Origin of the sequence: Psychrobacter halodurans, assembly GCF_017498075.1 — a bacterium.
In the GTDB taxonomy this organism is placed as follows: Bacteria; Pseudomonadota; Gammaproteobacteria; order Pseudomonadales; family Moraxellaceae; genus Psychrobacter; species Psychrobacter celer.
This window is the reverse complement of sequence record NZ_JAGBKN010000011.1, coordinates 1-57,671: the sequence shown is the minus strand read 5'-3', so window position 1 is coordinate 57,671 and position 57,671 is coordinate 1. Positions and strand designations below refer to the sequence as shown.

General features: G+C 48.0%; 49 protein-coding genes. 18 read left to right on the top strand and 31 right to left on the bottom strand.

The features are described from left to right. Positions 1 to 255: 255 nt before the first annotated feature. The 5 genes from J3491_RS06720 (at position 256) to J3491_RS06700 (ending at position 7,701) form a co-directional block, all read left to right on the top strand. Positions 256 to 636 (top strand): RidA family protein, encoded by a 381-nt coding sequence (locus J3491_RS06720; RefSeq protein WP_207969612.1) that lies wholly within the window; start codon positions 256 to 258, stop codon positions 634 to 636. Positions 637 to 997: 361 nt separating this feature from the next. After that, positions 998 to 3,280 (top strand): primosomal protein N', encoded by a 2,283-nt coding sequence (locus J3491_RS06715; RefSeq protein WP_207969611.1) that lies wholly within the window; start codon positions 998 to 1,000, stop codon positions 3,278 to 3,280. 307 nt (positions 3,281 to 3,587) lie between these two features. Further along, on the top strand, positions 3,588 to 4,772 hold the full coding sequence (locus J3491_RS06710; RefSeq protein WP_243456193.1) for a cation diffusion facilitator family transporter: 1,185 nt from the start codon (positions 3,588 to 3,590) through the stop codon (positions 4,770 to 4,772). A 264-nt stretch (positions 4,773 to 5,036) separates the two neighbouring features. Continuing rightward, positions 5,037 to 5,741 carry a hypothetical protein gene (locus J3491_RS06705; RefSeq protein WP_207969610.1) on the top strand — a complete coding sequence of 235 codons (705 nt, stop codon included), beginning with the start codon at positions 5,037 to 5,039 and terminating at the stop codon, positions 5,739 to 5,741. A 73-nt stretch (positions 5,742 to 5,814) separates the two neighbouring features. Further along, positions 5,815 to 7,701 (top strand): monovalent cation:proton antiporter-2 (CPA2) family protein, encoded by a 1,887-nt coding sequence (locus J3491_RS06700; RefSeq protein ID WP_207969609.1) that lies wholly within the window; start codon positions 5,815 to 5,817, stop codon positions 7,699 to 7,701. Positions 7,702 to 7,811: 110 nt separating this feature from the next. On the opposite strand, the gene J3491_RS06695 is transcribed toward J3491_RS06700, so the two are convergent. Then, positions 7,812 to 8,741, bottom strand: coding sequence for a DUF2628 domain-containing protein (locus J3491_RS06695; protein WP_207969608.1), 930 nt, complete (start codon positions 8,739 to 8,741; stop codon positions 7,812 to 7,814). Between the two features lie 274 nt (positions 8,742 to 9,015). On the opposite strand from J3491_RS06695, the gene trmB reads away from it, so the two are divergent. The 3 genes from trmB to J3491_RS06680 all read left to right on the top strand — a co-directional run bounded on the left by trmB (position 9,016) and on the right by J3491_RS06680 (position 13,096). After that, positions 9,016 to 9,849, top strand: coding sequence for a tRNA (guanosine(46)-N7)-methyltransferase TrmB (gene trmB / locus J3491_RS06690; protein ID WP_207969607.1), 834 nt, complete (start codon positions 9,016 to 9,018; stop codon positions 9,847 to 9,849). A 1,096-nt stretch (positions 9,850 to 10,945) separates the two neighbouring features. After that, entirely contained in the window at positions 10,946 to 12,004 is a 1,059-nt protein-coding gene (gene recA, locus J3491_RS06685; protein WP_100749980.1) for a recombinase RecA, read from the top strand. A 30-nt stretch (positions 12,005 to 12,034) separates the two neighbouring features. After that, positions 12,035 to 13,096 carry a regulatory protein RecX gene (locus J3491_RS06680; protein ID WP_207969606.1) on the top strand — a complete coding sequence of 354 codons (1,062 nt, stop codon included), beginning with the start codon at positions 12,035 to 12,037 and terminating at the stop codon, positions 13,094 to 13,096. A gap of 29 nt (positions 13,097 to 13,125) precedes the next feature. Here J3491_RS06680 and J3491_RS06675 read toward each other — a convergent pair whose 3' ends face one another. From J3491_RS06675 to J3491_RS06645, 7 genes are all read right to left on the bottom strand, one after another. Beyond that, on the bottom strand, positions 13,126 to 14,583 hold the full coding sequence (locus tag J3491_RS06675) for an anion permease (protein WP_075100462.1): 1,458 nt from the start codon (positions 14,581 to 14,583) through the stop codon (positions 13,126 to 13,128). Between the two features lie 227 nt (positions 14,584 to 14,810). Beyond that, entirely contained in the window at positions 14,811 to 15,521 is a 711-nt protein-coding gene (locus J3491_RS06670; protein WP_207969605.1) for a YidB family protein, read from the bottom strand. A 409-nt stretch (positions 15,522 to 15,930) separates the two neighbouring features. Further along, a complete protein-coding gene (locus J3491_RS06665; protein ID WP_207969604.1) occupies positions 15,931 to 16,389 on the bottom strand; it encodes a hypothetical protein in 459 nt (152 codons plus the stop codon). Between the two features lie 37 nt (positions 16,390 to 16,426). Continuing rightward, on the bottom strand, positions 16,427 to 16,717 hold the full coding sequence (locus tag J3491_RS06660) for an FAD assembly factor SdhE (RefSeq protein ID WP_207969603.1): 291 nt from the start codon (positions 16,715 to 16,717) through the stop codon (positions 16,427 to 16,429). A 28-nt stretch (positions 16,718 to 16,745) separates the two neighbouring features. Continuing rightward, positions 16,746 to 17,693 carry a dihydropteroate synthase gene (gene folP / locus J3491_RS06655; protein ID WP_207969602.1) on the bottom strand — a complete coding sequence of 316 codons (948 nt, stop codon included), beginning with the start codon at positions 17,691 to 17,693 and terminating at the stop codon, positions 16,746 to 16,748. 196 nt (positions 17,694 to 17,889) lie between these two features. Continuing rightward, positions 17,890 to 19,785: an ATP-dependent zinc metalloprotease FtsH gene (gene ftsH, locus J3491_RS06650; RefSeq protein ID WP_075100457.1), complete on the bottom strand. Its 1,896-nt coding sequence runs from the start codon at positions 19,783 to 19,785 to the stop codon at positions 17,890 to 17,892. 305 nt (positions 19,786 to 20,090) lie between these two features. Then, on the bottom strand, positions 20,091 to 20,723 hold the full coding sequence (locus J3491_RS06645; RefSeq protein WP_075100456.1) for an RlmE family RNA methyltransferase: 633 nt from the start codon (positions 20,721 to 20,723) through the stop codon (positions 20,091 to 20,093). A gap of 321 nt (positions 20,724 to 21,044) precedes the next feature. Here J3491_RS06645 and J3491_RS06640 point away from each other — a divergent pair, with 321 nt between their 5' ends. Both J3491_RS06640 and J3491_RS06635 read left to right on the top strand, forming a co-directional pair. After that, entirely contained in the window at positions 21,045 to 21,356 is a 312-nt protein-coding gene (locus J3491_RS06640; protein WP_207969601.1) for a YhbY family RNA-binding protein, read from the top strand. Positions 21,357 to 21,666: 310 nt separating this feature from the next. Continuing rightward, positions 21,667 to 22,356, top strand: coding sequence for a DOMON domain-containing protein (locus J3491_RS06635; RefSeq protein ID WP_207969600.1), 690 nt, complete (start codon positions 21,667 to 21,669; stop codon positions 22,354 to 22,356). 123 nt (positions 22,357 to 22,479) lie between these two features. Here J3491_RS06635 and J3491_RS06630 read toward each other — a convergent pair whose 3' ends face one another. After that, on the bottom strand, positions 22,480 to 23,208 hold the full coding sequence (locus J3491_RS06630) for a CHAP domain-containing protein (protein ID WP_075100453.1): 729 nt from the start codon (positions 23,206 to 23,208) through the stop codon (positions 22,480 to 22,482). Between the two features lie 240 nt (positions 23,209 to 23,448). Here J3491_RS06630 and J3491_RS06625 point away from each other — a divergent pair, with 240 nt between their 5' ends. After that, entirely contained in the window at positions 23,449 to 23,964 is a 516-nt protein-coding gene (locus J3491_RS06625) for a DciA family protein (protein ID WP_100749987.1), read from the top strand. Between the two features lie 298 nt (positions 23,965 to 24,262). Here the strand turns inward: J3491_RS06625 and lpxC are convergent, their stop codons facing one another. The 12 genes from lpxC to J3491_RS06565 form a co-directional block, all read right to left on the bottom strand. After that, positions 24,263 to 25,180 carry a UDP-3-O-acyl-N-acetylglucosamine deacetylase gene (gene lpxC, locus J3491_RS06620; protein WP_172953121.1) on the bottom strand — a complete coding sequence of 306 codons (918 nt, stop codon included), beginning with the start codon at positions 25,178 to 25,180 and terminating at the stop codon, positions 24,263 to 24,265. Positions 25,181 to 25,478: 298 nt separating this feature from the next. Continuing rightward, positions 25,479 to 26,678, bottom strand: coding sequence for a cell division protein FtsZ (ftsZ, locus tag J3491_RS06615; RefSeq protein ID WP_075100743.1), 1,200 nt, complete (start codon positions 26,676 to 26,678; stop codon positions 25,479 to 25,481). 275 nt (positions 26,679 to 26,953) lie between these two features. Then, positions 26,954 to 28,246 carry a cell division protein FtsA gene (gene ftsA, locus J3491_RS06610; protein WP_198335354.1) on the bottom strand — a complete coding sequence of 431 codons (1,293 nt, stop codon included), beginning with the start codon at positions 28,244 to 28,246 and terminating at the stop codon, positions 26,954 to 26,956. A 240-nt stretch (positions 28,247 to 28,486) separates the two neighbouring features. Next, a complete protein-coding gene (locus tag J3491_RS06605) occupies positions 28,487 to 29,278 on the bottom strand; it encodes a cell division protein FtsQ/DivIB (RefSeq protein WP_075100450.1) in 792 nt (263 codons plus the stop codon). A gap of 405 nt (positions 29,279 to 29,683) precedes the next feature. Next, positions 29,684 to 30,652, bottom strand: coding sequence for a D-alanine--D-alanine ligase (locus J3491_RS06600; protein WP_207969629.1), 969 nt, complete (start codon positions 30,650 to 30,652; stop codon positions 29,684 to 29,686). A 168-nt stretch (positions 30,653 to 30,820) separates the two neighbouring features. Further along, on the bottom strand, positions 30,821 to 32,260 hold the full coding sequence (murC, locus tag J3491_RS06595) for a UDP-N-acetylmuramate--L-alanine ligase (RefSeq protein ID WP_207969599.1): 1,440 nt from the start codon (positions 32,258 to 32,260) through the stop codon (positions 30,821 to 30,823). 97 nt (positions 32,261 to 32,357) lie between these two features. Beyond that, complete coding sequence (gene murG, locus J3491_RS06590; RefSeq protein ID WP_207969598.1) at positions 32,358 to 33,443, bottom strand: undecaprenyldiphospho-muramoylpentapeptide beta-N-acetylglucosaminyltransferase; 1,086 nt, start codon at positions 33,441 to 33,443, stop codon at positions 32,358 to 32,360. A 293-nt stretch (positions 33,444 to 33,736) separates the two neighbouring features. Continuing rightward, a complete protein-coding gene (gene gshB, locus J3491_RS06585; RefSeq protein WP_207969597.1) occupies positions 33,737 to 34,708 on the bottom strand; it encodes a glutathione synthase in 972 nt (323 codons plus the stop codon). Between the two features lie 112 nt (positions 34,709 to 34,820). Then, complete coding sequence (pyrE, locus tag J3491_RS06580; RefSeq protein ID WP_207969596.1) at positions 34,821 to 35,528, bottom strand: orotate phosphoribosyltransferase; 708 nt, start codon at positions 35,526 to 35,528, stop codon at positions 34,821 to 34,823. Between the two features lie 58 nt (positions 35,529 to 35,586). Beyond that, positions 35,587 to 36,591: a hypothetical protein gene (locus J3491_RS06575; RefSeq protein WP_207969595.1), complete on the bottom strand. Its 1,005-nt coding sequence runs from the start codon at positions 36,589 to 36,591 to the stop codon at positions 35,587 to 35,589. Between the two features lie 105 nt (positions 36,592 to 36,696). Further along, a complete protein-coding gene (locus J3491_RS06570) occupies positions 36,697 to 37,533 on the bottom strand; it encodes an SDR family oxidoreductase (RefSeq protein WP_207969594.1) in 837 nt (278 codons plus the stop codon). A gap of 9 nt (positions 37,534 to 37,542) precedes the next feature. Further along, positions 37,543 to 39,645: an Lnb N-terminal periplasmic domain-containing protein gene (locus J3491_RS06565; protein WP_243456191.1), complete on the bottom strand. Its 2,103-nt coding sequence runs from the start codon at positions 39,643 to 39,645 to the stop codon at positions 37,543 to 37,545. 142 nt (positions 39,646 to 39,787) lie between these two features. On the opposite strand from J3491_RS06565, the gene ampD reads away from it, so the two are divergent. From ampD to J3491_RS06550, 3 genes are all read left to right on the top strand, one after another. Next, a complete protein-coding gene (gene ampD / locus J3491_RS06560) occupies positions 39,788 to 40,387 on the top strand; it encodes a 1,6-anhydro-N-acetylmuramyl-L-alanine amidase AmpD (protein WP_100749996.1) in 600 nt (199 codons plus the stop codon). Between the two features lie 164 nt (positions 40,388 to 40,551). Further along, positions 40,552 to 42,102 (top strand): murein biosynthesis integral membrane protein MurJ, encoded by a 1,551-nt coding sequence (gene murJ, locus J3491_RS06555; RefSeq protein ID WP_100749997.1) that lies wholly within the window; start codon positions 40,552 to 40,554, stop codon positions 42,100 to 42,102. Positions 42,103 to 42,211: 109 nt separating this feature from the next. Then, positions 42,212 to 42,847 carry a hypothetical protein gene (locus tag J3491_RS06550; RefSeq protein ID WP_100749998.1) on the top strand — a complete coding sequence of 212 codons (636 nt, stop codon included), beginning with the start codon at positions 42,212 to 42,214 and terminating at the stop codon, positions 42,845 to 42,847. Between the two features lie 125 nt (positions 42,848 to 42,972). Here the strand turns inward: J3491_RS06550 and J3491_RS06545 are convergent, their stop codons facing one another. Next, the gene (locus J3491_RS06545) at positions 42,973 to 43,620 is read right to left on the bottom strand and encodes a GNAT family N-acetyltransferase (RefSeq protein ID WP_100750097.1); all 648 of its coding nucleotides are present in this window, start codon (positions 43,618 to 43,620) and stop codon (positions 42,973 to 42,975) included. A 302-nt stretch (positions 43,621 to 43,922) separates the two neighbouring features. On the opposite strand from J3491_RS06545, the gene ribF reads away from it, so the two are divergent. Beyond that, positions 43,923 to 44,963, top strand: coding sequence for a riboflavin biosynthesis protein RibF (gene ribF, locus J3491_RS06540; RefSeq protein ID WP_207969592.1), 1,041 nt, complete (start codon positions 43,923 to 43,925; stop codon positions 44,961 to 44,963). A gap of 109 nt (positions 44,964 to 45,072) precedes the next feature. Here ribF and J3491_RS06535 read toward each other — a convergent pair whose 3' ends face one another. From J3491_RS06535 to J3491_RS06520, 4 genes are all read right to left on the bottom strand, one after another. Beyond that, complete coding sequence (locus tag J3491_RS06535) at positions 45,073 to 45,312, bottom strand: DUF2789 domain-containing protein (RefSeq protein WP_075100440.1); 240 nt, start codon at positions 45,310 to 45,312, stop codon at positions 45,073 to 45,075. A 222-nt stretch (positions 45,313 to 45,534) separates the two neighbouring features. Beyond that, positions 45,535 to 46,524 (bottom strand): malate dehydrogenase, encoded by a 990-nt coding sequence (locus J3491_RS06530; RefSeq protein ID WP_172953122.1) that lies wholly within the window; start codon positions 46,522 to 46,524, stop codon positions 45,535 to 45,537. 408 nt (positions 46,525 to 46,932) lie between these two features. Next, on the bottom strand, positions 46,933 to 47,562 hold the full coding sequence (locus J3491_RS06525; protein ID WP_172953123.1) for a T2 family ribonuclease: 630 nt from the start codon (positions 47,560 to 47,562) through the stop codon (positions 46,933 to 46,935). Between the two features lie 534 nt (positions 47,563 to 48,096). Continuing rightward, positions 48,097 to 50,109 (bottom strand): lytic transglycosylase domain-containing protein, encoded by a 2,013-nt coding sequence (locus tag J3491_RS06520; protein WP_424108351.1) that lies wholly within the window; start codon positions 50,107 to 50,109, stop codon positions 48,097 to 48,099. Positions 50,110 to 50,560: 451 nt separating this feature from the next. Between J3491_RS06520 and miaB the strand changes: the two genes are divergently transcribed. Then, on the top strand, positions 50,561 to 52,054 hold the full coding sequence (gene miaB / locus J3491_RS06515; RefSeq protein WP_207969590.1) for a tRNA (N6-isopentenyl adenosine(37)-C2)-methylthiotransferase MiaB: 1,494 nt from the start codon (positions 50,561 to 50,563) through the stop codon (positions 52,052 to 52,054). A 126-nt stretch (positions 52,055 to 52,180) separates the two neighbouring features. Here miaB and J3491_RS06510 read toward each other — a convergent pair whose 3' ends face one another. The 4 genes from J3491_RS06510 to J3491_RS06495 form a co-directional block, all read right to left on the bottom strand. Next, positions 52,181 to 52,918: a LysE family translocator gene (locus J3491_RS06510; protein WP_207969589.1), complete on the bottom strand. Its 738-nt coding sequence runs from the start codon at positions 52,916 to 52,918 to the stop codon at positions 52,181 to 52,183. A 227-nt stretch (positions 52,919 to 53,145) separates the two neighbouring features. After that, positions 53,146 to 54,381 carry an acetylornithine deacetylase gene (argE, locus tag J3491_RS06505; RefSeq protein ID WP_207969588.1) on the bottom strand — a complete coding sequence of 412 codons (1,236 nt, stop codon included), beginning with the start codon at positions 54,379 to 54,381 and terminating at the stop codon, positions 53,146 to 53,148. 53 nt (positions 54,382 to 54,434) lie between these two features. Beyond that, positions 54,435 to 54,917, bottom strand: a complete 483-nt coding sequence (locus J3491_RS06500) for a nucleoside deaminase (protein WP_100750003.1) — start codon at positions 54,915 to 54,917, stop codon at positions 54,435 to 54,437. A gap of 175 nt (positions 54,918 to 55,092) precedes the next feature. Further along, a complete protein-coding gene (locus tag J3491_RS06495; protein WP_100750004.1) occupies positions 55,093 to 55,746 on the bottom strand; it encodes a UPF0149 family protein in 654 nt (217 codons plus the stop codon). Positions 55,747 to 55,974: 228 nt separating this feature from the next. Here J3491_RS06495 and J3491_RS06490 point away from each other — a divergent pair, with 228 nt between their 5' ends. Continuing rightward, positions 55,975 to 56,415 carry a coiled-coil domain-containing protein gene (locus tag J3491_RS06490; RefSeq protein ID WP_207969587.1) on the top strand — a complete coding sequence of 147 codons (441 nt, stop codon included), beginning with the start codon at positions 55,975 to 55,977 and terminating at the stop codon, positions 56,413 to 56,415. 65 nt (positions 56,416 to 56,480) lie between these two features. Next, positions 56,481 to 56,894 carry a cell division protein ZapA gene (zapA, locus tag J3491_RS06485; RefSeq protein ID WP_207969586.1) on the top strand — a complete coding sequence of 138 codons (414 nt, stop codon included), beginning with the start codon at positions 56,481 to 56,483 and terminating at the stop codon, positions 56,892 to 56,894. Between the two features lie 128 nt (positions 56,895 to 57,022). Here the strand turns inward: zapA and J3491_RS06480 are convergent, their stop codons facing one another. Continuing rightward, positions 57,023 to 57,337 (bottom strand): hypothetical protein, encoded by a 315-nt coding sequence (locus J3491_RS06480; RefSeq protein WP_341534381.1) that lies wholly within the window; start codon positions 57,335 to 57,337, stop codon positions 57,023 to 57,025. Between the last annotated feature and the right edge of the window lie 334 nt (positions 57,338 to 57,671).

Sequence of the window (57,671 nt, the reverse complement as noted above, 5' to 3'; positions counted from 1 at the left end):
GATGTGTCGCTCTATCGTCGAATCCAAATAAATCAGACACAAGGCTATCAAGTCGTGTCTATATTGGATTGACGATCGCACAAGCAACTTTTGACGACGTGGCAAATTATAAAAGGCGGCGCGATGCTCAGAGGTTTTTAGAAAGCAGTAAACAATGCTAAACTGGACAGCTTGCAGCAAGACAGTACAGGCTGCCACTGTATGCTCAAAACCCAACTGACAAACCCATCTAACAACAGATAACAAGGATATCCTATGACTCGTCAAACCATTCAAACAGAAAAAGCACCTGCCGCCGTTGGCACTTACTCACAAGCCGTCAAAGTTGGCAACACTGTCTATGTCTCAGGTCAGCTGGGTTTTGACCCAGACACCATGGAGCTAAAAGAAGGCTTTGAAGCACAAGCCAAGCAGGTATTTGCCAATCTAAAAGCCGTCTGTGAAGCCGCTGGCGGTAGCTTAAGTGACGTGGTGAAGTTCAACGTTTCTTTGACCGATCTAAGCGACTTTGCCGTGCTCAACGATGTGTTTGCCGCCAACCTAAGCGAGCCATACCCAGCGCGCGCGGCGGTACAAGTCGCCGCGTTGCCAAAGGGCGGCGTGGTTGAGATCGAAGCCATCATGTATATTGAGTAAGCTTGCCACTCATATCTGTGTTGTAACGATAAGCTTAGCACCCTGCTAAGCTTATTGGTTTTTAGCAGTGAATAGCTGAATAGAGTCTATTAAATATTCAAATATTTTTGGTTAATGCGGCGTTATTTCGACTTTAATGTCCTAATACTGCCTATAGTCAGTTCACTATAAAAATGTTATAGCAAGGCTGATAGAAATTTTTGCAGCCTCTGTCTGCGTAGGCACAGCACGCCAAAAAATTTTTATCGGCCTTGCTGATCAATAAACGTATGACTCTTTTATTTAGAATCGACTATATGCCGACCATGTAAATCATCGTCTGTGGCAATGACATCTCTCTAATAAGACGGCGACGCCTTTTATGTTGGTACAAGTTGCTCTACCTGTGCCCCTTTACCGGGTATTTGACTATCGCCTGCCAGCAGCTACGCAGGCTACCCCAACCGCTGAGCCTAGCGCGCGTCCAGCAATCGGTAGCCGTGTCGAAGTTCCTTTCGGTCGGCAGACACTTATCGGTATCGTGGTTGCTCATATCGCTGCCGCCGATAGCAGCGTACCACTAAATAAGCTCAAATCTATCTATCGATGCTTGGATAACGAACCTATCTTAAACGCGGCGATGCTAAAGCTTGCTTACTGGCTGGCACGCTACTATCACTATCCACTGGGCGATGTGTTTGGCGTGATCCTGCCGACACTGGTGCGTCAAGGCAAGCCGCTAGACCTTTTGATCACGCACTGGCGCATACTGCCGAACATCACTGATGACGACTTTCATCCCAATGCCAAAAAACAAAAACAGCAGTTTGATATGCTCAAATTGCACGGCGAGCGCGGTGCCAGCGAAGACGTTTTATTATTAGAAGGCATGCAGCGGCCTTTTTTAAAAACACTGGAAGAAAAAGGACTCATCGAGCGCTATATCGAGCCAAAACAAGCACCGACGCCTGTCAAACTGGCCAAACTGCCACTTGATCTCAATGACGAGCAGCAACAGGCGGTTAGCACCATCATCGCCGCTCACAAAGCTGGTCGTTATACTGGTTTTTTATTAAACGGCATTACTGGTAGCGGTAAGACCGAAGTGTATTTACAAGTCATGCAAGCGGTACTTGAGGCGGGCAAACAGGTTTTGATTTTGGTGCCAGAGATTGGCTTGACACCGCAGACGCGCGCCCGTTTTGCCAGCCGTTTTGCCGCAGATATCGTGCTGCTACACTCTGGCATGAACAACACCCACCGCCTGCAGGGCTGGCAAGACTGCCGTACAGGACACGCTCAAATCATCATTGGTACACGCTCAGCAGTGCTCTATCCTTTTGCCGATTTAGGGTTGATTGTCGTTGACGAGGCACATGATGGCTCGTATAAGCAGCAAGACACCCTGCGCTACCACGCCGCAGATGTCGCGCTTTATCGCGGCGTGCAATACAACATCCCCGTCATACTCGGTACCGCCACCCCTTCGCTTGAGCATCTAAAACTGGTCGATGATGGCAAACTGGTAGAATGTCAGCTATCGACACGGCCAGGCAATGCCAAGCCTGCGCCCATGCAGCTTATCGATGCGCGTCTGCAAAGTACGCACCAGCAGACAACGGATGACGGCGCCCGCTACGATACTGGACTGACAGACGCCATGATTGGAGCAATACGGCAAACCCTAGAAGCTGGCGATCAGGTGCTGGTGTTTTTAAATCGGCGCGGCTACGCACCTGTTTTATTGTGCGAAGCTTGCGGCTGGCAAGCAGATTGTCCGCGCTGTGATGCGCATTTAACAGTACACTATAGCCGCCAAAACAGCAGTAATGCCTATCTCAAATGCCACCACTGCGACTGGCAAGCTTATATTCCAGCGGTGTGCCCTGACTGCGGCAGTCAAAACTTGGATGCCAAAGGTATAGGCACGACCAGGCTTAGCGAAAATTTGCACGCGATTTTTGCCAATCCGCAAACCAGCAAAGTCCTATACCCTATCATTCAAATCGATCGTGATACCACAAGGCGCAAAGACAGCTGGGAAAATATTTATCAGCGTATCAATCAAGGTGATCCTGCCATATTAGTTGGCACGCAGATGGTCGCCAAAGGCCATCACTTTCCAAACGTTACCTTGGTGTGCTTACCCAACGCCGATCGCGGCTTTTTGTCCGCGGATTTTCGCTCACCTGAGCATACCGCGCAGCTGATGATTCAGGTCGCCGGTCGGGCAGGACGCGGAGACAAAGCAGGACGTGTGTTAATCCAGACGCTACAGCCTGACAATGCGCTACTGCTAAAACTGGTAAAAGACGGCTACCTGTCATTTGCGCGAGAGCTACTACAAGAGCGCAAAATGATGGGACTGCCGCCTTATACCCATGCCGCGTTGATTCGCTGCGAAGGCAAAACCCTAGCCGTCACCATGCAAGCGCTCAAAGATGCCATCGCTATCTTGCCCAGTAACCACAATTTGGCCGTGCTCGGCCCCATCGATGCGCCCATGAGCAAAAAAAACAGCCGCTACCATGCCCAGCTACTCCTCATCGCCAAAGAGCGCGGGCAACTTCACCAAGTACTAAGCCACTGGTGGCAACCCGTACTGGCGCTACCTAGCGCTAAATATCTAAAACTGACTTTAGATATCGACCCTGTCGGCTGGTAGGATGATACCTCACACCTATCACCGTTTCCTCTTATTGTTCTTAGGTTCCTAAACGTATAGTCAATTCAAAATAACATGGTTATAAGTTGAAGAGTGCTACTGGAATGAATTTTGCGCAGTATCTGTGATAACAGTACGCAAGAAAAATCTATACCAATAGCACCATGTCGTTTTTACAGTAAATCGACTATAGCTTACTGGCTGCATTTTTACCTCGTCGTTACAGCTTCTAATACTCGACTATGTTAGATTTATTGTTAATCCTTGAAGTTATTTACCATAAATCTTAATAAATTTGAGTAACATTATGAGTCAAGAAGATCCCAGTCATAAGCAAAATAAGCATGTGCCTGCAAGTGAGCATAGTGATGTGCATAAAAATGACGATAGTAACTATACTGCTGACAATCAAGACGCTCATGATCACGACACTCACCTAGAGCAAAGCACAGCGCCAAGAGATACCAAAGGCTATCAGCGTACGTTACTGATTAGCTTTGTGATCATCACAGGTTATATGTTTATCGAGGCGATTGGTGGCTTGTTAACTGGCAGCTTGGCGCTACTCTCCGATGCCGGTCACATGCTCAGCGACGCCATCGCCCTTGGTGCGACGTTGATGGCATTTAAAATCGGCGAAAAAGCCGCCACCCATCAAAAGACCTTTGGCTATAAACGCTTTGAGATTATCGTGGCCACCGTCAATGGTGCGACGCTGGTAATTATCGCCTTGATGATTTTTTATGAAGCGATCAAACGTTTTAACTCACCGCCAGAGATTGCCACCCAAGGTATGTTAATCGTCGCCACCATCGGTATGCTGGTTAATATCTTGGTCGCTTGGCTGATGCATCGTGGTAGTAGCGGCAGCGATGGGCACACCCACAGCCATGGAGCAAATGAAGACAAAGCAAATAAAGACCATATAAAAGCCAAAAGTGCTGACCCAAAAGAGCCTGTCAACCTCAATATGCAAAGCGCTTACTTGCATGTATTAAGTGATTTGATGGGCTCAGTGGCCGCTATTGTCGCTGCATTACTGATGATGGGGTTTGGCTGGGTTTGGGCCGATGCCGCAGCGTCGGTGATCGTCGCCATACTTATCTTAGTGAGTGGTTACCGCGTTGTACGTGATTCGGTACATATCTTGATGGAGGGCACGCCAGAAGGCATATCGCTGGTGGATGTCGAAGACAAACTGCTTGCCCATCCACAAGTAAAACAAGTCCACGACCTGCATGTCTGGAGCATCACCAGCGGGCTAAATGCGCTATCTTGCCATGTGATGGTCGATGGAGATATGAGAATCTCGGATGCCAGCGTATTGATTGCCAATCTTGAGCAAGGTTTGCTTGCGCTTGGTATTCATCACGCCACCATTCAGGTTGAGAGCTTGTCACACCCGCAGACCGGCACCCATAGCGATGCATTGGTCTGCGACATATCAGAGCAGCAAAGCTCTGCGAATAGCCATATCGGGCACAGTCACTAGGGCGTGCCCTCCATTTAATCGACAGTCACCTAAATGGGTTAAAAATAGCTCACTCTGCTTATCACCTACCCATCACTTTCAACCTACCACCGCCAACCCATCTCAACAATTTCTAGCAAAACTTTACTTATCCTATTTAAAAAAATCCTTTTACTGGTGTTTATATGGTTATAATAATTATAAACTGCCATTTTACTGATTGATTTGCCATGGCAGATACACTGAGTTGTATTTTTTTAACCGATTCATTGACGATGTGATCTTATGTCTAGACGTTCCGCGCCCTTTGTCGCCCCAGACTATATTGACAACCCAACGTCAAAAGAGGGCAAAAAACACGCCAAAGTTTTGCTATCGACGCTGCAAGACGATATTGCTCAGTTTCGTGACGAGCAGTTTCCACCTGATATCTTGCGTCAGATCCGCGACATGCCTATTTATGAAGGTAACTTAGCAGAGGTGCAGGCCTACCAGCAGCGTTGGCAGCCCCTACTTGAGCGCGCGATGGCTTTTTATCCTGCAGCCAACCTACCGCCTGATTATCTGCCACTGCCAGCCAGCCTCGAGATACCGCAGTTTATTTATCATGTGCAGCGCCTGCATCTGACCAAAACCCGAGCCAAAGAATCCAAAAGCTTTGGCTCGGTCGGCGCCCTGACTGATAAATGCAGCGATTATAGTGCCGAGGAGACTGCGCGCATGTCAGCAGTATTTGATAACGATGACGAGGCAAGATTAGTGGCGCATCGTGAGTTTATTGATCTACGTGCTTATGTGTTTTGCCGCGATAGTAAGGGTGAGATGATGGAGCCTGAGCGCGTACGCTTTTATCGTACCGGTCTTATCGTCCATGCGTTGCCTGATTTTAAAGTCGTCGATAGCAGACAGACCCCGCGTAAACGCCGTAACGATGCTTACAACAACCCCATCGCCGACAATGGCGTTTGGAAAATTTACCGTAAAAAATAACGCAGGTTTCTGATGTTTTTTTGACCACGTTTTTGATTATGTCTTTGACCTTGCTACTATTTAAGGATACCAGATGTTCGCTGCCGCCGCCGGCTCACCAAATTTGATGTTACAAGCTACAATCTTTTTAGGAGCAGCACTGCTGTTTGTACCCCTTGGTAAACGATTTGGTATCGCGACAGTTTTAGGGTATCTCATTACTGGTTTGATTTTGGGGCCGAGCGGCTTGGATGTGGCAGGTGACGCTGAGAGCTTGCTGCATTTCTCTGAATTTGGCGTGGTCATGCTGCTGTTTATCATTGGCCTTGAGCTACAACCATCGCGGCTTTGGGCACTACGGCGCTCCATCTTTGTCCTCGGTGGTTTGCAAGTTGGCCTCACTGGTATGCTGCTAATGTGGCTTTTGCACCAGTTTTTTTCTTTGGCGTTAGATACTGCCTTTATCGTCGGTTTTGGCCTTGCGCTCTCCTCCACCGCTTTTGTCTTACAGATACTGACCGAAAAGCAGCAGCTCTCTAGCACCCATGGCCGTGAAGCCTTTACTATTTTATTGTTTCAAGACATCGCCGTCATTCCTTTATTGGCGGTCATTCCGTTTTTGTCAGGGGTGCGCGAGCAAAGCTACGACCTGCTGTATTTTGGTAAAGTGTTTGCCGTATTTGCGGGTCTGATTTTTGCCAGCCGTTATGTGGTACGCCCATTTTTTAAGTTTGTGGCCTCCAGTGGCGCCTCTGAGCTGCTCACGGCGGTGGCGCTTTTCATTGTGATGGGCGTGTCGATTTTGATGGGTCAGATTGGTCTATCAATGGCACTGGGCGCGTTTTTGACGGGCGTATTGCTGGCCGACTCTGAATATCGTCACGAGCTCGAAGCCAGTATCGAGCCGTTTAAAGGCTTGCTTTTGGGCTTGTTTTTTATGTCGGTTGGCATGCTCACAGACGTCAAGCTTATCTTAGCGGAGCCTATTTTTATTATTGGCTGCGCCATTGCGCTGATGGTGATTAAGTTTGCCGTGATTACCGCCATCGCCAAAGTCTCAGGCAATCGCTGGCCGACCAGTATTAGGCTGGGCGTGACACTGGCACAAGGCGGTGAATTCGCCTTTGTCCTCTTTAGCGTGGCAAGCGCCCAAAACGTCTTGCGCCCTGAACTTGCCAATACCTTAAACCTCATCGTCACCATCTCTATGGCGCTCACACCATTGGCGTTTTTATTGCTAGAAAAAATCGGCGAGCCATTATTTGCCAAAAGCAAGCCCAGCCGTGAGTACGATGCGATTCCTGATCATGAGCATCAAGTCATCATTGCAGGGTTTGGCCGTGTCGGGCAGATTATCGGGCGCGTACTGCGCATGCACAATATCGAATTTACCGCCATTGAACGCTCAGCCAACCGCGTCGACTTCGTGCGTAAATTTGGTAACCAAGTCTATTACGGCGACCCAAAAAACCCTGAAATCCTCCGCGCTGCTGGCATCAAAAAAGCACGGGTGTTTATATTGGCGATTGACGATTTGGAGCGCTCTATCACCACCGCCCAATATTTGCGCAAAAACTATCCCGATATGATCGTCCTAGCACGAGCGCGGGATCGTCAGCATTATTATCGCTTGCGTGAAGTAGGCGTACGTCATATTTGGCGCGAGACTTACCTGTCGTCGTTAGATATGTCGCGCGAGTCGCTACAGCTGCTGGGCATCTCTCCAGAAAAAGCCCGAGAAACGGTGCAGACATTCCGTGATTACGATGATGACTTGATTGAGCGCCAGCAAGCCATTTATGGCGACGAAGCCAGCCTGATCGAGTCGGCGCAGTCAGCCATGGCAGAGCTTGAGAGTCTATTTGATGAAGATATCGATAAAGCGCGCAAGATGGATTTGACTGACTTTTATGAGGCACTAAAGAGTCAAGCAACGCCTGTCGATGACCAAGATGCCAGCGCCGCTGATTCCAAATCCTAAAGCACTGTCATTATAAACTATTGTCACTCTAAAACATTGTCCTTGACGACTTTGACGACATTGACTGGGATACACGCTCGATAGCACACCCTTGCTTCGATATCGATGCATCAATCAGCTAGGCAGCTTTTTGGGGCTTGTTTTTTATTGAGTGAGCTGGTGCAAGCCCAATCATCACTATCTGGCAGATGATAAAAAACCAAGGTCTGATCATTGAGGTAGCGTACTGGAAAGCTGACGTTTTGAATGGTCGCAATGATGGCGCAATCGGTATTGGTCACTCCTGGCGCTTGGGCGGCGATATGCATGCGCACCTGTTGATCCTCGGTACTAAGCGGCAGATGCACAGGACACTGCCCAGTCTGCTGATAGATCAGCGCTACCCGGTTTTGGGCGTTTTTGGCGATATCATAAGTATCAAACAGCACCGCGTTTTCTTTTGGTTTGGCAACGATAGGCAAAAACTGCACCTTAATCACCAATAGCGCAAATGCAAAAAACCCAAAGCCAAGCCCCAAACCAAACAAACTCACGCCACCTTCTTTTTTTAGGTGCGCCTTTTGCGCCTCCTCATCACGCGGATGGTCATTGATAGCATCCGCAATCTCACGACGCGCCATACGATAATAATAAGCATCCGTCCAGCGCGCCACCATAAACGACCAAAACAGCCAAATAGCCGCGGCAATACCGATACGGGTGGCCATCTGATACGCATCAGGGACATAAGACATCGCCACAAACTCAAACGCCACCAAGACCAGCGCCACATTAAGCTGAATAAACGACCAACCCGCCACACTATAGACAATGGCGTCCATATAGCGCTTGCGGTATAGCAGCCAAGGAAAGGTGACGAAAAATGCCGCCCAGTGCCATTTGGGCGATAAATACCCTTGCTCATCAAATTCCTCAAAGCGCTTTAGATAATAATGCTGGCTACGATGGCCAATAAACCATTTGTCCAGCTGCCTGCGCTTGGCTGCTGTGAGCTGTTCTTGATAAAACGGCGGTGGCGAATCCGTTTCGATAAATAACATGAGAGTACGCTCTAAGTTTTAAAAATATCAATCGTTATTATATGATAACGCCAACTGCCCTGTATAGAAAACCCGTGTATACCGATTTGACGTCTTTCGATACTTTAATAGCCTTTATCATCTCGATAGTCTTTACTATCGCTTTTGATGTCACATCTATTCTCATCTCCTATAACCGTATAAAACCGCTAAAAACGTATTGCACATTCACAGTCGCAGCAATATCACTTATAATGACGCCATCTCACTCACCTAATGAAGCACTGCCCATCTTATGAGTCAACATCCTGATAGTAATGACAATCTCACCAGTACGCCAACCACTGATGAGCAAACCTTAACCAACGTCGACACAGCGAGCGCTGACGTTGATGACAACCAAAGCACGCCTGCCGCGGACAAACACATTCGTATCGTCAATACCTTTATGAAACGACGTACACACATGAACAAAAACGCTGAGCTGGCGTTGACTGCGCCCGAGTTCGCCGATTATTTGGTCAATAACAGCTTTGGCGATGGCGACTTAACAGGCATCCATGACTTGCGCGCGCTATTTGCCGATAGCCCAAATGGCAGTGACGCACCGCTGACCTTAGAGATTGGGTTTGGCTTGGGCGACTCGTTCATCGAGATGGCCGCCGCAGAGCCGGCGCGCAACTTTGTCGGCATCGAAGTCCATGAGCCAGGCATTGGCAAATGCGCCTATATGGCCGGCACCCAAGGCTTGCGTAACGTCAAAATTATCAATGGTGACGCCATCCAATTACTCAAACAGCTACCAGAAAACCATATCGACCGTATTCAGCTGTACTTTCCTGACCCGTGGCAAAAAAAGCGCCACTATAAGCGCCGCTTTGTCAGTCCTGAACGCATGGCGATTGTGACACGCAGCCTAACCCAAGGCGGCTGGTTTCATACCGCCACTGACTGGGAGCATTATGCTTTTTGGATGCTGGAGGTACTAGACAACTTTGCTGGCCTCACCAACCAAGCAGGTGCAGGCAACTTTATTGACAGACCAGACTTTCGTCCAATGACCAAATTTGAGCGCCGCGGCATCGCGCGTGGTCATGGCGTCTGGGATTTGATTTATAGCAAAGACTAAAACCAAGCGATTAGAAATCTTCCCTTAGATAAATAGCGATAAAGGCGGCTAACAGATTAGCCGCCTTTTTTATGCGCGGCGCTTTGCCAGCGAAGATGATCAAGAGCGCGGCGGAATGTGACCGATACAGCGGATAAAAACGCGCCTTAACACGGCCGACTAAGTATAAAAAGCTTGCCATACGGTCAACTCAGCGATTCTTGCGACCATTTTGACGGTTTTATTTTTATAACAATAAATATTTTATGGTGTGAAACATCGGCGACACAGACTAATTTTTTGAGAAAAACACACACGTGACATCACAAAATCTGCTTTGAACTTTAAGAAGTCATAATAAGCGATTTGCGCAAGCATTGATGTTACAAGGGCTTGGTGAGTTCTCCCCATAAGCTGTGGATAACCCTGTGTATAAGTCAGCACTTGACAAGCATTTTCCTAGATATATTAAAGGGTCAGGTAAAATCGTTCATTTTTTATACAATTTAAAAACCTTTAAAAATCAATAATTTATCCTTATAGAGAGAAGCTAAAAATTTATTTCTTATATTTTTTAGAAAAACCGAAATCAGAGCCGATGTTTCACAATCAGCAAATTTTTACCGAGGACTTATTGTGGACAACTGCAAACCCTATTGACAAACAATACCATTTTCCTATCCAAAATACTTGCTAATTTTGCCAATACTTATATAACTCCAAAAATAATATGCATGCGACAACCGATGTCGTTTAGTATACCTGCGCCCTTAGTATGCTACCCAGATTTTGTTATACTATCCTTATCCAATCAACCATACATCCCTAACGCTTAGATAAATGAACAAACGCCTTAATAATGAGAAGGCGCTGTTTGCACAAGGGGTTATATCAAACTTTTATTTACTTTTATCCGTCATTAATTTTACTGTATAGTAGAATGATTGCGCTCTCGACATCACCGATACGACATCTTATTCGTCTTGCTAGACACTGGCCGTTGCCTACCATTTGGGGAGCCGTCAGTATATATGGCCCGTAACCTTCCTATTACCCGTATTTTATCTATCATCGAATTTATCGTTTTACACTAATGATTGAAGACAAGGAATCCAGTATGGACGACAATAAAGCCAAAGCTCTCAAAGCCGCACTTGGTCAAATCGAAAAACAATTTGGTAAAAATACCATCATGCAACTAGGCGATGACTCTGCAGTCCTCGATGCCGATGTGGTCTCGACAGGCTCGCTAGGACTAGATATCGCGCTTGGTATTGGCGGCTTGCCAAAAGGCCGTATCATTGAGATTTATGGACCAGAGAGCTCAGGTAAAACCACCATGACGCTACAAGCAATCGCTGAGTGTCAAAAACAAGGCGGTACTTGTGCCTTTATCGATGCCGAGCATGCGCTTGATCCGGTTTATGCGCGTAAGCTTGGGGTCAATACAGATGACCTACTGCTCTCTCAGCCTGATAACGGTGAGCAGGCGTTGGAGATTACCGATATGCTGGTACGCTCAGGAGCGGTCGATATGATCGTGGTCGACTCCGTCGCCGCACTCACGCCGCGCGCTGAGATTGAAGGCGAGATGGGCGACTCGCACATGGGTCTACAAGCCCGCTTGATGAGCCAAGCGCTGCGTAAGATCACAGGTAATGCCAAACGCTCTAACTGTATGGTGGTGTTTATCAACCAGATCCGTATGAAAATCGGCGTGATGTTTGGTAGCCCAGAAACCACAACCGGTGGTAACGCGCTGAAATTCTATGCCTCAGTACGTATGGATATTCGCCGTATCGGGGCGGTCAAAAATGGTGATGAAATCATCGGCAACCAAACCCGTGTCAAAGTCATCAAAAACAAAATGGCACCACCCTTCCGCCAAGCTGAGTTTGAAATCACTTATGGCGAAGGCACCAATCACCTAGCAGAAGTCATCGACTTAGGTGTCGAAATTGGCGCTGTGGGTAAAGCAGGCTCTTGGTATAGCTATGGCGATGAAAAAATCGGTCAGGGTAAAGCCAACTCTGTGCTTTTCTTAAAAGAAAACCCTAGTATTGCTCAAGAAATCGAAGATAAGATCCGTGAAGAAAAGCTTGGTAGCAAAAAAGACGCCAAAGATACTGACGCCTCTCAAAAAGATGAAAACCTAGCGCCTGAGCCAGTACAATAACGGCACGCTTATTTATCGTTATGATTGATTATGAACATTAAAACCTTAGCTGAAATACTCGCTGAATCGGACGCCGACTCAGCGAGCGCCCCTACTAGCAAGTTCAAAAAAACCTCTAAAACCTCTAAAACCTCCCAAACGCCCAAAGCGCTCAGATCGCCTCATGCAGCACGGGTCGATAAAAATACGTCTCAGAAGTCGGCGTCTACAGCCAAACGTAAAAGACGTGAAAAACGCTTTCATCCAGCCGCGAGCTATAGCCCTGAGCCTAACGACGCACCTGCGTATCAGCCACCAAAAGCGCAAAGTATCAAAGAGATGCTGGCCGAGGTAAAGCATCATATTCATGGTCATTCGGACGATAGCGCCTCTACCAACACCGCTGATAGCGATGCGCGCCTAGAGGGTGCAGATTATTTAGAGAGCACAGAAGGCTCAGCGCCACTGCCTGACCCTATAGCTGCCCATAGTCACAGTACAGACGCGCAAGCGGACAACTTACCTGCTGCTCTAAAAGCGTATCTTCGCACCCCTGAACAAAGGCAAGCTGAGATTGACGCTATCAAGGCAGAGAGTCGCCTGCGCTGGCTGGCTTTTTATTATCTGTCGCGCCGTGAGTACGGTAAAGCAGAGCTAAAGCAAAAACTGCTCGATAAGGAGCAAGACCCAGACAAGATCGACGCCTTACTCGATGAGTTTGAGAAAAAAGGCTATCAAAGTGATTATCGCACCACCCTCATGCTCATCCGTGAAAACATCCGTAAAGGACGGGGTCGCGGCCGCATCAAGCAAGCATTTTATCAAAAAAAAATAGCCATGCCAGACAACATCGATGAGCTGATCGATATGGCAAATGCAGAGTCTGAGGAATTTAGCGAATTTGTCGAGGATGGTGATGACAATCTGGTCGAAGGCGTTGACTGGCTAAAGCTAGCGGTGACCGCTCGCACCAAAAAATACGGCAATACCTTGCCCCGTGAGCCAAAAGACAAGGCTCGTCAATTACGGTTTTTGCAGTATAGAGGCTTTAAGAGTGACATCTGCTTTGCCGCCCTTGACTACACGCTTGAGACATTAGATGAGCGATTTTAACCGTGACTCATCTAACACTCAGATACCTATTAATAATAGCCAAGCACTTTCCACCATATCATACCTGCCCCTATCCAAATCACCAGATTGACCACACTCATAATAGCGCCGATGCCCCACCACTCTTTTAAGGTCACATACCCTGAGTTAAAGATGACGGGGGCGGTGCCGGTCGCATAATGGGTGAGGGTCATCATAATGTTGCCCGCTGCTGCCAAAATCAGCGCATATAGCATGGGCGGCGCTCCTAAGCTCAGCCCGACGGCATAAAAGGCGGCAAATAAAGCGGTAATATGCGCAGTCGTACTTGCAAAGAAGTAATGAATGTATAAATACACCAGCGTCAAAATCGCCACGGCACCTACCCAGCCCAGACCCGTCGTACCAATCATCGCTTCAATATTATCAGAAAACCAGCGAATCAAGCCAAGCTCATTAAGATAAGCGGCCATCATAATTAGGGCACCAAACCAGATGATGGTATCCCAAGCAGATTTTTCTTTGAGAATATCCTCCCACGTTAGCACTCCAGTCAATATCAAGGTCGTCAGACCGATAAAAGCTGTCGTCGTGGCATCGACACTGTATTGCTCACCCAATAGCAGCGCCGGGATATTGGCCCAGAGTAGTAGCATCAGGCCAAACACACCGAGCATGATTTTTTCTTGGCGGCTGATGCTACCCATGTCTGCTAGATTGTCTTTTGCAAAGCCTTTAGCGTCGGGTGTGACTTTGACATCAGGTGGATAGATCAGATAAATCACCAAGGGCATCACCACCAAGCACAGGATGCCCGGCACAAACATCGCTACCGCCCATGTTGTCCACGACAGCTGAATGTTGCCGCCTGTGGCTTTATTTACCAGGTCTACCACTAAAGGGTTGGGCGCAGTCGCGGTGATAAACATCCCTGAGGTAATCGGATTGGCGTGGTAGTTGACCATTGCCAGATAGCGACCAATTTTATTTTGCGTGCCTTCCTCTGGCGTTGAATGAAAGCTTTGGGCGATAGATTTCATAATAGGATGAATAATACCGCCACCACGCGCGGTATTCGACGGCGTGATAGGCGCTATCATCAGCTCAGCCGCCGTCAATGAATACGCGACTCCGATGGTTTTTTTGCCAAAGATAGAAATAAAATAATAAGCAATGCGGCGACCAAGACCGGTTTTTATAAGGCCGCGCGATATCATTACTGCGATACCAATCAACCATATCAGCGGGCTTGAATAGCTAGAGAGCGCATCATTGATGGCTTGTTTTGGGCTGTCACTGGTCACACCCGTCAAAGCCACGAGCGTCACGGCGATGACCGCTATCGCCCCGATGGGTAACACTTTACCAATAATGGCAACGATGGTGGCGATAAATAAAGCCAGCATGTGCCATGCTTCAGGAGTGACGCCCGTCGGTACAGGAATGACAAACCAGATGATAAGACCTACGACGATGGCAATAGCGGCTTGGATCGGCTTAAACGGCATGCGTCAGTATCCTATGCAGTGGCTGATACCCTCATCTTATAAGATTACCAGCACCATTGTGCATTTGTTCACCATTTTTAACATATCTATGTAGCATGTATTGTTGAATTCCTCACAACAAAAAAGAGCACGCTATACAAACGTGCTCTTTTGGCCGCTATCAGCTGTCTGTTTCAGTAGCGGCAGACTACACAGCTAAAGGTAGCTATAACACAGACATGGGGCCATTATCGTAAAGCGCCTAGACGGTTGGACAACTGGCTGATGATTTGATCAATCTCTTCGTTAGCCTCCGCTTCGGTATCTAAGTTACCTTTGGGGGTAAGCTGATTTACGACTTCAGGTAGCAGCTCTGCAATGCCTTGGCGCACCTCGGCTTCGTTGGCACCAGTATGCGCTGCCACTTGTTGAATCTCACTTTCATCAAACAATCGATTGACATCGTTTGGATCGAGGTTTTCGTTGTCTTGCTGATTGCTCATCCAAGAGCGTGCTTGGTTTTCATAGCCCATGCCCGTGATTTTGGATAATGCACCGCTCAGACCACCATTACGCTTGATCCAGCTAAGCACCATGGGCATAAGCGCGGCGATAAGCATGCCTTTACCGCCAAAGCCGCTTTGACTGCGCTGACCACCCAGTACGCTTCCTAAGATATCACCCAAACCACCAGCGCCTGCGCTGACACCACCACGCTGCGCGCCGCCAGTAAGACCGCCGATGATATCATCTAGGCCAAAGCCGTTATCAGGTTTACGGTCATACTGCTGCGGATTATAGCCACCTGCCTGACTGCCTCCCAGCACGCTTCCTAAGATATCACCCAGGCCGCCTGTCCGTCTTGTATCAGCCCGCTGATTGACTGGGTTATGCTGGGCGTCGGCAGGATTCATGGCTTGACGAGCCACCTGACTGACTAAATTCCCTAATAAACTCATATTTTTCTCCTTTTTTATCATTATCGTGGTCTAGCACAGTGTTTTTTTAGCCGTTATTTGTCGGTAGCCATTTTTTAACGCCGCTGCCTCACAACATACATTATCACCATAACTTTTATAACCATACTTTCTACAACAGTGTTGTTATAGTCAGCTCAAAGCAAAACTGTCATAAGTTTAAACGCGCTACTGGTATAAATTTTACTTGCGTGCTGCGTCCCCAGAAGCTGCGAAAAATTCATCCCAGTAGCGCTATAACACTTTTAAAGTGTATCGACTATAGTTAGTTGTCAATTAATAGTGATATTAATATAGCAAGCTTTTTCGCTGATCGAGATAGGTATTTTGTTATGACATGTAGGCGCTTGTAAGCCTGTACATCGCTACCAAGGGAAAAGAAGATAAGTATTTAGACCGTATTGCCCGTGCTCATATTGGCCAAAACATTTAGCTCTCGCCACTGCTCGGGGCTGACTTGATCGCGAAAAACTGTCACGGCCAACGAACGCTGATAAGGCTCGATGATATCAAATTCAAAACTGAGCGCCCACTCAAAACGGTGAATGGCTTGTAGATTTGCCAACCATAAGCCCTCCCCCTGCGCCGTACGCATCAACAGCTGCCAGTGTTGATCAAGGCGCTGACTCACTGGCGGCTGGCTTAGATGTAGCAGGATCGGCCGCGATACGGTCAAATAACCAACCACGGCGGCTGTCACCACTAAGACCAGCACGTACTGCCAAAGCGCCAAAGACGCTAATAAACCAAGCCCTATCATGATGCTTGCTAAGCTCAGATATAACAGCAAGCGCAATCGGCTCCTAGGCTCGATAGCAGTATCAATACGCAGGGCAGTTATCGAATCCATGATATCGCGGTAATCTCATAAGGTGTGTGATAGCGAATTAGGGCATCAACTCTTTGGTATGACGCCATGTTTTAATTTTATTGACCAGCGACCAGATATCGTCGCTCTCTGGGCGGTTTTGGTTGGTAAAATAATCCAATAAATCTGGGTCTTCGTGGGTGAGCATTTCGGCAAAGGTCGCCTGTTCAGCAGCATCTGCGGTCAAATACCGCTCTTTGACGTAAGGATCGATATAAAAATCCAGCTCTTTTAGGCCGCGACGAGCTTGATAGATGACGCGGCGCTGCTCATTGGTTGGCTCAGGTTGCTTGTTTGCAGATATGCTCATAGGAAACGCCTCATAGCTAGTAGGTACATTATTTAGTAGATTGATAGTGATGGTTGTTGGTCGTAATGACAGAGGTTTGATGATACTCGGTTAATTGCTGCCAGAGCGCGGCCGCTTGCTGCATCATCGCTACATTATGAGTACGGATGATACTCGCGCCTTGCTGCAATGCCAACAATCCAGCCGCCGTACCGATCGCATCGCGCTCGCTCGCTTGCGTAGTGGCAACTGCTGGTACACCGCTCTTAGTGAGTACCTGTGCCAAAAAACGCTTACGCGAGATACCAAACATCAATGGCAAACCAAGCGTTTGTAACTTATCAAGCTGGGTCAATAGTGCACGATGATGCTCGTAATCTTTTGCAAAACCAAAGCCTGGATCGATGATGAGGTTTTCACGCTTCACGCCAGCACAGGTCACCTCTTCAATACGAGCAAGCAGCTCGCGACTGACATCACCGATTACCTCGTCATATTGCGCCAACTCATTCATGGTCGTGGGCTCGCCGCGCATGTGCATCAGCATCACCGGTATATCAAGTGCTGCTGCTAATTGGGCTGCACCCTCACGTCTGAGCGCGCGTACATCATTCCAAATATCAGCGCCTGCATCAAACGCTGCTTGCATCACAGTCGGGCTACTGGTATCGATCGACAGCCAAATATCCTGACCCATCTCACCTAACTGCTGACGAATGGCTGTCACCACTGGCACCACACGCTGCACCTCTTCATCCGTCGCTACAGGCGTGGCATTTGGACGGGTAGATTCGCCGCCGATATCGATAATCGTCGCCCCTTCATTTATCAGCTGTTTACAATGCTGCAGCGCTTTATCTACCGCGGTAAACTGACCACCATCTGAAAACGAGTCTGGCGTCACATTTAATATTCCCATTACCTGCGGCTGCGATAAATCCAACACTTTGTTGCGGCTGCGAATGCGATAAGTCGGTAAAGGCTGAAACAATGACATAGGCCATCCATTATCAATAAAAGGGACTAAAAAATGAGTAATCGGTATTGGCTACCGTTTGCTTATGATACCAGTAAATCCCATACGGTTCTAAATTCTGAGTAAAATATGAGCCATAAAAAAGCCCTTTATAAAAAGGGCTTTTTAGCTTAAACAGTGATCTGCCAGCGGTCTTTTGCAGTTTTACTTGCTTACTCTACATCGCTGGTAATGGCGGCGGTGTCGGACCCGTTGTTTTAACGTCATTTTTTGACAAGTTCACTTCGTTGGGCTGATACACTCTTGGTGGACGTGGCTCTTCACCTGCCAAAATGTCTTGCAACTGATCCCGATCGATGGTTTCCCACTTCATCAAGGCATCGACCATCGCATGCATCTTGTCTTGGTTGGCTTCGATTAGCTCGCGAGCGATATCATATTGCTCTTCTAACATGCGGCGCACTTCTTCATCGACCTTTTGCTGTGTGGCCTCTGAAATCGTACGGCTGCTAGAGCCAAAATAACCTTGTGAGCTGTCTTCATCTTCATACACCATGATACCTAGCGCATCAGACATACCATACTTAGTGACCATCGCTCGTGCCATTTTGGTAGCACGCTCAAAGTCATTGGACGCGCCCGTTGACATCTGATTGATAAAGACTTCTTCAGCGATACGGCCACCGAATAAAATAGCAATATCATTGAGCATTTTTGACTTATACATGCTGGTCTGGTCATGCTCAGGTAGCTGCCAAGTCACACCAAGGGCAAATCCGCGCGGCATGATCGTTACTTTATGCACAGGGTCGGTACCTGGTAGTAGCTCAGCAACCAAGGCATGTCCTGCTTCATGATAAGCAGTAGCACGGCGCTCTTCTTCGCGTATCACCATCGATTTGCGCTCAGGACCCATATACAGCTTGTCCTTTGCGTCCTCAAAGTCATTCATATCGACGCTGGTTTTGTTGCGACGGGCGGCAAATAGTGCCGCTTCGTTGACCAAGTTGGCCAGCTGGGCACCACTAAAGCCAGGCGTACCACGCGCAAGAGAGCTGGCATCGACACCGATAGTATTCGGCAATTTACGCAAATGTACTTTCAAAATCTGCTCACGACCTTTGATATCGGGTAAGCCTACTTGTACCTGACGGTCAAAACGACCTGGACGCAGTAGCGCTTTATCAAGTACATCAGCGCGGTTGGTCGCGGCAATCACGATCACGCCTTCGTTACCTTCAAAGCCGTCCATCTCAACCAATAGTTGGTTCAATGTCTGCTCACGCTCATCATTACCGCCGCCCATACCAGAGCCACGGTGGCGACCAACGGCATCGATCTCATCGATAAAGATGATACAAGGGGCACTCTTTTTCGCTTGCTCAAACATATCGCGCACACGTGAGGCACCCACACCGACAAACATCTCGACAAAGTCAGACCCTGAAATAGAGAAGAACGGTACTTTGGCTTCACCAGCGATGGCACGCGCCAATAGCGTCTTACCCGTACCAGGCGGTCCAACCATCAAAATACCGCGTGGGATGGTCGCACCTAGCTTGGTAAACTTGTCTGGGTCGCGCAAGAAGTCAACGACCTCGACCACTTCTTCTTTGGCCTCTTCACAGCCTGCGACATCCTCAAAATTGACGTTGATTTGATCTTCGGTGAGCATTTTGGCTTTTGATTTACCAAAGCTCATCGGACCACCGCCCTTGCCGCCAGCGCCGCCTTGCATATTACGCATAAAGAATAAAAACAGACCAATAATCAATAAAATTGGGAAACTGGCTATCAGCAATTGCATCAAGACGCTTTGGCGTTTCGGAGCAGTTCCTTGAACTTCAACCTGATTTTCACGCAACAGCGGCATCAGCTCGTCGTCTGACACAGCGGGTCTAATGGTCTCAAAAGATGAGCCATTTTTCTTTTCACCGGTGATTTGTTCGCCGTCGATTTCAACACTGGCTACCTGGTTTTCTGACACCGCGGTCACAAACTCAGAATAGTTAAGGTTATCCGGCTCAGAGGATTGATCAAAGCCGCTAAACACCAGCACCAAAATGCCGATTACCACCAGCCACAATAAGGTATTTTTTACCATGTCGCTCACTAGTTATTCCCATCCCTTACTTATTGGTGTGTTTACTAAACACGTGACGTCCATAAACGTTTGGCTCATTTGACGATATATAAATCTCAACGAGCGTATCGGGCGTTTATTATCAGACGACTTTGCCTAAAACTCATGCTTAAAACAAAGTTAATATACCATGATATGTGGTGTTTCCCTGCATAATTCAAGCAGGTTTCACTTTTATTCAGTTAACGATTGTAGCGGATTTTCACGCATGGTATCCATCTTTTATGATGGCGTACTCTCCCGCTTACAATAGCAGCAACTCATTGAAACTAAAACTATTTGATCGCCACCCAAAACATCTCTTTTGATCGTGGTCGTGAGGCAGCGGGCTTGATGCTACGGATTTTACTAAAATCACGCTGCATCTGCTGACGTAATTCTTGTGTACCCTCACCCTGAAACACTTTCATAATAAGCGCGCCACCTTTGGGTAAGGTTGCCAGCGCAAAGTCGACCGCCAGCTCGCATAGGTACATCATACGCGGCTGATCAATCGCGCGATTGCCAGAAGTATTGGGCGCCATATCTGATAGCACCACATCGACCTGCCGATCGCCCACTTCTGCCATAATCGCGTCAAACACCTCAGCCTCACGAAAGTCACCTTGGATAAAGGTGACATCTGGCAACGCATCCATCGGCAAGATATCAGAGGCGATCAAAATGCCTTTATCACCCACCAACTGCCCAGCCACTTGTGACCAGCTACCAGGCGCACTGCCCAAATCCACAACCGTCATGCCTTTTTTTATTAGGCTGGTCTTTTCGTTGATTTCTAGGAGCTTATAAGCTGCGCGGGCGCGGTAGCCGTCTTTTTGGGCCTTTTGTACATAATGGTCGTCAATATGCTCTTGCATCCAAGCACTGCTGCTTTTTGACAATTTTTTGTTTTCGATACGCGTGGCCAAAATACCTGCTCCTATTACTCTGCAAAACTTTATGCGCTTTGATAACGATACACTTTGAAACGCTTGATGCACGCAAGACATAGTACCAATGAGGCGATTTGTCTATAAATGCGCTTAAATCATCAAATTCTCTTGGTTAAATAACTGTTTTAAAAGGCAGTAGCGTTTATAATGTGGTCAAACCTTCAGTTTAACATTTTCGGCACGTAAAATCGTGCAAAATCCCGCCGATCTCATGCAAGTTGGTCATAGATTATCTATAATGATCACTCACTGCCGTTGGCGGTAATATTTTTATTTTTATCAATACCTAGGAATTCTATGCAACTCGATAACGCTACCATCAAACGTCTAAAAGGCATCGGCCATGAGCTAAAGCCTATCGTTATGATTGGCAACAAAGGCATCACGCCCACCATCACCGAAGAGATTGATCGCGCTTTATCAGATCATGAGCTCATCAAGGTAAAACTACCGGCCGGCACCAAAGAAGAACGTGATACCATCGGCGCAGCGCTTGCGGCGGCGGCAAACGCCACTTTGGTACATTCTATCGGTCGTATGGCGTTGCTACTACGCCAAAACCCAAATGCCAATCCAAAACTCTCTAATCTCACTCGTCACGCCCAGTAGTATGTCGGTACAAAAAGGCGGTGTGGATTTAGTGCGGATAAATAAATGGTCGTACTGTGTATGACCATGCCGCAATACGCCTGCTATCTGCTATACCCTAAAACCGCGCGGCATGTTGCTCGCGGTTTTTTGCATGATGGGTATATAATCAATCTACTCTAAATTAAATACTGGTAGCACTCTGGCACCGCAGTTTTTATGTAGGATATAACTATATAGACCTAGCGCAATAGACCTCGCGCAGTATTCATACTACCTATCGAAAAGACTGCCTATCAAAACTAGTGCGTATCAAAACAGTGATTACATCATGAGCCAAGTCTTTCATTTACGTTTAGCCACCGACAGCCTCGCCATCCAGGCGCAGCAATTAGGTGTCAGTATCGCTGCGCTATCAGATATCCGCGTGAGCGTACACGCAGACATCAGCAAGACGTCGCCTTTTTATCTACAGCTTCATTATCAGCTCAGCATGCCCACACCCTCTATGGCGCACCGACTAGAGTGGCCAGTATGGCAGTCAGACAAGGTCGGTTTTGCAGACTATCTGTGGGAGGAGACCTGCCTTGAGTGCTTTATCAGTGCTAAAATCCCGCAAGCTCCTATGGCAAAGGCAAACGTACCTTATATCGAAATCAATGCTAGTCCAGATGGTCGTTACGCACTGTATCAGTTTGATGGCTATCGGCACCCAGATACTTTGCCGCCGCCAGCCTTGATGACAGATATACAAACCCGTGCCACGCTCGATTGGCCAACATCGAGCGTAAACTCAAGCTCAGGTGTAAACTTGGCCCGCTCAGTTGATTTTGAGCGTTACTTGCATATACCAGTGACGCCATTGCCGCATCAGCAATACGCCGTATATGGCACCGTGATTGAGCACCTCCACCCCTGCGTTATCTTATGGGTGGATAAAACGGCGCTATATTTTGCGCCCTCTCACGCTACCCCGCCTGATTTTCACAATCGCCAGCATTGGTGCAAGTTTGTGCTTTAGCTGTTGTGTGCTTCGTGCTATGACAACACAAATAAAAAAACTCAGTAACGTCATAAAGAGCATTACTGAGTTTGGAGAAAACCGGTAAATCAGCTCACTATCAGCTGATTACTAAACAGATTATTATTTGTCTGCCATGGCAAGATAGATACCACGATCTGAGGCATCATCTACGTATTGTGAGTCGCGCCATGTGGTATAACTATGGACACCGCTGTATGGGCTGATACCTTTTTGGCGGAAGTCAGATACCCAGTCGGTACCATCAAAAATCTGGATATGGCCGTGCGGGCGTCTTGAGCTACGGTCATAGACGATCACATCACCCACCTGATGCGGTGTGTCATTACTGATTTTGGTAAAGCCTGCTTGGGCAAGCGTGCCACGCGTGGCGTACTGATACGCTGAAGGATTTGGCGTAAACTCATAGCCTGCTGATTGCAAGGCTTTACGGACATAGCGGGCACAGTAGCCAGAGCTTCTAGACAACGCCACGCGTGAAGCACGTGCTGCGGCAATGGCAGGGGCTGAGTTGCTATCAGGTACACGGCTTGCTTGCTGCTGGCGCTGCTCATAAGAGAGGCGGCTGGTGAGCGAGGCAAGTTGATATTCTTTTTGCTTGGCATGAGCACTTAGGTTGTCAATTGCTTGACTGATTTCATCATTACTATAAACATGGGCGCCGCTATTGGTGCTATAGATATTGCGACTAGAACCGTAGCTCACAGAAGTAGAGATGTTTGTGACGGTATGACTCAAGGTATTATTTGGTTGAAAGGTCGTTTCGACAGCACCACTCGTCTGTGCTATGCCCATTCCCAATACTGACAAAATTAATAAAGCTTGTTTCATAAATTTACTACCTATGGTTAATACAGGATTGCTCGTCATCCATGACGACGCATCAATTAATTTAGAGGATATTCACATCAAGCAAACATGATAAAATCCTTATCACAACCACTTCTTTTATCCTGACTCACACCGATAGTTTTGGTCTGGTCAACTGCCTCATCACTCACTTGTTATATACTGTGGTTAGCATGTTTATGATAAATATCGTTTTTGTCACCTACTAGATGAGTTATCACGATGTCAAAAAAACAGCCCAATCGGCTTGCCAAACTTATTGATCATCAAGCTTTTGCTGGTAGCGCACTACCCCAAACCCTTGCTGATAATATGCAGTTTTATATAAAAGCGACCAATGAGATAAAAGCGCTACTGGTAGACTGTCTACCTGAGGAAATCCTCAATAGCTGCTGGGTCGTCGGACTTACTGCTGAGCAATTGGTGCTCAGTGTCAGCTCAATGACGGCTGCTAACCATATTCGCTATTTACAGAGCGCGTACTTGCAAGTCCTTAATGAGCAGTCAATTACATTTAAACAACTCAAGCAAATTCGCGTCATTGTAGCCAATACTTCTACTGAAAATCATGTATCAAAATCATCTTCAGGGCTAGCGGCGGCCTCATCAAAATCTCGTAAAGCTAATAAAAATCAGGCTCTTAGCCAAAACACAAAGCGGACTATATCACAGGCTGCAGAGCATGTCACCACTGATGAAAATCTCAAAAAAGCACTTTTGCGCCTAGCAAATCACTAAAAATCATCTCGTTACTATGTAAAGTTATGTAAACAAAAACAGAAAATCATCCCTTGAACGCTGGGTTTTTGTAATATTGCAAACAAAAAAAATCGTCTATCGCTTTCATTCAAATAATGAATGAAAGCGATAGACGATTATAAAATTATCCACAGCTTTTATATTGTCTAGGTTAGCACAGAATTATTAAAGTAAGCTAAACAATATATTCAAAAACACGAATATTCTATGACTGTAAGCATGGGCAACTTATGTAATATTGCGTAAATGTTTCGATACTTCGTGTATATTCCTGTATTTATCCTTCAACAGCCAAACCATTGAGTGGCAAATATTCGATCGGACAAGTTACGTTGTCATCAAATGTTACAATTTCAAAGTTATCATGATTGGATAATATCTCACGTACCAGCAAATTGTTTAGAGCATGACCAGATTTATAGGCATTAAAACGACCTAAAATAGGATAACCTATCAGATATAAATCGCCCAATGCGTCTAAAATTTTATGACGGACAAATTCATCATTGAAACGCAGGCCTTCTTCGTTGAGCACGCTCATATCATCGATGACAATGGCGTTGTCCATACTGCCGCCTAGCGCCAAGTTGTTTTGACGCAAAGCTTCGATATCGCGTAAAAACCCGAATGTACGAGCCGAGCTGAGCTGCTCGATGAAGTTTTGGGTCGAGAACTGCAATTGGGCATGCTGAAAGTCTTTGTCGATAGCAGGATGGTCAAAGTCAATCTCAAAGTTTAACTCAAAACCCTCATAAGGGCGCAACTCTGCCCATTTATCATCGACTTTTACTCGTACAGGTCGCACAATCTTGATGAATTTTTTGGGTGCTTCTTGCTCACAGAATCCCGCTTCCAGCAGTAAAGCGACAAAAGGCGCCGCACTGCCATCCATGATAGGTATCTCTGATGCCGACACGCGAATCAATAAATTATCAATACCCAGTCCAGCAACCGCACTAAGCAAATGCTCTACTGTACCCACGCGCGTACCTCCAAAGACCAGATTGGAGGACATCATGGTATCTTGTACCAAAAAGGCACTGGCTGGAATCGGTTGGCTACCGGCGATGTCTGAGCGCTCGAAAACAATACCTGTATCGACTGGCTGCGGATGAAACGCTAAGTCAACAGGCTGACCACTATGGAGACCAGTACCTGTAACGGCTATCGCTGTTTTTATGGTTCTTTGGTTCATGGCTGTCTTCTCACATATTTTGTTACAATTGCCATAGTGTACCATTTCCCGCCCCTATTTCGCTATAGTTAAAAGTAGCTAATTTACTTATCTCCTTGATTGATAACACTTATCACTGATTTTTTGCCGTCATCTGTGGTCTGTTTTTTCTCTTATATCCGTATCTACATCTCAAAATCTGTCATACTTTTTAACACTTAGATCAGGTTTGTAAACTACAGCAGACACAAAAAAGCCAGCAATGTATGCTGGCTTTTTTGTCTATATCTTATATGACAGACAAAATCTGTATGACAAACTACTTGTTTTGCTGACGCTTTAGATAGTCTTGAATACTGTTGGTTTTGGTCTTAGGCTGCTCTTGTATAGTGTTTGCACGGGCAGCATGGTCTTGATACATTTGCGCTTGTGATTGCTTTTGACTGTTTAACGCACTGGTATGTACGTTAGGATCAACAGGCTGAGTACTGTTTACAGATGGTACTGGTTGCTCTTTCACTTCCGGCTCTTTGCCAGCGTTTTCGTCTAAAGTAAGGCCGGTTGCGATGACGGTAACATGCAAATCATCGCCCATCTTTTCATCGATCACTGAGCCGTAGAAAATATGCGCGTCATCAATGTCTGTGATTTCTTCAACGATTTCACTGATTTTGCTCATCTCGTCGAGTGATAATGACTCAGAGGAGATAACGTTGACCAACAGGCCTTTGGCATTTTCTAGGCGTAAATCATCAAGTAGTGGCGATCTGATGGCTTTTTCTGTGGCTTGACGAGCACGATCATCACCGCTGGCGCGACCAATTCCCATCATAGCGTGACCTTTGGCTGTCATCGCGGTGCGAATATCGTTAAAGTCAATATTAATCATACCTTCGCTGGCGATGGTCTCAGCGATACCTTGAACCGCATGCAATAATACGTCATCGGCTTTTTTAAAGGCATCCTGCATTGAGATATTGCCATAGACGCTCATCAGCTTGTCGTTTGGAATGGTAATGATAGAGTCTACAAAATTGGTCAGCTGCTCGATACCTGCCTTTGCCGCTTTGATGCGTTTACCACCTTCAAATTTAAATGGCGTGGTCACCACAGCAACTGTCAACACTTCCATCTCTTTTGCGATACGAGCCACCACTGGCGCGGCACCCGTACCCGTACCACCACCCATTCCAGCGGTAATAAACACCATGTCTGAATGCTCAAGCAAGCCGCGGATGGCTTCTTCTTCGCTCTCTGCTGCTTCGCGGCCTACTTCTGGGTTGGCACCAGCACCTAGCCCGCGGTTGGTCTTTGCGCCCAGCTGCAGTTTATGCGGCGCTGTCAGACGGTCAAGTGCTTGTTTATCCGTATTGGCACAGACGAAGGTTACACCTCTAATCCCTTGTTGTACCATATGTTCAACCGCATTACCGCCGCCGCCACCCACACCGAATACTGTGAAGCTTGCTTGGCCGTTATTTTGAAGCTGGTTATCATCTGGCATGGTGTATTTTAACATAAAAAAGATTCTCCAGTTGCAGATAGCGTAATGGTCGATACGTAGTAACGCACTCATGTGGCGCGCTATCGACATACTATATATAAATGTATTTAAATAAAATAGGGTAAATGGCCCAAATAGTTTGTCTAAGACGTAATATGTCGTCTTAGCACGGTATTTACTGCTCAATCTATCGTTTGTCGGTCTCGCTCTTGCCTCACCCCTCTATAAGCCTATATCAGAGTGTCTCGACTAAAAGCATGACCCAACAGCATCAGTGGCACTTAGCAGCGTCATAGTATCTTTTTTAAGACATTGGCAAAACGCTGGCCTGCGCTCTGAAAAACGCCCGTGACACGGCTTTTTTTGATGGCTTCAGGCTCGCTTTTTTCACTGCGGCGAAACTGCTCACTTTGACTATATAGTAGTGTACCAAATGCCGTCTGATAAGCGCGATCATTCACTTGGATATTGAGCTGTCTAAACGCTTCGTCATTATCAAAATGATTGTGTGCGCTGATTGCAGGATGAGTATTGGTCAGCACCACCGGCATTTTGAGCAGCTTTTTGGTAAAGGGTATCATGCCTTTAATGGCCGTACCGCCGCCTGTGAGCACGATGCCTTTATCAATATAGCCGATTAGGTCAGCCTCATGCAATTGACGCGCCACTTCGGTAAATATCTGTATATAGCGCGCTTCAATAATACGTGCCAGATTATAGGTACCGATATTGATCTCGTCATTCGAGCCTTGTGGCTTAAAAAGAAAAAACGAGCTGGGATCGACGCTATTGACATCGACGGTACCATACGTTTTTTTGAGTTTTTCCGCCTCAATCATCGAGATGCCAAAATCTGCTGAAATGTCCATCGTTACCTCATGGCTACCCGTGGCGATACAATGGGTAAAAATCAGCTTGTTTTCTTTGTAAACACAAATACTGGTCGTACTAGCGCCAATATCCACCAAGCAAACCCCTTGCTGGCGCTCATCGCTCATCAAGCTATATTCCGCACTAGTCACCGCATCAAACACAATATGATCGATGCCGACATCACAGCTTTGTAAGAGTTTTTGGATATTTTGGCGACTAGAAACCGGCATCATCATCATGTGATACATTACGGTGATGTTGTGCGCCATCATCTCAATGGCATCATCGACCATAAAGTCTTGCTCATCGACATAGATACCCTGCTGGCAGCAATGCATCAGATAATAATCTGGCGACAAATCGCGGGATTTGGCATTGGATAGGGCTTGCACCATGTCTTTGGCACGGACCACTTCGTCTTCGACTCGCACCTCACCTGCACTGTTGCTACTGAGGAGCTCTGGCGTGGCAAGCGTGAGCCACACACTATGCACGCGGCAATTGGCCGTGTCTTCGGCTTCTTGAATGGCTTGTTTGATGGCGCCTTGTAGACGTTCGCGGTGTTTGATTTGCCCTTGATAAAAATCACTGTTTTTAACTTGTCCCACGCCCAGTATGCGAATGTCTGTTGCAGAGACGACATTACCTATCACGACATATACTGCCGTGGCGCTTAGATGGACAACAACCAGATTTTCAGTATTTTTCATGGTACCAGACAAATTATCGCTAAACAGGAGAGCAGATGACGTCTCCATTAAATCATTAAAACCATCGCTATATTCTTTGTAGTAAATAAACAACTTGTACTAAATAAAAAACTTGTATTAAATAAACAGCGTCTATCTGTCGGTGCGCTATGACTGGCTGTTTATCAGGTTTGTGCAAGACCGCTCATGCTTATCTTTCTGAGCCGGCTCTTATCATTTTTTACTCAATATCACCACCGATTACGATGAGCGCGCTGGTGGCGCGCTGATATCCCAAGAGATGGTAAAACCATTTTTATAACGTAAGTCCACTGACTGTATCTCATCACGGCGATCGCTTAATTGATTGGCCAGTAATTGACTCAGATTAAGCAGTTTTTGCGCCGTATTTTCGTTATCGACAATCACTCGCAGTCCATTATCAAAACGAATCAGCCACGTCATTCTGGGTGATAAGATGATGTCCTCGACCTGTATACCTAGCGGCGCATACCAGTCGTTGACTTGCTGCATTTGCTGCATGATGACTGGTGCTTGTGATATCTCACCTTGCAGCGTCGCAAAACCCTCTTGCGCCAGATCTTTGCTATCAGCAGGCACAAAAACCGCGCCTTTTGCATCGACCAGTCGCTCTGTACCAAAGTTTGCAATCGCTTGTTTGGGCAGTGCCGTCACCACGATGCCGCGTTGCCAATCGCGTGAGACACTCACTTGATCGACCCATGCCAGCCCTGTCGCGATATCTCTGAGCGCTTGCAAATCAGAGGTAAAAAAACTACTGACTTTTTGCTGATTCATCACTTGGCTGAGCGAACGATACTGCGTCACGGTCAAGCCCTGATTGCTCACATGAATAGCAGCTGGCGGGGCATCTCGCAGCGCCTTGCCGCCCATCAGTAGTATCAGTACCAACAAACCTAGTACCAAGACCATAAATAAGTATCTAACCGAAGTCGGTACTTGAAAACTAGAGGTCGGGCGACGGGTTTTATCACTCATCAAGTCAGTTGCCTCGTTGACAGTTTGAGCCATAACGACCTTTTTTCCTATATTTGCATAGATTGCTCATGCTGTTTGTTGATATAAATTGGCTCATCGATGTTGCAAACCGTTTAAGTGCAAACCTTTGAAATAGTAGGTTAGCAAATACTTGGGAAAAAACGACATTTATAGTGCGCTCATGCTCTGTTAAATGTAACATTTTTCTTACTTTATGAACGACTTATGACAGCTGATCATAAAAAACACAAATATCACCAAAACAACCCAATAATTACAATATTAACGTATTTTGTGGTCAAACAATAGCCTAACCCCAAAGAGTGACTATGAATTTACACAAGTTTACATGAAGCTATGACACAGCAGCGCTAGCGATACATTATCCGTTTTCATGCCTTGCAGACTTTTGGGTAAAACGGCTTTTGATAAACCCTGCTAAACAGTCTGAGACAAAATATGCCAGCACAGCGCGTCAAAATCCATACCGCGCGCTTTTGCAGCCATCGGCACCAAGCTATGACTGGTCATCCCAGGTACTGTGTTGATTTCTAACAGCCAAAAATTGCCCGCCTCATCCTGCATGGCATCGATGCGGCCCCAGCCTTTGGCATCGACGGCACGGAACGCGGCAAGGCTCAGCTCTTGTAAGTGCTTTTCGTCGGTGGCACTTAAGCCGCAAGGAATATAGTAGCTGGTGTCGTTGCGATTGTATTTGGCCTCAAAATCATAGAAATTGGTGATATCGGCAGGCTCAAGGCGAATCACAGGGTAGGCCTCGTCATCGATGATCACGATGGTAAACTCACGACCAGTAATCCAGCGCTCTGCCATGACCGCGTCGCCGCACTGCACGGCTGTTGCATAGGCGGCCGGTAGCTCGTCGAGATTGTTGACTTTGGTCATGCCAATGCTTGAACCTTCATGCACCGGTTTGATAATGAGCGGCAAACCCAGCATATTGACCACTTGCTGCCAATCGGTGTCGGCTGTCAATAATGAGAATGGCGCGGTTGATAAGCCGCACCCTTGCCATAACTGCTTGGTGCGTACTTTATCCATACCCAGTGCCGAGGCCAAAATACCTGAGCCTGTCTGCGGAATATCGAACCATTGCAGCACGCCTTGTAGCAAGCCGTCTTCGCCGCCGCGGCCATGCAAGACATTAAACACGCGATCATACTGACGAAGCTCGGTGATGTCTTGGTGCTTAGGATCAAAATGGGTGGCATCAACGCCTTGGTTTTGCAAAGCTTGCAAGACAGCAGCCCCGCTGTCTAACGACACGCTGCGCTCATTGCTACTGCCACCATAAACAACGGCCACTTTACCAAATTCACTGGCATTTTTGACTTTAGAGGTCACCTCTTTTGATGACTGCTCTTTGGTTGATTGTTTGTTTTCCATACTGCTCTTCCCTGCTTGTGCCGCTGCTGCGATGGCTGGCTCTGGGTTGATGATAATGGTTTTATCCTCAGTGATAGGCTCATCTTGTTTTAGCGTCTCTGCTAGGCTATCTGGAGTGTCTTGCTGAGTTTGTATCGTCATGAGGATAATTCCTAAAGGTCTTTTAGCTTACTGGATATAAAGGTTGTTTGCGGCCAAGTCGATGGCAATCTGCCCAACATTACCAGCGCCTTGAGTGATCAGCATGTCATTGGCCTTTAATAAACGCTGCATAGCAGGGGCCAGATTGTCCTTATCGATAATCGTCGGCTCGACTTCACCGCGCAGACGGATACTGCGTGCTAAGGATTTGGTATCAGCACCAGCAATCGGATTTTCGCCTGCAGAGTAAACTTCTAATAACAACAACTCATCGACGCTTGAGAGCACTTCGACAAACTCATCATAGCAGTCACGTGTGCGGGTATAACGGTGCGGCTGAAACAGCATCACCAAGCGGCGATCCGGAAAGCTTTGGCGCGCCGCTTTAATCGTCGCATCGACTTCTTTTGGATGATGGCCATAGTCATCGATGAGTAACACATTGCCCTCATCGATAGGCACAGCGGCGTGCTGCTCAAAGCGGCGACCAACGCCTTCAAACTTTTGCAAAGCGCGAGTAATCGCCTCGTCATCGACGCCTTCATCGGTCGCCATGGTGATAGCGGCCAGCGCATTGTAGACGTTATGGATGCCAGGGATGTTTAAGGTAAGACGCAGCGGCTCGCGGTCGCGGCGCAATACGGTGAAATGCGTCTTGGTGCCTTCACTCACCACATCGATCGCTTGCACATCATTAAAAGGCTCAAGCCCAAAGGTCAATACTGGACGGCCAATATCGTCAATCATCGCATACAGCTCAGGATCATCACCGCAAACCACAGCCAAACCATAAAACGGCATGTTTTGTAAAAACTGAATATAAGCTGATTTGAGCTTATCAAAGCTGTTTTCGTAGGTGTCCATATGGTCTTGATCGATATTGGTCACAATGGCCGCCATCGGATGCAAGGACAAAAACGACGCATCTGACTCATCGGCCTCGGCCACCAAATAACGACTGCTACCGAGCGCCGCGTTTTTGCCAGACGCATTGAGTTTACCGCCGATGACGTAGGTCGGGTCTAGCTGCGCCTCTGCCATCATCGTGGTCAATAAGCTGGTGGTGGTGGTCTTGCCATGTGCACCCGCAACCGCGATACCATGACGATAACGCATCAGCTCGCCCAACATATCAGCACGGCGCACCACAGGCAGGCGCGCTTCTAACGCTGCTTTAACCTCAGGATTGCTCCGATCAATCGCGGAGGACACAACGATGACATCGGCGTTGGCGATGTTTTTAGAGTCATGCCCAATCGATATATCGATACCAATCTGCTGTAAGCGGCGCGTCACCACACTGTCAGCAATATCAGAGCCGCTGACCTGATAGCCTTGATTGTTCATCACCTCTGCGATACCGCACATCCCCGAGCCGCCAATACCGACAAAATGCAGATGTTGAATACGGCGCATTTCTGGTATTTCGATCAAACGTTTGGGTAGAGATTTTTCAGAGGTAGACATAAGAGATTCTCTTGGTTAAAGGCAAATAAAATAGGGTAAGTCAAAATAACGGATTAAGACAATCAGCCTCAACGCCTGTCGCTGACAACGGTAGAAACTATAACGTTTGCCAAATGATATCAGCAACCTGCTTGCTGGCATGGCGATTGGCAAGCGCGTGGCCTTTCTTGGCCATCTCCAAACACGTGGCGCGATCCAGTGCCGCCAGCTCTTGGCTCAAGCGCTGCGCGGTCAGCTCAGACTGCGGCAATAAAATCGCAGCATCGTGGTCAGTTAACGTGCAGGCATTGGCGGTTTGATGGTCATCCACCGCGTGTGGCAATGGCACAAAAATCGCCGCAATACCGACGTTTTGAATCTCAGTGACCGTCAAAGCGCCGGCACGGCATACGATGACATCTGCCCAATTATAGGCGGCGGCCATGTCATCGATAAAAGGCTGTACCACAAACGTGTGCTGACTCAAATCTTCATGATCGTAGGCCGCTTGCGTTGTTTGTTCATTATTACGGCCGCATTGATGACGCACATCAAACGGCTGATCTAATAGCGCCAAAGCCTTGGGCACATTGGTGTTGAGCGCTTGTGCACCCAGCGATCCGCCTACTACTAATAGCTTTAGGGGCGTGCTGTCGTGGATATCATAACGCTCAGTAGGCTTTGTGACGCCCGTAATGGCGTTGCGCACAGGGTTGCCCACTGTCTCAAGCTTAGCATCCTGCTGGCTATTGGCAAACGTATCTTCAAACGCTTGTAGCACCTTGGTCGCCATCTTGGACAAATAGCGATTGCTCATACCAGCGATGGCGTTTTGCTCATGAATGATCAGTGGAGTTTTGGTCAAACGCGCTGCAATACCGCCAGGCGCGGTGACATAGCCTCCAAAACCCACCACCATATCGATCTGATTGCTACGAATCACTTTGATAGCCGCCATCGTCGCCGAAAGCAGGGTCACCGGCAGCTTTAAGAGACGGCCAACGCCCTTGCCACGCAGACCCTGCATATCGATTGCATGAAAGCGGTAGCCTGTCGGCTCGACCAAGCGATTTTCCATACCAGCGGGCGTGCCCAGCCAGTGAATCACCGCGCCGCGTTTGCTCAGCTCTTCACTAACGGCCAGTGCCGGAAACACGTGGCCACCTGTCCCAGCAGCCATCATTAGTATATGCGGTGTTTTCATGAACCCCTGCCTATCTTTTTTTTATTTATATGAAGCACTTATTGTCCTATCGTGGTCATGGCTCACCGTCCAAAATGAGCCGCCGAAAGCTGGCATAGTATAGTGTAAATTATGGGCTGATATATAGTACTTTATGCACAGTTCATAACAAAAATCCAAGCCATGAAAAATCACGGCTTGGGCGTTATTAGCGGGTGCTTAGAGGCGCATTTTTCGGCCCCATCTTAGCACAAGGTTTTTTTCTCATTGTGCACATACTTTAGTAATAAATTACGCTATCGTTACTGCTTTGTTTATTCAGCACACTTGCGCTCGATTGCGATAATCAAATCTGTAGCAATATTGGTGCCACACTGGTCATCAATCTCGCGTACACAAGTTGGACTGGTAACGTTAATCTCTGTAATACGGCCGCCGATCAAATCAAGCCCGACAAACATAAGACCTTTTTCTTTGACGATGGGCGCGACGACCTCTGCCACTTGACGCTCCATATCGGTGAGCGGCATCGCCACCCCACTACCACCGGCCGCAAGATTGCCACGCGTCTCGCCTTTGACTGGAATACGTGCCAAGCTATAATCAACCACCACGCCATCGACGATGAGCACACGCTTATCGCCCTCAGCGATCTCAGGTAAGTAGCGCTGCGCCATGATCGGCAAAGTCTCAAGCTCAGTCAAAATCTCTAACGTCACCCCGATATTTGGGCTGTCAGCGGTCAGGCGAAAAATACCGGTGCCGCCCATGCCGTCTAAGGGTTTGACGATGACGTCTTGTTGCTCGGCGATAAACTGGCGAATGTGTGCCTGTTTGCTGGTCACAATCGTCGGACTCATATAGCTGCTAAACCAAGTGGCGAACAGCTTTTCATTACAGTCGCGAATCGCTTGTGGGTCATTGACCACCAATACGCCTGCCGCTTTGGCATGATCCAGCATATAGGTGGCATAAATGAAGCGCATGTCAAACGGTGGATCTTTACGCATCAAAATCACATCAAAATCACTGATCGCGCCTGTGGCCTTGTCGCCCAAGCTATAAAAATCTGCCGGATCACGTTTGACGGTCACAGGCTGGGTATCGGCCATCAACTGACCGCGATCCAGCCACAGATCATGAATCTGACAATAGCCAAGCGTATGACCACGGTCTTGAGCCGCCCACATCATCGCCAAGCTGGTGTCCTTTTTATAATTGACCTGCTCGATAGGGTCCATGATGACCAGTATGTGTAAGGATTTTTTTTGATTTTCTTGGCTCATAATAAGACTCATTTATATTAGATGGTTTAGGCGCGCTGATATATAACTGATATACAGTCGATATGCATACTGTCAATCACAGAGCAGCAGTCACTATAACGATAATGACCAACTATACACCGTACTGCGCGCGGTAATGCTGCATTTTTGCAAGTTGGGTGGCGTCTTTGTACTGGCCGTTTGCCGCTGCCAAGTAGCTGATCAGATCGTCGATATCGACCAATGCTCGTACTGGTACGTTTAGCGTCGCGGCCAGCTCTTGGATAGCAGAGTGCTCACCTTGGCCTTTTTCTTTGCGATCAAGCGCCACGATAATACCTGCCACGCTGGCGCCCGCTTGCTCGAGTATCTCGACCACTTCGCGCATCGCTGTGCCAGCCGTGATCACATCATCGAGCACCCAGACCGCCTTACCGCTGACATCTGCACCCACCAAGTTACCGCCCTCGCCATGTGTTTTGGCTTCTTTGCGGTTATAGCCCCATTTGGCGTTGATACCGTGATGCTGCCACAACGCTTGCGCGGTGGCAGCAACGAAAGGAATGCCTTTATAAGCCGCACCAAAGATGACCAGCTCTTGCATGTCCACCTCGTCACTCTCGGTCATTTGTGCCGCCAAAGCATCTGCATAGCCGCGTGCCAGCAGAGACAACATCTCACCTGTCGCCAGCAAGCCTGCATTAAAAAAATAGGGACTGATACGACCAGACTTTAGGACGAACTCGCCAAACTTAAGCACTTGGTTGTCAAGCGCCAGCTGAATAAATTGATGAGAAGAAAAAGAGGCGGTTTGGGCGTCAGCAGTTGCAGCATTTAGCATGAGATATTCCTATAGGCAAAAAAAGGCAAAAAAGTGGCGTTATTGTACGCATTATTGATCAGCTTGACCAACCGTTGATGGCATAATCCTGCATATTGGGGTAACGCATCAATAAGCCATTACGCGATGAGAGGTTAAAGTAACAGTGACTGTCGTGGCTGACTTGTATGTCCCAGCCCAAATGGTAGGCGGCGACCACGATATGCCCTGCAAACACTCGAATTTGCCTATAAACATGGCGCTGCGCAGGCTCACAAATCACCTGACTGAGCAAATAGCTGCGTACGTACTGGCACACTTGCGCCGCACTATAGCTTTGATTGATACTTTTACGCGTCTGGCACTGCTTTAGCGCATGAACCGCCGCGCTGCACGCCATGATGTCAGTGGCCAAGCTGCCCTCGCCCGTTTCAAACTGCTGCGGCTGCAGGATCACCTGCCAGTCATCGGCATAGGCATCGCTTAGTAACTCGTCAGGATTATAGCGCTTGATAAGAGCGCGCAAGGAGGCGGTAGAAGCTTTGGTCTTCTTAGGCGAGCCTGTGCTTGTTTGGTGGGTTTTTACTGAGCGATCAGCAGGCGCAAAACCATAACGATGGAGCGCTGGATACGCGCGCATGGCCTGATGGATATCGGCCATATCCAACAGTATCATGTCACTTAGTGGCGATAGTAGCGGCTGTTCGCTGTGGTTTTGATAAAAGCTGTCAGGCAACTCGACAAGCTTTGCTGCCTGTAATAGCGCCAAATGCTCAGCCAACGCCTCAGAGGCAATCAGCGCCCATTTCGATAAATTGCTGGTACAAGGCTGATAGAACCGCGCAGAGTTGCCGTAAAGCCGGCGCAGCTGACCGTTTAGCCGCCGCGCTGGCTCTGGAATATCACTCAGCGGCCGTGCAGGATCGAGCGGCGCTTGGCTTGGGTCAAAATTAGGGTGCACGATGGCAGGCTGCTGACTATCAGGCAACGTAGAGGAGCGCTCAGCATTGCCTTCTGCCAGCATGTCGCCTGCTGCGTGCTTTGCAGTAGATAAGCGGCTCTCAGAAGTAGAAGGCTGGGTCATGAAATCTCCATCAATAATAAAAAACGATAAGCGCGAAATAAGTACCAACTGTGCTGTATCGGTTTTAAAATAACTGAACGATAGGGTTGATGATAGACGGCTATTTTACGCTTGATGGCGCAAAATATCACGGTAACCTACTTGCCAGTCAGGATAATCAAGCCACGCTAATGGTATATTGCTGTGCAGACGCTTGCCCGTGACAGCGGTTTTTTCATCCGCTATCGCTGGCGGTACTTCTCCCACTTGCGCACTGAGCCAAACACCAAGCTCCAAGGTGGTGACTGGCGCATAATCCGTCGCAATATAAAGCGGCTTTGGCGCAGCAATGGTCAAGACGTTGACGATGATATTGACCAAGTCGCTATCCATAATACGATTGCTCCAGTGGGCAGCGGCGACGGGCTTTTTTTGCGGATCGCGGGCTTGACGCAGGCGCATAAGACGCTCGCGCCCATAGATACCACTAGGGCGAATAACAATGGCGCGATCAGCAAAGCCTTGCTGCAGTACCTTTTCTGCTTGCAAGATAATTTGCGAGGCTTCGCGCTCAGGCAGGGTCGGCACCGTCTCTTCGTCTATCCACTCGCCGCCATCTTGCCCATAAACACCCGTTGACGAAATAAACACAACGCGCGTCAGATGTGGCAGTTGCTCGGCCAGCGCCGCTACATGCTGAGCAATCGCCAAATAGCTGTTTTGATAACCGCTGGCTGAATAGTCATCCGGCGTGACGATAATCGCCAGATGGGTAAAGTCTTGTAGCTCATCAGCGCGCAAGCACAAGGCATCTGCTTGCATAAAGCTTGCTTGATCATTTAAATCATAGTGCTCGCGGGTGCGGCGAGCAAGACCGGTGACTGATAAACCGTCCTGCGCCAGTTTATTGGTCACGGGCAGTCCGATGTCGCCTTGTCCGATAATCAGTAGGTGCATACTCATTTTATATCCTTAAAAATAGCGTCGGTATGACAGCTGTATATCGTCATTGGCGTCGATACGCTCCTGCCACTCATAGCTGGCATTGATGCGCACTGCTTGATTTTTATCGATATCGTACTGTAGGCCGATGCTTGAGATTGGCTGCCAATAATGACTGCGAACGTCTGGGTCGTCACTGCTGCCATGATACCAATATGGCAATTGCAATTGGGCCTGCGCGCGTAACTGATTGTTAATCTGATAGTCACAGCCTGCATTGACCCCAGCACCGAGACGAAAGCCTTTATGGATGCCGCGGCCTGTTTGCCCCTTCCCTGACAATAGGGCGTAGCATAGCTGCGGCGGCATCTCTCCGCTACCAGCTTTTGGGCTGCCAAGCGCCCACGACCAACCCGTCTCATAGCCGGTGCTACCGACCAAGTGATCGCGCCCTGATGGTTGCGAGCCATCATTTACGCGGGTCGCCTCGACACTGGCGCCCCAGGTTTTGCCTTGTTTGGCGGTATTGACAGGATTAAAAGAGCGACCTCGCAGGATTGTAAAATTCTCTAATACCACACGGTCCGGCTCATGGTCTTTACTGGTGTCTGTCTCATAAAAACGCACGGTCGCAGCCAGTGCCTCTAGATTAAAAAACTGAGGAAATCCTGAAGCACGATCCAAGGTATCATGGAGTCCCAAACGCAACCCCACATCAAGGTAGCCATTATCACCGCGCTGACCTGCGCCAATCTGAGCCACTTGCAATGGATGTCTATCGATTGGGTTGTTGTCGGAGGCAATAATGCCATGATCTATGATGGTTTTTTTATCGCCAGCTGAGATACTCGATGCCACATTGCGCGCGGCTGATTGAATATTACTCGCGTCATCATTGGTGAGATTTTGATAGCCCAGTGCGGCCGCCTTGGCCTTATTTAGCTCGGCTTGACGCACGGTACTATCAGATGGGGTATAACGGGCATCTGCCAATAAAGACTCCTCATCAAGCAGCTTGACCACATCGGAGGGAATGACCACATAAGGCAGCTGGCTGAGCAAATCCTGCTCGGGGCGCACCACATCGATCAGACGCAGAATCTCAGAGGCGCAGTTGTCCGTGGTAAAATAATAAGGAATATCTAAATCCTTAGTCTCCCACACATGCAGGATGATCTGCTGCACCTCTGCGGGTGTCAAGTCCAACTGATACGTCCACGCGTCACGCTCATCGTCTTTGAGATATTTGGCCAGCTTTTCGGGATAAGGGTCGATCTCAATTCTATTATTATACCCGCCGCTGGTGGCTTTAATGGCATAAATAGCAAACGCATCGTCAGGGTCGCCATCGACAGTGTCATTGAGGGCGTAAGCATGGTGAATCTGACTGGGGTCAGCAGCACTGATCGGTGAGTCGATACGTAGCAAGGTATGGGCGAACGCGGAGATTGGATTGTCCAAGTACTCCTCAGCAAACATAATGGACAGCTGCTCGGGGTTTAGCATCGCCATCCACTCTGTCAGCTCAGGGCAGTCCGCTTGCAAGCTTGAGCTATCAATGCCTAGCCTCTGAGTGAGCCAGTGTGTGCGCGCAGGAAACCGGCAAATAGCTGACTGTGCATCGCTGCTGGGTTTGGACTCAGGCGGTGCGACCCTCTGCTCGGCCAAGGCCACTAGCAGCGCATCCAGCTCAGCGCCAGCGTCGTGCTGGCCGTCAGTGCTGAGGAAAAACGTAGGACTATCGATAAGGCTTTTGGACGCGCCCTTATTAAAGAGCGATTTTTTATCATCCAAAAAGTACAACAATCGCCGCCAAGTGGTATGCTCAGCCAGACTGTGCGCTTGCACCTGCTGACGCCATGTGGCTAATAATTGCTCGGCTTCGCTATTTTGACTATGCAAGGTGCCATCAGTCTGCGGCGTTAGGCTATGGCTAATATCAGCCGTGATGGTTGGCGCAGCCGCCAGCTCGCCTGTCATCACCAAGGGCGCAGGCGTCGGCAACACAGCCTGCACTTGCGCTGAGAGTAGCAGCGCTGCCACTGCAAAAGGCAAACGTGCACGCACGCAGCACGCTCGCAGGCGAGTAGCGCTTGAGGTACAATTTACAGAAAAACTCGGCTTTGTAGACATGAGGAAACTCTCGCCCGTTATCATATGAGTGAATATTAATCTAAATAACAACTAAATATGCTAACCACCATCATCGATGACATACATCTGACATCTGCGCTCAACCTATTTATAACGAAAACGACAATATAAAGAGAACATTATGCCCAGCTCAACCATCCCATCATCCATGACTATCGATGATGGCCTACTATCGGCCGCCACTTGGCTTGCATCACCCAATTTTAATAAGCGACCTGAGCACACCACCATTGATACCATTGTCATTCACAATATCAGTCTACCGCCCAACGAGTTTGGCGCATGCGGCTCTGATGGTGTGCATTATGTCAAAGCACTATTTACCAATCAGTTGGACTGGGACGCCCATCCGTATTTTCAGACGATCAAAGGTGCTGAAGTGTCAGCGCACCTGTTCATAGAACGTGATGGCGCAATTACGCAGTTTGTTAACTTCAATGAGCGTGCGTGGCATGCTGGCAGATCCAACTACCTTGGGCGACCTGAGTGTAATGATTATAGCATCGGCATCGAGCTTGAAGGGTCTGATTTTGTGCCCTTTACCGCCGCGCAATACCACACGCTTGCAGCCGTCGTCGCGGCTATATATAGCGCCTACCCCAACACCCGCCGTCACCTCACTGGACACAGCGACATCGCCCCTGGACGCAAGACCGATCCAGGCGAGTTTTTTGAATGGGCGCGGCTGCGTGAGCTTATTGCTCATCAAATGGCAGGATAGCTGCTGGCTGGCTGGCTGGCTGGCTGGCTGGTAGCATTTCCACAGTCGTTCCATTTATCTCGATAACGAAAGTGCTATAATTTGTCAGTTTTTTGACACCCATCACTCAGTAACTTCTTATCAGCAGCCCCTTATCAGTAAACAACATAGCAAAACAGGTTCTTATGGCAAAAAGTCGGTTATTTCGCTCTACGATGGTGGTCAGTAGCATGACCATGCTGTCTCGTGTTTTAGGCTTGCTACGTGATGTGGTGTTATTGGGCGTGTTTGGTGCAGGTGGCCTGATGGATGCCTTTTTGGTCGCTTTTAAGATTCCAAACTTTTTGCGGCGTCTGTTTGCCGAAGGCGCTTTTAGCCAAGCATTCGTCCCTGTGCTGTCTGAGTATAAAGAAAAATATAGCCTACAGCAGGTGCAGATCTTGGTCAGTCGTACCTCAGGGGCGCTGCTACTGGTGCTGTCCATGCTGACGGTGCTGGTGATTTTAATTGCGCCGTGGGTGGTGACACTGTTTGCCCCAGGGTTTGCTGAACAACCCGACAAATTTGCCATCACCGCTGAGCTGCTGCGCCTGACTTTTCCGTATTTGCTGTTTATCTCTATGACCGCCTTTGCCAGCGGTATCCTACAAAGCTATGGCCGCTTTGCCGCACCAGCCTTCGCCCCCGTATTATTAAACTTGTGCATGATTGGTGGTGCGCTGATTTTCGCGCCGATGTTTGATACACCGATCATGGCGCTCGGCTATGCAGTGGCTATCGCAGGATTGCTACAGTTTTTGATACAGCTGCCGCAGCTTTGGCAACAAAAGCTGCTGGTCGCGCCCAAGGTTGACTTCAAGCATGAAGGGGTCAGACGTATTCTAAAGCTGATGCTTCCCGCTATCTTTGGTGTCTCGGTCACCCAGATTAATCTGCTGCTCAATACCGTCTTTGCCTCATTGATGATAGGCGGCTCAGTCTCTTGGCTCTATGCAGCTGAGCGCATGAGCGAGCTACCGCTTGGGCTCATCGGGGTGGCGATTGGGACGGTGATTTTGCCCAGCTTATCAAAGAGCGAAGCGCAAAAAGACGATGTCAGCTTTAAAAAAACCATCGACTGGGCGGCACGTCTGATTATTTTGGTGGGCGTGCCAGCGTCGGCGGCGTTATTTATCTTAGCCGACGTGCTCATGCAGGCGCTGTTTTTGCGCGGAGAGTTTACTTTGCGTGACTCACAGATGAGCGCGCTGGCGCTGCGTAGTATGGCGGGTGGTATTTTAGGCTTTATGCTGATTAAGATTTTTGCGCCTGCGTTTTTTGCGCGGCAAGACACCAAAACCCCAGTAAAAATCGGTATTATCTCTGTCTTTGCCAATATGATTTTTAGCGTGGTTTTTATCGGTATTTTTTACTTTTTAGAGATGCCGCTACATGGCGGATTGGCCTTAGCCACCACAGGTGCCGCCTTTGTCAACGCCGGCTTGTTGTATTATTTCTTATATCAGCGTGAGATTTTTCGCTTTGGTAGTCATTGGAAAAAACTGTTTGCTCAGTTTGCGATTGCTACAAGTGCCATGGTTGCCGCCCTGTACGTCATGCTGCCTTATTTTCCAACCGATGAGGCGCAGTGGCAGCGTATCATTGCTCTGCTCGTCATGTGTGCGGTGGGCGCAGCGGTCTATGGCGTGGTGTTATTGGCCACAGGCTTTCGTCCGCGCCAGCTCAAACATGGCTAAACGACGCCTTTACCAAACCAAAACAAGCCTTATATGAGAAATGATAGTGCGTGAAGCCGATAGTTGTGATAATTGACGTTTAACGAATACATAAATTTTAAGGGTCAATATGACAACGAAACAATCCACCTTACTACGCTTACCGACCTTACTCACTGCTAGCGTTCTAAGCACCGGCTTACTTGTGAGTGGTTGTGGCAATAATGATAATGTCGAGACAGCTGCCAATCATACTGCAGATACCGCAGCTATTGAAGAGACAGCAGCTGTTGCCAAAACCTCTGAGGATGACCTAACGACTGCAGTAGAGACAGTCGATAGCGACAATGACGTGAAGCGTGAGCAGATAGCGGCCAATACTGAAGATAAAACCGCTATCGATAGTGATAATGTCAATCCTGTCACCGCCTCTGCCAAGCAAAAAAGCTTGGTCACTAATCCAACCGAAGCAGACACGCCAGAAGATACGGTAAAAAAAGCGCTAGATAGCTTATATTATGGTGATGCCAAAAAATCCGCCTCATATTATGAAGTGAATATGGCAAACTTTGAAGAAGAGCTGGCCAACACTCAGTCAGCGTTTCAACAAACAGTCGATGGCGTCACCATTACGGATACCAAGTATAGTGATGATAAAACGCGTGCCACCATCACAGGCGAGCTGATGCTAAAAGGCCAAAGTGAGCCTGCGCCGCTGACTTATGAGCTGCAAAAGATAGATGGTCAGTGGAAAATTTTAGGTTAATGTGGTTTAGGTTAATGTGGCTTAGTTAAGGTGTTTTTGATAAATGTCCTTTAGATGAATACTCTTTATATAAAGGCCGCTCAAATGATAAACATCTTCGGTCAAAAGATGCCAAACCAACGCATTTAAGACGTTTTATTTGAGATGCCATCTGACGTCACCGCTTTACCGAGCATCACCACATCAGCGACAAACCCCTGCATATCGCATACTTTTGGCATATAGCCCCACTGCTCAAAGCCAAGCTTACCAAACAGTCCTAAGCTTGGCTGATTGTGCGCAAAGATTAGGGCGACGACATTATGAATACCAAGGCTTGGTGCTTGCGTCAGCATCCAGCGTGTCAGCAAACTGCCTAAACCCTTTGCTTGATAGTCTTGATGCAGATAGATACTCATCTCTGTGCTGATATGATAAGCCATACGCGCATATAAGTCGCTAAAACTGCCCCACGCCACGATTGGTGATGTTTTTTGACTGGTTTGCACCGCTTGCACTGTTTGAGCTGTATCCTCGCTCGCTTGCTCCCTCGATTGAGCCCTAGCTCTAACGACATAAATAGGCCGCGTCGGACTGTTTATGTGCTCGGCAAACCACGCGGCGCGCTCTTCACAGGTCACTGGTGTCAGCTGCGCTGTGGCTTGTTTGCCAGCGATACTTTGATTGTAAATCGCCACAACCTCGGGCAAGTCCTCTGCTCTAGCATGCTGTACCGACCATACATCATTGAGATGGTAAGACGGGGCCAAAGCAGGTAAAGAAGTAGCAGTCATAGAATGTCCAGAGCTAAAAAGCGACACAGGGTATTTGGGAAAATAATACTCACCATCTAGACCTTCATCAACAGATAGCAAAGCCGCGATAGCGCAGATCAACAAACGCGTTTTTTGCGATGCAGCCATCGCTGACACAAATCGTTTGATACTGGTTCGTTTGATACTGGTATTATCCATAGACCATAAGATGTTAGTATGGCTATTTTACTTTATAATGGCTGGTTTTAGACACCTCAAATGTTTTATCTGAACGTGTTTTTTCCTTCTTTATTTGGTCTTATTTATCATAGCTGACATTTATGAACACCTATTTTCTTGAGCAACTGATTGCCACACCAAGCGCCCTGCCTGCCCATACTCACCCAGTAGCGCTAGCGCCTTGTGTGCTCACTATCGGTAACTTTGATGGTGTGCATTTAGGCCATCAAGCGATGCTCGCCCAAGTACGCGATATCGCCGATGCGCGTGGGCTTGACGCTGCTGTCATGATATTTGAGCCGCAGCCACGTGAGTTTTTTGCGCCAGAAAGCGCCCCTGCTCGCCTCACTAACTTGGCAGAAAAGCAGACACTACTTGCAGAGTACGGCGTAGAGACACTCATTGTCGCAGGATTTGACAATGAGTTTCGCTCGCTATCGGCGCAGGCATTCGCAGATTTACTGGCACTGCGCCTAAACGTCAAAGCCTTGGTGCTAGGAGATGATTTTAAATTTGGTCATGATCGGACGGGTGACAGTGCGTTTTTGCGCAGCTACGGCTTAGACGTGACCAATCTGCATACCGTCGTCGATGATGGCGGCAAAGCGGCACGTATCAGCTCAACCCGTGTGCGTGATTTGCTATTGGCAGGAGATATTGCGTCGGCCAACGCCTTGCTTGGCCGCGATTATACAATGACAGGCGAGGTCATCAGTGGGGATAAAATCGGCCGTACTCTGGACTTTCCCACCGCCAATATCGAGCTTAAGCGCTTAAAGCCTGCGCTGCATGGTATCTTTGCCGTCGATGTGGTCAGCTTGGATGACAAAGGCGAGACAATCGCAGATGGTTTAACAAAACTGGCTAATGATGACAATATGGGCATAACAGGCTTGCGTCCGCACAGTTTGTTTGGCACGGCCAGCATCGGCACCCGCCCCTCTGTCGACAAAGCCCACGACTGGCGCTTAGAAGTACATTTCCCCAACCTACAAGCTGACTTATATGGCCTGACGCTACAAGTGCGCTTTTTGCATTATTTGCATGGCGAGCGCCATTATGAGAGCTTAGACGCCCTAAAAACAGGTATCCATAATGATGTCAAAGAGCTGATTGCTTGGCGCGCGCAGCAGCCTGATTGAGCAATATATTCAGATGTGATAGACATAAAAAACCCACAGTCGATATTGTACTGTGGGTTTTTTTATACTTCTTTAATACTTCTATATATTAGGTTTTATATATCAGCTTCTAGGCATCTGGATGCATACGGACATTTAATTCATCAATCGTCTCTACCCAAGCGGCATCTTTTTTCCACTCCTCTTGCAAAAACATACGCTGATTGTCCGTCCAGATATCAGAATCTACCAGTTTTTCATCTTTGGCCAATTTGTTTTTTTCGATAAACTGATTAATCGCCTCATCAGAGCTATCGAGTCCTAACTGGGCAAATAGCTCATTCATATTATATTCAGGTTCACCTAGCATACTGTCTCTCCTTAAATGGTGCAGGTTTAATTGTACTTATTATTGCAACGAACCCATTTATTGTAGCAAGCTTTTTTTTGTTCGCTGTTAATCCACGTTTATCTAACGTTATCAATTGTATTGATAAGGGTCTCAATAAATGTCAACGCACAAAAAAGGCCCTCTATCTTAAGAGGGCCTTTTCTATATGGCTGTCTACCATACTTTTAGCAAAGTCATGGCTTACGGTAGTAGGTGTGCTACCGCATCACGCTCTTCGCTCAGCTCTTGCTCAGTAGCAGCCATTTTCTCTTTTGAGAATTCTGATGACACGTCAACGCCGTCTACGATAGACCAGTCGCCGTTAGCGCATGTGCATGGGAATGAGTAGATAAGGCCTTCAGCGATACCGTATTCACCATTTGAGTAAACACCCATAGAGACCCAATCGTTCTCGTCAGTACCGAGCGCCCACGTGCGCATATGAGCGATAGCAGCGTTGGCAGCGGAAGCTGCAGACGAGGCGCCACGAGCTTTAATGATAGCCGCGCCGCGCTGCTGTACCTCTGGGATGTACGTGTTTTCGTACCAATCACGATCAACCAATTCTAGCGCTGGTTTGCCATTGACAGTCGCAGCCGTTAGGTCTGGATACTGGGTCGATGAATGGTTGCCCCAGATGGTCATGTTTTTGATGTCATTGACAGTGCTGTCAGTTTTTTCGGCCAGCTGTGCCATCGCACGGTTATGATCTAGGCGAGTCATGGCAGTGAAATTACGTGGATCTAAATCTGGCGCGTTACGCTGAGCGATTAGCGCGTTGGTGTTGGCAGGGTTGCCGACGACCAATACTTTTACATCACGGCTAGCCACTTCGTTCAATGCTTTGCCTTGTGCTGAGAAAATCGCAGCGTTGGCTTCTAGTAAGTCCTTACGCTCCATACCTGGGCCACGTGGACGGGCACCGACGAGTAACGCGTAGTCAGCATCTTTGAATGCCACATTTGCATCATCAGTTTGAACGATACCTGCCAACAATGGGAATGCGCAGTCTTCTAGTTCCATGACCACACCCTTTAGGGCGTCAAGCGCTGGTGTGATTTCAAGCAATTGCAAAATAACTGGCTGATCTTTACCTAGCATCTCGCCAGATGCAATACGAAATAGCATCGCGTAGCTGATATTACCAGCGGCACCAGTGACGGCAACACGTAAAGGCTGTTTCATTGACATTGAATACTCCCTAATTGATGGTTAGATCATTCATGATTGTAATAGATGATTATCTTTTTAGATATCGACTTGTTTGCTGCTCAAAGGCAGCGCTAAACCGAGAGCTAGTGTAGCACTTCGTTTGGTAAATCGTCTAGAGACAATCAGAGGCTTGCCGCGGATTCTCGCGGATTATATTGTTACATTTTATACAGGATAATCGACGGGGTCACAAAAACACTGAGGCGACCAGCGCTTAAAAAAACGGGTAAAAACAAGGTAGAAACAAGATAAAAGACAGCGAGTAAAGACTAAAACACGGCCTTAAACAATCACCAAAAAGAGAGCGTGGCAACACAGCCTGCAAAAAAACAGCGCTCATACCCGAATAGTACAGCGGCCAGTATCCATGTTGGAGTACGACAACACCTACTTACCGCCTGAGATGATAAACTTGCTACCGCAATTATTTACCACTTGATAGCACTTACCAAAATCACTGCCATCATAACAGACATGGATGTCGGTCAAAATCGACTGACGACGATTGCCAGCCTGACAGATCAGATCAATACCACTGGCGGACATACCGCTATTTAAGCGCGTCATTTGACTGATAAATCGCGCCTTAGACACAGTATAACTGTTACCCGTATTAAGCTCGTTTGGGAGTTTTAGCGCACCCGCGTAGTTGGTGATTTGACGAAAGTAACTGGCCGCACTCAGAGGGCTACAAGCGCCGTAACGCTGCCATGCCTGACTACGAACCGTGGTATCAGGCATGATACGATTGACGACTTTTAGCTGTAGCGGTGTCAGACGCGGCTCACTGCCCACGCCGCAGCGCTCACCATAGCCCATATCTAGCCCCGACACCGTCAAAGAGTAGCCTTCTAAGCATTGACGCATGCGCGCGCGTGTCGGCTGGATGCTGCATAGCGCAGGGGTCATCTCAATCATCAACACCCGCTGTCCTGTCTTGACGGTGCTAGCAGCGTGCGCGGGTAACAACATCACGCCTTGCAATATGATCAGCACGCCTATACTAGATGACGCCATAATGGCTCGGCCAGATGGGCTAAACTTGGACGCCGATTTATAAGTCAAGTGCATTTTCATCTGTGATGATGAGGGATGCCTCGCTTTTGATAATACAGACAGGGTAAAATATTTTTTGATCATAGGAGGCTGGAAACATCTAGCAATGACAAAACATGGACTATCACTTAAGGCTGCACAAAGACGTCGATATCGGACATCGCAAGGCTTACTAAGCATAAAGGTAACAAAAACATGAGTGCTTACCAATTGATAAACACAAAACTTTGGCGCTAAACAACAGGCCAATAACCACAACACAATAAAATCATGGTAGCAAACCGTTTTTTTTAATCTATAGCAGAAACGTAAACATCGGAGCAAGGCGGCAGCTGTAACACCGCAATATGTGCGACTCCCTGCTAAAGTCAGGTCTGTGCCAAAGCGGCAGCACCAAGAGCAATGGCCATGTTGTCGCTACATCTGTCCTAAAATAAGCCACCAAAGGCAAACCATCAAAGACGAGGCATTGATGGCTATTAAAGGATAAAAGTATTAAAACGCTGCTGGCACGGTGCCCATACGCTGCGAGATCGGCTGACTGCGGCCAAGCAAACTGCTATATACCGTCGCGTTTTCCATCACATGCTTGACATAGTTACGAGTCTCAGGAAAAGCTATCGACTCCACATACTGGTCGGCCGCAAGTGAGCCATACACAGGCTGCCAGCGTTTGGCGTTGTTGGGTCCAGCATTATAGCCTGCGGTGGCCAGCACTGGCTGGTAGTTGAGCTTGCCTAAGATATCACCCATATACCATGTGCCATAGCGGATATTGGTATCGCCGCTGTTGGCACGGCTGGCGCTATAGCTCTCGCCCAAATGACGAGCGATATACTTTGCTGTACCTGGCATGATTTGCATCAAGCCGCTGGCACCAACGTTTGAGCGTGCCGACGTCACAAAACGGCTCTCTTGACGCATGATACCATAAGCCCACGCAGGATCGATGCCTGCCGACTGGCTATAGCGTACCACTGCGCTCTGGTGCGGCATCGGATGCGATAGCGCCAGACTGTTTACGCTATCGGTGTTATCAATCGCATAAATAGCCCGATCCAGCCAGCCCATGTCATAGGCTTGCTGAGCGGCAGCAATGATGAGGCTGTCATCACGATTGTCTCGGGCCTGCTTGACAGCCCAGTTCCACTCGCGGTTGGCATAGCCCCGACTCGCGTCAGAGTTGTATAGTGCAAATGCACGAGCAAAGTGTGGGTTTTGCATGACGCGGGCGCGCTCTGCGGCGCTGACAGTTGGCAAGTTATTGCCGCCCAAAAGGCTGGCATCAAAACGCTGACCGACTTTATCTTTTGCTAGCAGGCCATAGTAATCATTACTCTTGGCGATATTTTGATACATTCTTTTTGCTAGGCCGCGTTTACCTGCATCACTTGATTGCTCATAAGCGCGTGCCAGCCAATATTGCCACTGATTGCTTTTTTGGGTTTCGCCATCCATCTTTGAGATGGCTTCGACTACATCATCCCAGCGGCTAAAGCGAATCGCGGCCATGGCATAGTCTTCGGCTTCTTCAAAGTTAAAGTCATCATCTAAGCTATTGCGAAACCAGTCCACCGCCTCAGCATTAAACCCATCATCGGTATTATGATTCATACGCTGTACCCCAAGGATACGATAGGCGTAGCGGCGGGTTTCGTCATTGAGCAAGCGTGTCGCGCGCTGATTGTCTTGTTTGATATCAAAGTCCAACTGTAGCGCTGCTTCACGATAAGACTTATCGGCGACGCGGCCCAATGCATATAAGTACAAGTATTGATTGGTTTGGCTGGCAGGCTCACGACCAAAACGCGTAAAAAACGCCGATGGGTTGAGCTGAATCTCACTCAACGCCGCATAAGCAATGGGCGTCCCTAATCGCGATGACAAAGCCATGATATCGCCCGTCTTGCCTTTACGTAGCATACGCTTGAGGCGCGCGGCGCGATCTTGGTTGCTAATCAAGGCGTTATTGTTCATCTCCATCGCCAGCTGATCACACAGTGCAGGCTGCTTTTTGGTGGTCAGCCATACATCAGACTTGGCCGCCATGGCACGCATGGTATCACCGCCATTATTAAAACCAAGCGCCACCGCACAGCGCTCAGAGCTATCAGCATTGGTTATCAGATTGGCCACTTGCCGTACAGCGGCATAGTCATTGGCTGCCGCTTTGGTCTCAGCAAAGTCCGCCACCAGCTTTTCGGCCATGACCGTATTAGGATACTGACGGACAAACTGCGCCACCGCCGCCGAGCTTTGTGAGCCCAAATCCAAGTTCATGCGCCAATAAGTCGGGTACATCGCAAACAACCCACCACTCATCAACTGTTCGTAATTATACAGTGCGCTGACATCTCCCCGATCGGCTGCTATCGCCGCCGCCATAAACGAGTCAATGCTATTGTCTTGTTGATAACTGGGTTTTTGCTCAAAGCGGTCATCCTCGCCCCACGTCAGCTCCGCACAAGCGACTTGTGATAGGCCAAGCGCACCAAGGGCTGTCGCCATTAAGACGCCAAACCGCAGCGTACTGGTGGTCAACCGCGATGGGCGGTATTCTCGATGAACAGAGGCTCTATCCTTGATACTATGAGCGGCGCGCAACTTTGTCATACTGACTCTCTTTATTATGTCTTTATCAATAGGTAAACAGCGGTTTATCACGTACCGCTAAGCGTATGCCACTTATCATACTATACCCGTTGCACTTTCAACCATCACCTTTACCTTTTATTAATAAATACGACAGTACGGTGTAACATAAAAGTGATAGTAAGCGGCGTTATTTTGCAAAGTGGTGATTAATCGCAGTAAATAATTGATACTGTTAGAAATAACCCACCCTATCGCCGCTTAATGACCCTTGCTAATTTTTCACATTGGCACAGGGTTGTGATAAAATACGCCACCTGTTAATCGGCTACCCTGCTATATTTTAGTCAATCATGGACTTATCCTTATGAGTGTTACTGTATTTAATCCCCGCCTCGATGACGCTAATGTTACCCCAACAACGGCGAGCGCGCCTACCGTTGCGGCACTCAAAGACTCAAGTTCTGCCAGCATGTCTGCCGATCAAGCCCCGACCAAAAAAGTCTTTGTTACCACGCAAGGCTGTCAGATGAACGTCTATGATTCTGGCAAGATGCTCGATGTGCTCGGCGATTCACACGGTATGGAGGTCACGCACAACATCGATGAAGCAGACGTCCTACTGATGAATACCTGCTCTATCCGCGAAAAAGCGCAAGAGAAAGTCTTTTCAGAGCTGGGCCGCTGGCGCAAACTAAAAGAAAAACGTCCTGACCTTGTCATCGGTGTCGGCGGCTGCGTGGCCTCACAAGAAGGCGATAATATCCAAAAGCGCGCGCCCTATGTCGACATGGTGTTTGGTCCGCAAACCTTGCACCGTCTGCCAGAGCTGTATGACCAATCAAATGAGCAGCGTAATATCGCACCCAAAAACCGTATTGGTACCATTGATGTCTCTTTTCCGAGTATCGAGAAGTTTGACTTTTTGCCGGAGCCGCGTGTCGAGGGCTACAAAGCCTTTGTCTCTATCATGGAAGGCTGCTCGAAGTATTGCTCGTTTTGTGTGGTGCCTTATACTCGCGGCGAAGAGCTCTCGCGCCCGCTCGACGACGTCTTGGCCGAGATTGACAGTCTTGCCGAGCAAGGCATTCGTGAGATAAACCTACTTGGTCAAAACGTCAATGGCTATCGCGGCGAAAAAGACGACGGCAGTATTTGCCGTTTTGCAGAGTTGCTGCACTATGTCTCGCACGTCGATGGTATCGAGCGTATTCGCTATACCACCAGCCACCCGCTGGAGTTTACTGACGATATCATCGATGCCTATGCCAAGCTGCCAGAGCTGGTGTCGCACCTACACCTGCCGGTACAAAGCGGCTCAAATAGTATTCTTGCGGCGATGAAACGCAATCACACTATCGATGTCTATATCAATCAGATCAATAAGTTAAAAGCCATTCGCCCCGACATTCACTTATCGAGCGACTTTATCATCGGGTTCCCTGGTGAGACCGATGAGGATTTTCAAGATACATTGAACCTGGCAAAAGCGTTGAACTTTGATCACTCGTACAGCTTTATTTACTCTAAGCGTCCGGGCACGCCCGCCGCTGAGCTGCCTGACAATGTGAGCTTTGCCACCAAAAAAGCGCGCTTGGCAGAATTTCAAAAAGTCATTGTTGAATCAACGCTAGCCAAGACCCATGAGATGGTCGGCACTACGACGCGTGTCTTGGTCGAGCAAGTGGCTGACCGTCACCCTGATTGCTTGATTGGTACCGCGGATAACACCCGCACGGTGATGTTCCCTTATAATGAGGCACAAATGAACGAGTTACTCGGTAAAATCGTCAGCGTGCGCGTGACCGACTTTGTCAGCCCGCACATGGTCAAAGGGGAGCTGGTCGAGGTATTGGCGTAATATCGCCTGCGTAGGTATCAGCCGCCTGCTTCTTAAACGCTCATCAAAAAGCCGCTCTCTACCTCAGTAGAGAGCGGCTTTTTTTAACAGTAGCTAGGTCATTTTGAACATTCAACCTTGGCAAGATTAAACCATAAATCCATTTAACACCTCAGCCAATAGTGCCGCTGCAATAAGGATAAATATCACCCCGCAACCACGGTTGAGCCATGCCAAGCGACTGCCAACATCTAGCCAGCTGGCCAGCTTTTTGCCACCAAGCGTATAGACCATCTGCCAAATCGTCTCACTCAAAAACAGCCCGCAAGTCAGCATAAGATACTGCGGCCATAGTGGCGCACTAAAATTGATAAACTTGGGGAAAAAGGCAGCAAAAAACAAAATGGCTTTGGGGTTGGACAACGATACCCATACCCCAGTACGAAATAACGTCATATTGCTCGGCGAGACCTTTACCGCGGCGCTAGAGAGCGAACGCGGCCGAGGCGTGTCGTGCGCGGCCAAGGACGGCAAGCTCTCTGGATAATCGGCCGCCACCTCTTCGCTCATCTCGCGCGCATCATTCATCAAACTTCCTGCACTTGCATCACGCCAAGAGCTGATACCCAAATAGATCAGATAAGCGGCTCCAACGGTTTTAATCAGGGTCAACAGCCACGGCGACTGACGGCTAATCACATCGAGCCCCAGTAGCGTCGAGAGCAACAACAAAAACAGCCCAAGGCTCAGACCCGCCAGCGTCCATAGCGTGCGCTTTACCCCATAGTTCATCCCATACTGAAACGCCAGCAGCATATTAGGACCAGGGGTCGCCGAGATAAAAAACGTACTTGCAAAAAACATCGCAAACAGATGCCAAGACATCAGCCAACCCCTACTTTTTATAAAAACAACTAAACATACCGAAAACGAAGACACGGAAACACCACCACAAGGACGGTGTATTTTATGCCTACTTATATAAAAAACAAGCGATTTTATGCGTCAGACTCGCTATAGGCGAATCCAAATACATCAGATACGTGGCTATCAAAGCGTTCCAATGAAACGTTGTGTCGTTTTGTTTTTATATCAAATTGACTGTATTAAACTCACGACTGCGATGTAGCACTTGCTAATAACTTTTGCAAAAACGCATCACAGCGCGCCATCTCACTGAGCGCGACAAACTCATCAGCTTTATGCGCCTGCTCGATACTACCAGGACCGCAGATAATCGTCGGAATACCACTATTAGTAAACTGTCCGCCCTCTGTGGCATAAGCCACTTTGTGGCGGGTGTCATCATCGGTGAGCGCCGCTATCAGCGCTTGTAGCTCGGCACTGTCGCTGTCAGTCATCGCAGGCACGGCCTCCATCTGTAGCAGCTCAATGCCGGTATCAGCAGCACGCGCTTGCATCTGCGCGCTTAGCTCTGCGACCTTGGCTTTGATCGGTACCAAGATATCGTCTTGTGTCATGTGCGGCAGGTTACGATAATCAAAGGTAAACTCACACAGATTGGGCACGATATTGGTCGCAGTGCCGCCTTGTATGGTGCCGACAGACAACGTCGAGTACGGCACATCAAACCACTCATCATTGTCATCACGGCCGCTGATCTCGTCTGCCAGCTCATCGACATAACCAATCAAACGGCTGGCATAGCTGATGGCGTTGACACCTTGCGTGGTCAATGACGAATGCGCCGACTGACCATGTACGCGGCAACGATAAACCGCGACGCCTTTATGCGCGACAACCATCGTCATATTGGTCGGCTCACCGACGATACAATAATCAGGCGTGATACCGCGCGCCTTGAGATCTGCCAGCAGCAATGGCGCACCCAAGCAGCCAACCTCTTCATCAAACGACAATGCTAAATGCAACGGCCGGCGCAATTGACCTGCATGAGACAGCTTTACTGCTTGCGGTAATAGTGTCAGCGCGCAAGCAATAAAGCCTTTCATGTCGCAGGCACCGCGGCCATAGAGCTTATCGCCGCGAATGGTCGCAGTAAACGGTGCTGTCGTCCAGTCTTGCCCCTCCACTGGTACTACATCGGTATGACCGGACAGCACCAGACCGTGGTTCACCTCATCAGCGTTTGCCCCAGCAGGTACTGTGACAAACAAATTGGCCTTATCTTTGGCGTCATTAAAGGTCAGATCTACGGTCAAACCCAACTGCTCACAGTACGCTTGTACATCTTCAATCAACGCTAGATTTGAGTGGCGACTGACGGTATCAAAACCAATCAAACGCCTAAGCCAGTCGATACTATCCGTAGGATAGCCAGTAGCGTACGAGTCGTCTTTGAGCTGATCATCACTGTGTAAAGTCATAAAACATCCTTATTATGAGGTACCTGTCACGATATAGAACACTGGCTTCTGTGCTATTTTCTGTGCAGAGCGCGCTGGTATAGCGCCTTTATTTCGGTATCTAAGCCCGCCACCGGCCCATCGACAGGTACGTTTGGGGCCACTTCTTGGATAGATAAAGCGCTAATAGGAGAGGCTGATTTTGCGCCAAACTCCTCCATCCATTCACTCAACTGTTTTGATGAGCTGACATAAACGATACGACCAAGCCCTGCCCACGCATGCGCCGCTGAGCACATCGCGCAGTGCTCCCCTGAGGTATAGACCACCGCTTTTGCACGTGCTTCAGGAGTCATGTTTTGAGCTGCCCATTTGGCAACGGCGATCTCAGGATGGTACGTGGGATCAACCGTATTGGCGCGGTTGCGATCTTCTTTTAACACTCTACCTTCGCCATCGACCAACACACTACCAAACGGCGCGTCACCTGCCGCAACGGCTTCAGCAGCTAGAGCAATGCAGCGGCGCAAGTGCACCAAGTCACTATCATGAATCATCGGCTTTCCTCTCGTTTTTATCAGCACTGTTTTTATCAGCGCTGTTTAGCATCTTGCAGCAGGCGCTTATCTTCCTATCATCGACCCGTTAAGAATAAGTACAGAGCTATAAAACATAAAAGCTGTACTCCTTTTATTTAGGATTTACGATATAGGCGTCGTCCCCCCTTGAGGTTTAAGAGGGGTTATTTTGGTTCATCGCATCCACCACAGGCGGCATTGGTTTTGGCAACTTACCTTCTGCTTGTAGCTCTTTGGTGGTCTTTGCATCGATGGCCAATCCAGCGATTAGCGCGATGTCTTTTACTGGTTTGCGCTTGCGAGTTGCAAAGCTCACGGGCACCATCCGCGCAAACTCGTAAATATATAGATAAGATTCTTCGCCGCCCTCAAAATCTTCATCTTCTGCCAGGCGAATTGCTCCAATCTTGGCCAAATCCGACAGCATCTCGTTTTCCTCGCTACTGATCTGGCAATCAGTGATACCAAAGCCTGTCATAAAACCATTGGCCCACTGTTTCAACGCCATCACACGCTCGTATAGATCGTGTTCGTCATCTGGTAGCAGCGGCATATACGCATAAGCATCGTCTTTGTCCTTGAGCTGAAACACCGTGTCTTCAGCCTCTTCTGTGAGCAAGGTCAGCGCCGCTTCAGGCAATGGCGCAAAGCTCAGCTCTTCAAACACCTTTGCCCATACTTGCTCGTCAGGCGCGTTACACGCCGTCATCAGCCCCGTCATCAGGCCATGCACCTCACTTATCGATACGTCATTCCAGTCGTCAAATGCGGTCAGCCACGTATTCCAGCCAGAGATATTGTCATTCATAATAATTGTCCTAGTAAATGGTTGTGACTTATAAAATCAAAAAAAATCGCTTATAAAACAAAAAATCAGCTCGATATCACTCATCGCGCTGAGCCAAAAAATACATAGATAAGATTTAGGTATATGTAATTACTTTGTTGATATAGATATTATGCGGTCACCTATGGCATTATTAAATACACAAAACAAAATTCATTCACGCTTACTTGTTAAGGATAAAAACTGACTATGTATGATCAACTTAGAACATTAGAGAAAATGATACTCGACATCAAAAAACAGTATCAGCTTGTCAGTGCTGAACTTAGCAGCCTAAAAAAGCACCCAACCACAGATCCAAAGCAAATCACCGACTTACAAAACAAGCTAAATACCAGCCATAGCGAGCGTGACGGTGCCAAAAAGCAACTGAACGATCTAGATAAGCGCTATCAAAGCTTGGCCGAAGCCCATCATATGATCGGTGAAGAGCAAGATAAGCTACAAAAACAGATCAGCCAGTTGCAACAACAAAACCGTGAATTGCAGCAGCATAATAATGAGCTAAAACAGCAGTATAGCGATATCAAACAACAAAATAGCGAATTACAGAAAAAAAACCAGTTGGCAGCAGAGCGTACTCAAGTTGTCCTCAAACGCCTCACGCGTATCGACCAAGCCGAAGGTTAGAGTCTTGTTGATCGCTGTAATAGCTGACACCCCCATTTACTGACCCATATATTGTAGGATTTATCATGACTGATGACCATACCAATGCCGCAAACAAGTCGCCTAAGCAAGCAGGATCTAACGCCTCCAAAGCCCCTGCCAGCCCAAATTCGGCAAGCGCTGCCAGCAAGCCTGTGACACCCGAGTCCCAAGTCAAAAAAGTCGACATTGTCATCGCGGGCGTAACCTACCCCATTTACTGTCCGATCCATGAGCAAGAAGAGCTACTGTCTGCCGTCTCTTATATCAATAACTACGCGCTGGATCTCAGACGCGAGGCACCCAGCCTGAGCCAAGAAAATCTGCTGGTGCTGTGCTGCCTTAACTTGTATGAAAAAATCCATGCCAATCAAAGAAGCGAAGAGGATCGCCTGCAGCAAGATAAACAGTCTGAGGCGCTACTCAAAAAGATCATGAAAGACGCCCAATCTATTTTGTAGGCCAGTGTGTCTTTTGGCCTGTTTGATAGATAGGTTAAAAAGAGAGTTTATGAGTAAATAAAAAAGCGCTTGGCTCTATAAGCCAAGCGCTTTTTTGATACGCTTTTTGATACTATGGCTAGCCGCCATTATGCATTAGGATCATATACCTTGCCTGCATGATAGTCTGCCTGATGCTCGTAATTGCAAAAAAACAAAACGTTACTATCCGTCTCCATACTACCAGCACTTGGCTGTGCAGTATTTGCCGTGACAGATGCAGGCTTGGTTTCGAGGACACCGCGGTACTCAGCCAAGCTATTGCCACAAAAATCACAGGTGCGCGGTGTGACCACATCGCCTTTTTGCGGCATCATGCTTTTGGGCGGCCGCGGATACATAAACTTATAAAAGGCCCACATCACAGCCCAGATGATGAGAATCACAATAATCACAGCAAACACGGCGGTGCTCCTTTGAAGATGGGTTCAGATATAATAAATGCAGTGCGGCAGCATCGCCCAAAAAGCTGGCAATAAATATAAGGCCAGCTTTTTTATGGGCTAAATGAGCTGGCAGATGCGATATAAACCAGCCAAAATAGGCTAAAAAGCTTTGACTATAATAGATATAGTCGTTACTAGGGCGTGTCCTCAATTCAATCGACAGCCATCTAAATGGGCTAAAAATGGCTAAATCTGGTCAAACGGTGTCAAATAGCTGACTAATATCTCGATATTATCTGCGCTATTTTCCTTGTTTGACGGCGATTTATCTCATTTTTATCGCCATTTTTAA

Coding starts and splice junctions, on each gene's coding strand:
- J3491_RS06525 (WP_172953123.1), bottom strand. CDS start 47,562: ATGGCGTCATCTAGTATAGGCGTGCTGATCATATTGCAAGGCGTGATG.
- J3491_RS06575 (WP_207969595.1), bottom strand. CDS start 36,591: ATGACCCAGCCTTCTACTTCTGAGAGCCGCTTATCTACTGCAAAGCAC.
- J3491_RS06605 (WP_075100450.1), bottom strand. CDS start 29,278: ATGGCTCAAACTGTCAACGAGGCAACTGACTTGATGAGTGATAAAACC.
- J3491_RS06680 (WP_207969606.1), top strand. CDS start 12,035: ATGAACATTAAAACCTTAGCTGAAATACTCGCTGAATCGGACGCCGAC.
- J3491_RS06705 (WP_207969610.1), top strand. CDS start 5,037: ATGTCTAGACGTTCCGCGCCCTTTGTCGCCCCAGACTATATTGACAAC.
- J3491_RS06630 (WP_075100453.1), bottom strand. CDS start 23,208: ATGAAACAAGCTTTATTAATTTTGTCAGTATTGGGAATGGGCATAGCA.
- J3491_RS06570 (WP_207969594.1), bottom strand. CDS start 37,533: ATGAGTATGCACCTACTGATTATCGGACAAGGCGACATCGGACTGCCC.
- miaB (WP_207969590.1), top strand. CDS start 50,561: ATGAGTGTTACTGTATTTAATCCCCGCCTCGATGACGCTAATGTTACC.
- J3491_RS06565 (WP_243456191.1), bottom strand. CDS start 39,645: ATGTCTACAAAGCCGAGTTTTTCTGTAAATTGTACCTCAAGCGCTACT.
- murJ (WP_100749997.1), top strand. CDS start 40,552: ATGGCAAAAAGTCGGTTATTTCGCTCTACGATGGTGGTCAGTAGCATG.
- J3491_RS06700 (WP_207969609.1), top strand. CDS start 5,815: ATGTTCGCTGCCGCCGCCGGCTCACCAAATTTGATGTTACAAGCTACA.
- J3491_RS06545 (WP_100750097.1), bottom strand. CDS start 43,620: ATGACTGCTACTTCTTTACCTGCTTTGGCCCCGTCTTACCATCTCAAT.
- J3491_RS06550 (WP_100749998.1), top strand. CDS start 42,212: ATGACAACGAAACAATCCACCTTACTACGCTTACCGACCTTACTCACT.
- J3491_RS06640 (WP_207969601.1), top strand. CDS start 21,045: ATGCAACTCGATAACGCTACCATCAAACGTCTAAAAGGCATCGGCCAT.
- trmB (WP_207969607.1), top strand. CDS start 9,016: ATGAGTCAACATCCTGATAGTAATGACAATCTCACCAGTACGCCAACC.
- J3491_RS06670 (WP_207969605.1), bottom strand. CDS start 15,521: ATGAGTTTATTAGGGAATTTAGTCAGTCAGGTGGCTCGTCAAGCCATG.
- ribF (WP_207969592.1), top strand. CDS start 43,923: ATGAACACCTATTTTCTTGAGCAACTGATTGCCACACCAAGCGCCCTG.
- ampD (WP_100749996.1), top strand. CDS start 39,788: ATGCCCAGCTCAACCATCCCATCATCCATGACTATCGATGATGGCCTA.
- J3491_RS06660 (WP_207969603.1), bottom strand. CDS start 16,717: ATGAGCATATCTGCAAACAAGCAACCTGAGCCAACCAATGAGCAGCGC.
- J3491_RS06535 (WP_075100440.1), bottom strand. CDS start 45,312: ATGCTAGGTGAACCTGAATATAATATGAATGAGCTATTTGCCCAGTTA.
- J3491_RS06495 (WP_100750004.1), bottom strand. CDS start 55,746: ATGAATGACAATATCTCTGGCTGGAATACGTGGCTGACCGCATTTGAC.
- folP (WP_207969602.1), bottom strand. CDS start 17,693: ATGTCATTGTTTCAGCCTTTACCGACTTATCGCATTCGCAGCCGCAAC.
- lpxC (WP_172953121.1), bottom strand. CDS start 25,180: ATGAACCAAAGAACCATAAAAACAGCGATAGCCGTTACAGGTACTGGT.
- ftsA (WP_198335354.1), bottom strand. CDS start 28,246: ATGAAAAATACTGAAAATCTGGTTGTTGTCCATCTAAGCGCCACGGCA.
- pyrE (WP_207969596.1), bottom strand. CDS start 35,528: ATGCTAAATGCTGCAACTGCTGACGCCCAAACCGCCTCTTTTTCTTCT.
- argE (WP_207969588.1), bottom strand. CDS start 54,381: ATGACTTTACACAGTGATGATCAGCTCAAAGACGACTCGTACGCTACT.
- J3491_RS06675 (WP_075100462.1), bottom strand. CDS start 14,583: ATGCCGTTTAAGCCGATCCAAGCCGCTATTGCCATCGTCGTAGGTCTT.
- zapA (WP_207969586.1), top strand. CDS start 56,481: ATGACTGATGACCATACCAATGCCGCAAACAAGTCGCCTAAGCAAGCA.
- murG (WP_207969598.1), bottom strand. CDS start 33,443: ATGAAAACACCGCATATACTAATGATGGCTGCTGGGACAGGTGGCCAC.
- J3491_RS06530 (WP_172953122.1), bottom strand. CDS start 46,524: ATGTCAATGAAACAGCCTTTACGTGTTGCCGTCACTGGTGCCGCTGGT.
- J3491_RS06715 (WP_207969611.1), top strand. CDS start 998: ATGTTGGTACAAGTTGCTCTACCTGTGCCCCTTTACCGGGTATTTGAC.
- J3491_RS06635 (WP_207969600.1), top strand. CDS start 21,667: ATGAGCCAAGTCTTTCATTTACGTTTAGCCACCGACAGCCTCGCCATC.
- J3491_RS06720 (WP_207969612.1), top strand. CDS start 256: ATGACTCGTCAAACCATTCAAACAGAAAAAGCACCTGCCGCCGTTGGC.
- J3491_RS06520 (WP_424108351.1), bottom strand. CDS start 50,109: ATGGCGACAGCCCTTGGTGCGCTTGGCCTATCACAAGTCGCTTGTGCG.
- J3491_RS06710 (WP_243456193.1), top strand. CDS start 3,588: ATGAGTCAAGAAGATCCCAGTCATAAGCAAAATAAGCATGTGCCTGCA.
- recA (WP_100749980.1), top strand. CDS start 10,946: ATGGACGACAATAAAGCCAAAGCTCTCAAAGCCGCACTTGGTCAAATC.
- J3491_RS06510 (WP_207969589.1), bottom strand. CDS start 52,918: ATGTCTTGGCATCTGTTTGCGATGTTTTTTGCAAGTACGTTTTTTATC.
- murC (WP_207969599.1), bottom strand. CDS start 32,260: ATGTCTACCTCTGAAAAATCTCTACCCAAACGTTTGATCGAAATACCA.
- ftsZ (WP_075100743.1), bottom strand. CDS start 26,678: ATGTTAAAATACACCATGCCAGATGATAACCAGCTTCAAAATAACGGC.
- J3491_RS06500 (WP_100750003.1), bottom strand. CDS start 54,917: ATGATTCATGATAGTGACTTGGTGCACTTGCGCCGCTGCATTGCTCTA.
- J3491_RS06490 (WP_207969587.1), top strand. CDS start 55,975: ATGTATGATCAACTTAGAACATTAGAGAAAATGATACTCGACATCAAA.
- J3491_RS06665 (WP_207969604.1), bottom strand. CDS start 16,389: ATGGATTCGATAACTGCCCTGCGTATTGATACTGCTATCGAGCCTAGG.
- J3491_RS06695 (WP_207969608.1), bottom strand. CDS start 8,741: ATGTTATTTATCGAAACGGATTCGCCACCGCCGTTTTATCAAGAACAG.
- J3491_RS06600 (WP_207969629.1), bottom strand. CDS start 30,652: ATGGAAAACAAACAATCAACCAAAGAGCAGTCATCAAAAGAGGTGACC.
- gshB (WP_207969597.1), bottom strand. CDS start 34,708: ATGAGCCAAGAAAATCAAAAAAAATCCTTACACATACTGGTCATCATG.
- J3491_RS06625 (WP_100749987.1), top strand. CDS start 23,449: ATGTCAAAAAAACAGCCCAATCGGCTTGCCAAACTTATTGATCATCAA.